Genomic DNA, 51,041 nt, shown 5'->3' with positions numbered 1-51,041 from the left:
GGGGGCGGGGGGGCGGGGGGGCGCCGCCCGCCGGCCCCCCCCCCGCCCGCGGCTCAGCCCTTCACACACACGATCTGCTTGATCCTGGCGACGACCTCGACCAGGTCTCGCTGGCGGTCGATGACCTGCTCGATCGGCTTGTAGGCCCCGGGGATCTCGTCCACCACACCGGAGTCCTTCCGGCACTCCACCCCCAGCGTCTGCTCCTCCAGGTCCCGCGTGGTGAAGCGGCGCTTCGCGGCGTTCCGGCTCATCCTCCGCCCGGCACCGTGCGAGGCGGAGTTGAACGCCTTCTCGTTGCCGAGGCCCTTCACGATGTACGAACCGGTGCCCATCGAGCCGGGGATGATCCCGTAGTCACCGGATCCGGCACGGATGGCGCCCTTCCTGGTGACCAGCAGGTCCATGCCCTCGTACCGCTCCTCGGACACATAGTTGTGGTGACAGCTGATGACCGGGTCGAAAGTCACCCGGGCCTTCTTGAACTCCTTCCGGATGACGTCCTGGAAGAGGCTCATCATGATCGCCCGGTTGTACTTGGCGTACTCCTGCGCCCAGAACAGGTCGTTCCGGTACGCCCCCATCTGCGGGGTGTCGGCGATGAACACCGCCAGGTCACGGTCGACGAGACCCTGGTTGTGCGGGAGTTTCTGCGCGACACCGATGTGGTGGTCCGCCAGCTCCTTGCCGATGTTCCGCGAACCCGAGTGCAGCATCAGCCAGACCGAATCGGACTCGTCAAGACAGATCTCAATGAAATGGTTGCCCGATCCGAGCGAACCCATCTGCTTCACCGCCCGCCCCTGACGGAATTTGACCGCTTCGGCGACCCCGTCGAACCGGGCCCAGAAGTCGTCCCACCCCGCGGTCGGGAAGCCGTGCAGCCGGCCCGGATCCACCGGGTCGTCGTGCATCCCCCGGCCCACTGGGATCGCGGCCTCGACGCGGGAGCGCAGCCGCGACAGATCACCTGGCAGGTCGTTCGCCGTCAGTGAGGTCTTCACCGCCGACATGCCACAGCCGATGTCCACACCGACCGCCGCCGGGCAGACCGCACCGTGCATCGCGATCACCGAGCCCACCGTCGCGCCCTTGCCGTAGTGCACGTCGGGCATGACCGCGAGGCCCTTGATCCAGGGCAGGGTGGCGACGTTGCGCAGCTGCTGCATCGCACCGTCCTCGACCGCCGCCGGGTCGGCCCACATCCGGATGGGGACCTTCGCACCCGGAACCTCTACATACGACATAGCTCCTCTATTCCCCCGAACAACCCTGATGAGAAAAACACGCATCAATATCCGCGAAAGCGACAGCGGACCGGCATGTACACCAGTGCGTGCGATAGACATTGTGTCCGGTCACCGTCATCAGGCGGTATCCGTTTTCCGTTCCGAAGGGAGCCTCGGACAGTGCAGCGAAGGGCTTACGTTCCCGGCTTGGTGCTGCTCGCAGCGCTCGTCGCCGGCTGCACGGCCGGTTCCGGGGCCGATGGTTCCGCCGCCGACGCGAAGCCGGGCGAGACCACTCCCGCCGCGGCGCCCGGCAAGTACTCCACCCTGCCGGAACCCTGCCGCGCCGCCGACAAGGGCGTACTGAAGGACATGTTCCCGGAGATCGCCGACCTGCCGAAGGAGCAGCAGGAGAAGGCGTACGGGGGCACGCCCGAGGCCACCTTCGACACCGACCGGCAGGTGGGCTGCCGGTGGAAGGCGGACTCGCCCGCCGACGCGCACCGGCTGCACATCGTGATGGAACGCGTCGTGAGTTACGACACCACCGTCAGCGACGACGACCAGGCCAAGACCCTGTACGCCCAGAAGCTCGCCGCCGCCGGCCTCCAGGAGGGTGACAGCTCGCCCTCCTCGACCCCGTCGGACGACGCGGACGGCGGCGCCTCCACCGGCGGGAAGAACGGCGGACAGGACACCGGGAAGAGCACGGGCAAGGACGCGGGGAAGAGCACGGAGAAGGACCCGGGCAAGGGCTCGGAGGAGGATGCGGGGAAGGACGCGGGGAAGAACACAGGGAAGAACGGCGGCGAGACCAGCACCCAGGGCTCCGCCGACGACGGCCAGGGCGACGGCGGCCAGGACGGCGACGACCAGGGAGACGACGCCCAGGCGGCCGATCTGCAGTCGCGGACCCTCAGTGGCCTCGGCAGCGCCGCCTTCCTCGCCGACATCCCGGCCAAGGCCGGCGCCGAGTCCCCGCAGCACACCGTCCGGGTGGTCTTCCGCACCTCCAACGTGCTCGTCACCGTCGAGTACAGCGAGGAGCCCGCCGAGGCCGGCGCCTCCCCCGACACCAAGAGCCTGCAGGACAAGACGCAGGCCATGGCCGGCAAACTCGCCGACCAGATCGCCGAATAGTCAGCCGGCCGGCGCCCCCGGCGTACCGTGGCGGCCCGACCGTACGACCCGTACGACACATGAGCGAAGGAACCATGCACCGATCAGCCCCGCGACTCACCCGCCTTCTCGCCTGTGCAGCCGTCCCCGTGATGCTCGTCGTCGCCGGCTGCTCGTCGGACTCCGGCTCCAGCGGCAAGAAGAGTTCGAGCACCTCCTCGTCGCCCAGCGCTTCGGCCTCCCCGACCGTCGCGAAGGCCGTCTACGCCAAGCTGCCCGACGCCTGTAAGTCGGTCCCGCAGAAGACCGTCTCGGACCTGGTCCCCAAGGCGAAGGACAAGTCGGGCACCGAGGTCAAGTCGACCGACCTGTCGGCCCGTGCGGGCTGTTCCTGGAACGGTCTGGAGAGCAAGGGCACCAAGGGCTCCCAGTACCGCTGGCTCTCCGTCTCGTATCTGCGGTTCGGCTCCGACACCGTCCTGGGCAGCGGCCAGAAGCGCGCACAGGACCAGTACACCAAGGCCGTGGCCGACGTGAAGGCAACGGACGGCGCGAAGAACGTCAAGACGGTGTCCACGCCGGGCATCGGCAACGAGGCGACGACGGTCACCTACGAACAGCGCAAGACCGACGCGGACTTCATCTACGCCGTGGTCGTCACGCGTACGGAGAACGTGGTCACCACGGTCAACCACAACGGCGCCGGTTACGAGGGCCTCAAGTCCCCCTCGGCCGCCGATATGACGAAGGGTGCGCAGACCGCGGCGAAGGCGGCCGTGGCCTCGGTGGCCTCGGCCAACAAGTAGCCGGGCCGGCCAGCACACAGTCCTGCCGGCCGACACGCAGTCAGGCCCGCCAACAACCGTCCACCGTATGCGCCTTCGGGCACCCGCCCACGGAGCCCGGCCCCCACTCGGGGCCGGGCTCCGGGCGTACCCGCGCAACGCCGTCCGTACACATGTGCCAGGCTGTGCCCGCCGGATGTCGAATTCAGGAGGAGACCGCGGGTGGCCGCGATGCAGTTGACACGCACGCACCGGATACTCGTCGCGCTGGTGGTCGCGGGCGCGATGATCATCGCCGGGATCGGTTTCGTGGGGTCCTACGCGGCCGTGCGCGCACTCGCCCTGGAGAAGGGCTTCGGCTCGTTCTCGACGGTCTTCCCGATCGGTATCGACGCGGGGATCTGTGTGCTGCTCGCGCTGGATCTGCTGCTGACCTGGATCCGTATCCCGTTCCCGCTGCTGCGCCAGACGGCGTGGCTGCTGACGGCCGCGACGATCGCCTTCAACGGCGCCGCGGCCTGGCCCGACCCGCTGGGGACCGGGATGCACGCGGTGATCCCGGTGCTGTTCGTGGTCTGCGTCGAGGCGGCGCGCCACGCGGTGGGCCGGATCGCGGACATCACGGCCGACAAGCACATGGAGGGCGTGCGCCTCACCCGGTGGCTGCTCTCGCCGGTGCCGACGTTTCTGTTCTGGCGGCGGATGAAGCTGTGGGAGCTGCGCAGGTACGACGAGGTCATCAAGCTCGAACAGGACCGGCTGATCTACCAGGCGCGGCTACAGGCCCGGTTCGGCCGGGCGTGGCGGCGCAAGGCGCCGATCGAGTCGCTGATGCCGCTGCGGCTGGCGCGGTACGGGGTCCCGCTCGCGGAGACGGCGCCGTCCGGTCTTGCGGCGGCCGGCATCGAGCCGGTGCTGCTGCCGCCGGCGCCCGCGCTGGAGGCGGGGACGGCCCCGACGGGCACAGCCGCGGAGGCACCGGCCGCGGTGGAGGCCCCGGCCCAGCCCTCGGCCTCAGCCTCGGCCTCGGCCTCGGCCTCGGCCTCGGAGGGCCCTGCCGGCCCCGCCGCTCAGGGGCAGGGGCAGGGGCAGGAACCAGGGCAGGCGCAAGGGCAGGCGCAGGAACCCCCGCCCACGCACGAGAGCCCGTGGTTCGCCGCGCCGCAGGTCTCACAGCAGGCGTACACCGGCACCTACGACCCGGCGTACGAGCCCGCGTACGACCAGCGGTATCCGCAGGGCCAGGGGTACGAGCAGCAGCAGTACGGCGGGCCTTACGGGCAGGAGGAGTACGGCCCCGAGTACGAGCAGGAGTACGGCCGGCAGTACGAGCAGGAGGAGTACGGCCCGCAGTACGGGCAGCCGTACGGCCAGGAGCACGGCGGCCCCGGGTACGAGCAGGGACCCCAGGACCCGCAGGACGACGAGTCCCGCACCCCGCAGGACGACGAGTCCCGCACCCCGCAGGTCATGGTCCCGACCGGCGCGGGCGGCTCACGCCCCCTCGGCGGTGTGATCCCCGGCCCGCGCACCGAAGATCAGGGCGAGGAGCGTTCCGAGGAGACCGGCCGCACCGAGAGCGCCGAGGCGGACAGCCCGGAGGTGCAGGGGCTGCCGGAGGACGTGTCCCGTGAGGACGCGTACTTCGGGGCCTACCGGAAGTTCATCAGCGAGAACAACGAGGTGCCGACGCCCCGTCAGTTCGGTCGGTACCTGAAGGACCTGTACGGCGTCACGGGCCGCAACAGCGAGACTCTGAGCGACAGTTCGCTCCGCCCGTATCTGGCCCGCTTCCAGCAGCGGTACGCGGAGGAGCTGGACGCCGAGCACATCGCGTAACCCGCCGGGAGAGACGGAAGGGCCGCCGCGCCGGGAAGACCCGGGGCGGCGGCCCTCGTCACATCGCCCTCAGGCCGCGAGCAGCTTGCGCACCCGCTCGGCGCCGACGGCGAGCAGCAGCGTGGGCAGCCGGGGCCCGGTGTCGCGGCCGACCAGCAGCTGGTAGAGCAGGGCGAAGAAGGTGCGCTGGGCGACCTTCATCTCCGGGGTGGGCTTGGCGTCCGGTGCGAACCCGGCCTGGACCTTCGGCACGCCGTAGACGAGCGTCGTCAGGCCGTCCAGCGACCAGTGTGTGTCGAGCCCTTCGATGAGCAGCCGCAGCGACTCGCGGTCCTGGTCGCCGAGGGCGGCCAGGGTCTCGGTGTCCGGCTCGGCGCGCACCAGGGTGCGCTGTTCGGCCGGGACCTGGGTGGTGATCCAGTTCTCGGCGCGGTCGAGCCGGGGGCGTACCTCGTCGAGCGAGCCGATCGGGTTCTCCGGGTCCAGTTCGCTGAGGATGCGCAGCGTCTGGTCCTCGGCCCCGGCCGTGATGTCCGCGACCGATGCGAGGGTGCGGTACGGCAACGGGCGGGGGGTGCGCGGGAGTTCACCGGCCGCGGTGCGGGCGGCGCGGGTGTGCGCGGCGGCGTCGGCGGGGAGCGCCGAGCCGTCGGCCACCTTGGACTCCAGCTTGTCCCACTCGTCGTAGAGCCGCTGGATCTCCTGGTCGAAGGCGATCTTGAAGGACTGGTTGGGCCTGCGCCGCGCGTACAGCCAGCGCAGCAGCGGCGCCTCCATGATCTTCAGGGCGTCGGACGGGGTGGGCACACCGCCCTTGGACGAGGACATCTTGGCCATACCGCTGATGCCGACGAACGCGTACATCGGGCCGATCGGCTGCACCCCGTCGAAGATCTCGCGGACGATCTGCCCGCCGACGACGAAGGAGGAGCCGGGCGAGGAGTGGTCGACGCCGCTGGGCTCGAAGACGACGCCCTCGTACGCCCAGCGCATCGGCCAGTCGACCTTCCAGACCAGCTTTCCGCGGTTGAACTCGCTGAGCCGGACGGTCTCGGAGTGTCCGCACGCGGTGCAGGTGTAGGCCAGCTCCGTGGTGTCGTCGTCGTACGAGGTGACCGTGGTGAGGTCCTTCTCGCACGCGCCGCAGTAGGGCTTGTAGGGGTAGTAGCCGGTGGCGCCGCTGCTGCCGTCGTCCTCGTCGGCGGCGCCCGACCCTTCGGCGGCCTCGATCTCGGCCTCGTCGAGCGGCTTCTGGCCCTGCTTCTGCTTCTGCTTGCCGCCTGCCGCGCCGGCCTTGGCCGGGTCCTTCTTGGTGCGGTAGCGGTCGAGGATCGCGTCGATGTCGCCGCGGTGCTTCATGGCGTGCAGGATCTGCTCGCGGTAGGTGCCCGCCAGATACTGCTCGGTCTGGCTGATCGGGTCGTACTCGACGCCCAGCTCGGCCAGGGCCTCGACCATGGCGGCCTTGAAGTGCTCGGCCCAGTTCGGGTACGCGGACCCGGCCGGGGCGGGCACCGATGTGAGGGGCTTGCCGATGTGCTCGGCCCAGGACGCGTCGATGCCGGGGACGCCGTTCGGCACCTTGCGGTACCGGTCGTAGTCGTCCCAGGAGATGAGGTGGCGCACGGTGTACCCGCGGCGCCTGATCTCGTCGGCGACCAGGTGCGGGGTCATCACCTCGCGCAGGTTGCCCAGGTGGATCGGGCCCGACGGGGAGAGGCCGGAGGCGACGACGACCACCGGTCCGTCCGCGCCAGAGTGTTTCGCGCCCGCGGCACGGCGCTCCGATTCGGCGATGACATCGTCCGCGAAACGGGAGACCCAGTCGGTCTCGGTGCTCTGAGCCACGATCGGCACGTCCTTCTTTCTCGTACGCCTTCAGACAAGGGCGGCTGCCATTCTCCCAGGTCCCTCCGGGAGAGCGAAAACGGCTTTCCCCGCCCTGGGACCGCCATGGGATACTTGGCGTGAATCCCTGTACCTCTATGGAAACGGCAGTCGGCCCATGCCTGAGCCAGTCTCGGTCCCCTCCCTCGCTTCGAAGCTGCAGCAGCACCTCTCGGACGCCCTGACGGCAGCGCTGCCGGATGCCGGTGCCGCGGACCCGCTGCTGCGCCGAAGCGACCGGGCCGACTTCCAGGCCAACGGGATCCTGGCCCTGGCGAAGAAGCTCAAAGGCAATCCGCGCGAGCTGGCGGGCACCGTCACGGCGGCGCTGCCCGCCAATGACCTGATCGAGGAGATCGAGGTCTCGGGCCCCGGCTTCCTGAACATCACACTGACCGACCGGGCGATCACCGAGACCCTCGCGGCGCGCGCCGCCGACCCCCGGCTCGGTGTGCCGTACGCGGCGCAGGCGGGCACCACGGCCATCGACTACGCCCAGCCGAATGTGGCGAAGGAGATGCACGTCGGGCATCTGCGGTCGGCCGTGATCGGCGACGCGATGGCGAAGATCATGGAGTTCGGCGGCGAGACGGTGATCCGCCGCCACCACATCGGGGACTGGGGCACCCAGTACGGGATGCTCATCCAGTACCTGATGGAGCACCCGCACGAGCTGGACCACGAGGGCTCCGAGCAGGACGGCGAGGCCGCCATGTCCTCGCTCGACCGGCTGTACAAGGCGTCGCGCGCGGTCTTCGACTCCGACGAGGAGTTCAAGGCGCGCGCCCGGGACCGGGTGGTGGCGCTCCAGGCCGGGGACCCGGAGACGCTGGCGCACTGGCAGCGGTTCGTGGACGAGTCGAAGATCTACTTCTACTCGGTCTTCAACAAGCTGGACATGGAGATCGAGGACGCCGACATCGTCGGTGAGTCCGGGTACAACGACATGCTGGAGGAGACCTGCCGGCTCCTGGAGGAGTCCGGTGTCGCGGTCAGGTCCGAGGGCGCGCTCTGTGTCTTCTTCGACGATGTGAAGGGCCCGGACGGCAACCAGGTCCCGCTGATCGTGAAGAAGACGAACGGCGGCTACGGCTACGCGGCCACCGACCTCTCGGCGATCCGCGACCGGGTGCAGGGCCTCAAGGCGACCTCCCTGCTGTACGTGGTGGACGTGCGGCAGTCGCTGCACTTCAAGATGGTCTTCGAGACGGCCCGCCGGGCGGGCTGGCTGAAGACGGGCGACCGCGAGGTGAAGCCGGTCCAGCTGGCGTTCGGCACGGTGCTCGGCAAGGACGGCAAGCCGTTCAAGACCCGGGCGGGCGAGTCGGTGCGGCTGGTGGACCTGCTGGACGAGGCGATCGAGCGGGCGACGGCCGTCGTACGGGAGAAGAACAACGAGAAGGTCGGGCTGACCGAGGCCGAGATCGTCGAGAACGGCGCACAGATCGGTATCGGCGCGGTGAAGTACGCGGACCTGTCGACGTCGGCGGCGCGCGACTACAAGTTCGACCTGGACCAGATGGTCTCCCTGAACGGCGACACCAGCGTGTACATCCAGTACGCGTACGCCCGTATCCAGTCGATCCTGCGGCTGTCGGGCGAGGCGGAGCCGGTCGCGCACCCGGAGCTGGAGCTGGCACCGGCCGAGCGTGCGCTGGGGCTGCACCTGGACCAGTTCGCGGAGGTCCTCGCCGAGGTGGCCGCCGCGTACGAGCCGCACAAGCTGGCCGCGTACCTCTACCAGCTGGCCTCGCACTACACGACCTTCTACGCCGAGTGCCCGGTCCTCAAGGCCGGGGCCCCGGAGCAGGTGGAGAACCGGCTGTTCCTCTGCGAGCTGACCGCCCGCACCCTGCACCAGGGTCTGGCGCTGCTCGGTATCAGGACGCCCGAGCGGCTGTAGGGCGCAGCGCCCTCCGGGGCTCCAGGACCTGTCCGATTCATTGGTCCTGGGGCTCCGTGCCCCCGCAACAACTGCCCCTGCCGCACCAACTGCCCTCGCGGGAGCTGCCCCCGCAACAGCATGATCAGTTGCCGGGCGCTCCTGGGCGGACGGCCTCCTTCAGCCCCGCCTCGATCACGCGGGTGAGGGTGTCCAGATACGCGTCACCGCTGTCGCCGTCCATGATCAGCATGCGGAAGCCCAGCGGCGCGATCAGCAGGTCCGCGGCCAGTTCCAGGTCGAGCGAGGCCGGGAGCTCGCCCCGGCCGATCGCGGTCTGCAACATGGTGTGCACCGCGGCGCGGCGCGGTGCCGCCACACTGGTGTGCACCACATCCGCGAGCGTGCTCACACGGCGGCTCTCGGCGAGCAGTCCGGGGCCGATGCCGCTGACCACCGGGTCGGCCAGCTGGTTCCGGAGGGTGCCGAGGAACTCGCGCAGGTCGGTACGGAGGGCTCCGGTGGCCGGAGTCGGCGGCAGCGCGTGCTCCACCGCCTCCCGGACGAGTTCGGTCAGCATCTCCTCCTTGGACCCCCAGCGCCGGTACAGCGCGGCCTTGCCCACACCGGCCCGCCGCGCGATCGCCTCCATGGACATCCGCTCGTAGCCGGTCTCGGCGAGCTCGTCGAAGGTCGCATCGGTGATGGCCTCGGTCACTTGCTGCCGCAACGCAGCGCCGCCGGTTGCCCTGCGTTCTGTCGCCATCCGGCCAGCATAAAGGAGTGGAACGGGTGCGTTCCGTTCGGTGATGGGCTAACGTGGGCCCAGTAAACGGAACGGCACCGTTCCGTTCCGTTCCGAATAGAGTTCCCCATGGAGGACCGGCAATGAAATTCCTTTACGACGACGAGTCCTTCTCCTTCGAGGCGCTGCGGGCCGCCGGTTACGCCACTTACGGAGGCGCCGAGCTGGGCGAGGTCCTGGTGACCTGCCGTCAGATCCCCGAGGGAGACGAAGAGGCGTGGTCGCACCAGTGGGCCGCGACGGCGGCGCGGGTCGAGCGCATCGGCCGGGACGCGCTGGCCGCCGGACACCGGGTGAGTGCGCGGGAGGCGCTGCTGCGGGCCTCGAACTACTACCGGACCGCCGACTTCTACCGGCGGGCGGACCCGGCGAACGACACCGAGTCCGCGCGGCTGGCGAAGGCGTCCCAGCAGACCTTCGCGGACGCCGCCGCCCTGCTCGACATCCCGGCCCGCGCCGTGCGCATCCCGTACGAGGGGACCACCCTGCCTGGCTACCTGTTCCTCGCCGACGAGTCGGGCGAGCCCCGCCCGACCGTGCTGTACCACGGCGGTTACGACTCCACCCTCGAAGAGGGCTATGTCGCCCTGGCCGCAGGGGCGTTGCGGCGCGGCTACCACGTCCTCGTCTTCGACGGTCCCGGCCAGGGATCCACCGTACGCGAGCAGGGCCTGCACTTCCGGCCGGACTGGGAGGCCGTGATCACCCCCGCCGTCGACTTCGCGCTCACCCTGCCGGAGGTGGACGCGGACCGGATCGCGCTCATCGGCACCAGCCTCGGCGGGTATCTCGCCGCACGGGCAGTCGCCTTCGAGCACCGCATCGCCGCCTGCGTCCTGCACGACGGGGTCTACGACGTCCACGCCACGTTCGAGGAGGCCTTCCGGGCCGCGGCGGATGTCCCCGGCGGCCTGGCCGCCGTGATGGAGCAGAGCGTGTCGGCGCGCTGGCTGGTCCACAACGGCCTGTGGACCCTCGGGGTGTCCGGCGCCGACGAACTCCTCGATGCCTTCCGCCCCTACACGCTGGAGGGAGTCGCTGAGCGGGTCACCTGCCCGACACTCGTTCTGGAGGCGGAGAACGACCAGTTCTTCGCCGGCCAGCCGCAGCGCGTCCTGGATGCGCTGGCCTGCCCGAAGGAACTGATCTCCTTCCGTGAGGACGAGGGCGGCGGCGAGCACTGCCACGAAGGCGCGGTCGCCCTGTGGCACCAGCGCGCGTTCGACTGGCTGGACACCGTCTTCGCCGGGTGAGCGACCTGCGGTCCTGCCGCATGAACTGGCCTCTGGAGAAAGGGAGTTCCGTACGGCTCGGCCCGGGGCAAGCGCCCCGGAGTGAGCCGTGCGGAGTGAGCGGCGCGGTGGTGGGCGCAGTGACTCATGTCCCGGCCAGCAGGGCCAGCAGGTCGACGGTTTCCGACTCGTGGGAGGCGAAGGCGCCGTGGTCGCTGGCCCAGGTGACCGTGTGGGTGGCCCGCCGCGTGAAGCGGCGTTGCAGCTCCGGGTGGATGACCCGGTCGTCGGTACAGCGGACGTAGGTGCTGGGCCGCGAGCGCCACACCGCGGTCACCGCCGCCTGGTGGCCGGCCGCCATGACCTGGGGGACCAGTTCGCTGACATGACGGGACCGCCGCTCCGTGCCGAGCCGGCCGTGGAACAGCTCCCCGGCCCTGGCCGGATCGATTGTGGTGGTGCCGGCGATGTCACCGATCATGCATGCGCTCAGATCGCCCGGCGGTGCCTGGGCGAGCAGCCCGAAGCTGGTCTCGCCGACGTCGGGCATCATCGCGGCCAGGTACACCAGATGCGCCACCTTCCGCGGTGGCAGACCGCTGATGACGGCGCCGCCGTAGGAGTGACCGCAGGCGACGACCGGCCCGGCCCCGGCGATGCCGTCCAGTGCGGCTTCGGCGGCGGCGACGTCCCCCGCCAGTGATCCCCGGTGCAGCTCGGCGACGGCCACGGGGACGCCCCGCGCCCGCAGCCCGGCGGCGACTCCCTCCCACGCTCTTCCGCTGTGCCAGGCACCGTGCACGAGGAGCACGCCCCGGGGCGTGGCCGAAGGCGGGTTCGTACTCACTCCGGCTCACCCAGCCCCTCACGTACGGCGCGACGGGCGCGGTGCAGCCGGGACTTCATCGCCGGTGTACTCAGCCCGAGTGCCGAGGCGACGGCCCTCCCCGGCAGTCCCTGGATGTCCCGCATGATGAGGACGCGGCGCTGGTCGTCCGGCAGGGCCGCGATGACTTCGGCCAGCCGCTCGGTCTCCAGCCTGCCCAGCACATCGGCCTCGGCCGAGGACACCGCGGCGCCGACGGCGGTGTCGACGGCCGATTCCGGGCGGCGCGCCAGGCTCCGCGCGCGCCGCGAGCACTCGTTGCGCACGATCCGGAACATCCATGAGGCGAGCGCGGCGGTGGCCCGCAGCGTCCCGATCCTGCGGAACAGGACGATCATCGCCTCCTGCGCCGCGTCCTCAGCGTCCTGACTGCTGGCGCAGAGCGAGAACGCGAACCGCCGGACATGCGGGTACACACCGGAGACCAGCACCCCGATCGACGGCTCGTCGCCGCGCTGTGCCGCTCTGACCAGTTGGTCCCCCGGCCATGAATCCCTGGCGAACTGGGCCACGGTCCTCCCGCCTCTCTCCGCTTCCCGGCCGTACGGCCGCCTTCCCTTGCGTTCATAAGAGCCCCGGCCGGTGCAAAGGATTCAGAGGATCGGAGGATTCGGAGGATCAGAGGATTCGGACGAGTGGGGTCGCGGCAGGCGGAACCGTGGACTGTGTTCGCTCACAGGCCCAGGACCGTCGCCACGAGTTCGGGGCGGCTGCGGACACCGGTCTTCGCGAAGACGCTCTTCAGATGGTCCTGCACGGTGGCCGCGGTGATGTGCAGTTCCGTGGCGATGGCCCGCGAGGGCAGGCCGGCGACGACCCGCGCCAGGACGTCCCGCTCGCGCGGCGTGAGCCCGTACGCGAGCAGCAGCACCTCGGCCACATCGGCGGCCGGCGCCGGGTGCACCGTCACGGCGAGGCGCGCCGGGAACGGGCCACCGCTCAGCGGCGAGGCATGGACCGAGAGCCACCGGCCCGACCGGCCGCGGACCCGACCGTGGGCCGGCAGCGCCGCGCCCCTCCCCCGCGCGGCGACCTCCAGTACCGCGATGGGCAACTCAGCCCCGGGCGAGGCCAGTTCGTCACGCCAGAGTTTCGCGGCCGGATTCTCCGAAAGCAGCCGCAGCTCCTGATCGAGCAGGAGCACACCCGCCTCGTCCGGGCCGGGAGCGGCGTCGGCGGGTGCCCGGTGGACGGCCCGGCGCAGGGCCGCGGCCACCGGGGCGGACAGCCGCCGCAGGACGTCGACGTCGACCGGGGTGAAGTCGGGCCGCCCGCCGCCGCGGAACAGGGCGATGGCGCCCCAGCACCGGTGGTCCACCACGAAGCTCGCCCGCAGTTCGTGCCGTGCGTCGATCAACGGGAGCACGGCCCGGTACCGGTGGCTGGACCCCGGATCATCGCCGGTGGCCGCACCGAGCGTGCCCGCGGACATCTTGGAGCGGGCGAGCGCCGCGAACTTCAGTACGTCGTCCACCAGGTACTCGTTGTACGCGGCGGCTCCGGCCGCGTCCGGCGTGAGGCCGGCGCTCACGTCGTCGGTGATCAGCAACGTGGTGGGGTCGATCGTGCCGAAACAGTAGGAGTCGACCGGTACGAGCCGCGTCAGCCGCTCGGCGATCCGGCGCCGCAGCTCCCGGGAGCCGAGGTCGAGACGGCATATCGCCTCGATGTCACGCACGGTCTCGCGCCGGGCCACCGGGGAACTCACCGGCCGAACGGTACCCCAGAAGTGTGGGATGGCCGGGGGCTGCCCCGGCTTCTAGTCTCAGTGCGGAAAACGCAAGGCACAGGCACAAGCACAGGCGCAAGCACAGGAGGTATCACGGCATGTCCCCGTCCCTGCTCACCGTCGGACTCGATCCCGCGCTGGTGGACGACGCGCCCTCGTCCCGGGCCGCGTTCCCCGAGCTCGACGCCGAAACGGTCCGGGCCGGCGTGGCCGCCGAGCGGGCCCGGCTCACGGAACTCGGCTTCACTGTCGACCTCTGCCTGCTCGACTACGGCCGCACGGCCGAGGCGGTCTACCGCGCCGCACTCTCCGGCAAGGAGTACGACCTCGTGGTGATCGGCGCCGGCATCCGGCTGGACCCGGTGCTGACCCCGCTCCTTGAGGTCCTGGTCGACGCCACCCACGAATTGGCACCCGGCGCGAAGCTCTGTTTCAACGTGAGCCCGTCGACAACCGTCGAGGCCGTCCAGCGGTGGTGGCCCGAACGCGAGCCACTAGTCTGATACTTGATCCAGACCTATCCATCAGTGCTGGTCAAGGACTTGGGTGTGGAGAGAGTGCAGCGCCGCTGTCGCGAAGGGCGGAATCCCCACGGTCCGTTGGAACGTCCACGGCGGGCGGAATCCGGCAGCGGCGGCAGGCATGACAAGGGAAAGGTGCAAGCGCATGGGTGTCAGTGGCGTCGTCAATGAGAACGGGACTGGAGGGAGCGACCCGGAAGAGCCGTCGCTTCCCGCGTCCGACAGGGACGAGGGGGGTGTCTCGGGCGAGCGTCTGGTGCTCTTCACCGACGCGGTGACCGCGATCTCCATCACCCTGCTGATCCTGCCGCTGGTGGACCTCGTCCCGGAAGTCGCCTCCGCCCACAAGCCCGCCAGCGAAGTGATCACCGGTCACCTCACCCAGATCTGGAGCTTCCTGCTCAGCTTCGCGGTCATCGCGAACATCTGGCGGGAGCACCACCGGGCCTTCTCGACGGTCAGGACGGCCTCCCGCACCCTGACGGTGTGGAACATGGGGTGGCTGCTCTCCGTCGTCGTCATACCCCTCCCGACGGAGATGATGGGCGCCTTCGGTGGCCGCGACCGGTTCGTGGGAGCGTTCTACTACGCGGCGCTCCTGGCCGGCATGGTGTGCCGGCTGGCCATGCTGAACATCCTGAAGAACAACCCGGGGATGGTCGAGGGGGACAGCGAAGCGACCCGCCGGAGGACCGCGGACCTGTACGCCGACAGCTTCATCACCGTCCTCGCCGTGGTCGTCGCGTTCGCCATCGCGCTCGCCGTGCCCGTGCTGCAGTACTACAGCCTTCTGCTGCTGATCGTGGCGGGCCGGGTGCGCTTCACGCGACGGCGCACCGCTCACTGACCGCCGGAACGCCCGGCGCGCGACGCGCGGATCACTGCAAGGGCCGTTCCCAGGCGTCCCCGCCGAGCGGGTGGACGTAGTGGGGGCGGCCCTTCGTGCTGCTCGCGCGGAACGGCCTGCCGTGGTCGTCGATACGGACGGTCCCGTGCCGGCTTCCGCTGCTCCACTGGAGCTCCAGGTACCAGCTGACGTCGTGCGCGCCGGTGTGGGCGTTGACCTCAAGCACCTGCGGGTCGCCGGCGGACACCTTGTACGGGAAGTCGGTCGCCGGGATCTTCCGGTCGCCCTGCACCCCTGCGGTCGCCTTCGCCAGCGGCGTCCCGGTGTCCAGGTTCACATCGAAGGCCGCCGGGGTGAGCCCGCCGCCGCAGCCGTCGCCCATCGCGTACGAGGACCAGGCGAGCGGCGCCTGCCGGCCCACGATCCTCACGTGCAGGGCCTGGAGCACCACCGCGTCCCCCGTCTTTCCCTGCACGGACAGCTCGATCCGCGCTCGGTCGCTGGAGACTCCGCCCAGCGCGGTGGCCCAGCTCGCGGCGTCCTGCTCGGCCGGGGGCGGCGGCATTTTCCCGGCGGGCCGGTCGACCAGATACGACTGGCTGCACGGGCCGTCCCAGACGTACGGCCGGACGTTGACCGTCAGGGGTACGGCGGGGACGCTGCTGCCGTCGGCGCCCAGTGCGCCGCCGTCCCCCGTCTTGCCGTCGCCGGAGGGAGACGGCCGGGTGGAGGGCGAGACGGAGGGGCTCGCGGAGGGCTTGCCCCGCTTCTTCTCCTCGGGCCCGGCGGTGCCGGTGGCGGCCGACGACGGGCCGGCGTGCACGGACGAGGTGTCGCCTGCGGCCGAGTGGTGCTCCGGCGATGCGGCTCCCGTGTTCCCCACGGCCACCGCCACCGGGACGGCGATCGCGACGGCCACCACGGCGGCCCCGGCCAGCCGGAGCCGCCGCCCGACCTTGCGGCGGGCGGGGGCGGACCCGGACCCGTGGCCGGACACGGAGGCGGAGGCGGCTTCGGGCTGGGGGCCGGTTTCCGGACCGGCTCCGGGAGCGGCACCGGATACGGGTACGGGTACGCCACCGGCTTCCGTCTCGGCTCCGGCTTCGGCCTCCCCTCCGGGCGCAACTGCGGCTGCACCACCAGGTTCGGCACCGGTACCGACACCGGCACCGGCCCCCTGCGCGGCACCGGCTTCCGCCCCGGTCCCCCGGCCGGGCCCGGCCTCGGTAGCCCCGGCCGCCGTTCCACCCGCCGCCGCGTCCTTGGGCCGCCGCCGGGCCGCGTCGGCCAGCAGCCACCGCCGGTGCAGCGCGATCAGCTCGTCCGGGGTCGCCGCGCAGAGCCGGGCGAACCGCTCGACCGGCGCGTAATCGGTCGGCACCGCATCGCCGTTGCAGTACCGGTGCACGGTGGACGTACTCATGTGGAGCTTCCCGGCAAGGGCTCCGTAGCTCCGCCCCGAGCGGCTTTTCAGCTCTCTGAGCAGCGCGGCGAATTCCTCGGTCTCGGAGCCCACGGCCACCATCCCCCTCGTTCCATGTCCCGGGCACCCGATACGCGTTCCAGGAAGGCGTTCCAGGGGGGACCCTTCCCCCCAGGTCAGAGTACGCGCAGCCGTTCCAGCGTCCCCAATGGTCCGGGAACGATTGCGGCGGTAATCGGCCACCCCACAAGCTGAGTTCGTGTTCAACCGACTCCGGCACGGCTGCGGCCTGGGCGTGGTCGACGCAATCGCGCTGGCCGTCCTGGCCGTATCGACGGCGACGGTCGTCCTGCTCATCAGTCGCCTCTGAACCACCGGACCCACGCACACACCAGACCCACGCACACAACAGACCCACGTGCACACCAGAGCCAGGCACACATCTGCCGGACCAACACCTGACCGACGTACCCACCTGACCCACACCTGATCCACGGGGAGATCCACCATGAACATCCGCCGCAACCGCACCCGTATCACCACCGCAGCCGCCACCGGCCTGGTCGCCGCACTCGCCATCGCCGGACTGTCGGCCGCCACCGCTTCCGCCGCCCCGGCCAAGGCGCAGAAGATCGTCACCTGCACCCCGGCCAACACCAAGACCGTGCTCTCCAGCCGTCCCGCCGGTCATCTGCTGATCAAGTCCACCAACAAGGGCAAGACCCCCTGCTACGCCTACGGCGCCCCGCTCATCGGCTTCGACCACCCGCAGTCGACCGTCCAGATCAACGAGGACAGCGTGCCGCAGGCCGTCGTCACGCTCGATCCCGGCCAGTCGGCGTACGCGGGTGTCCGCACCTACGGCGCGGGCGACAGCGGCCACTACGCCAAGCAGATGTCGCTCAGCTTCGAGGGCCGCGCCATGGCCGGTTCGGTCGGCCCCTCGGCCTCCTTCAAGGTCCCCGCCAAGACCTGGGTCAACGACAACGCCGCCGTCACGTACTGGCAGACCACCCAGTCCGACGCACTCCACTGGTAACCGGGCAGGCGACGACCGCCCTGGCACCCGACGCGCCCTGGCACCCCTCCCCGGGGTGCCAGGCCGTTCCGTCGTCACCGGGCAGGAGCTACCCCAGCGGGAATTCGGCCCGGCTGCTCCAGGCCGTACCGTCGTAGGCGACCAGCCCGACGGAGCGTACGGACGTGCCGAACGGCAGCTTCGTCCGCACATCGGCCTCGACCCTGTCGAGCACGGCGGGCCCCTGCCCCTGGGTGAGCGTCACATGCGGCGCCGGGTCCTCCCCGAACCGCCCCCCGTACGGCGGCGCTTCGGGCCAGCGTGCGTGCACGGCCCGGGTCAGCGCCCGCACCGGGCCGTCCGGCTCGGGGACCAGATGGAGCAGGCCGGGGAAGCGCCCGCACTCCCGGAAGACCACGTCGAAGGTGCGGTGGCCGCCGATGAGTCCGGTCAGCGCGCCCAGCACTCCGTCATCGATGCGGTCCACCCGCAGGAACGGGTAGAGCACGGTCAGATGCGCCGGAACACCGTCCGCCGCCATCGGATCGAACCGCTCCCGCCAGCCTCCGGCCACCGGCTCGGCCTCGGGCACCATGATCACCAGAGCCGTGTCGCCCGCCTGGTACATGTCCACTCCGTCCTCGGGAAGGACGCCACACTCCCACAGCGCCGGGGAGCACGGCGCGGCACCGGCTGCGGACCAGGCCGGCCGGCACACCCGCCCGCCGCTCAGCCGCCGAACCACCCCGCCACGTCCACCCGGAAGCCGCCGCCAGGCAGCGCCCCCGGCACCAGGGCCCGCAGGTCGGACTCCAGTCCGGCGAGCCGCTCCGCGCCCAGGACCCGCGCCCACTGTGCGTACAGCTCGTCGAAGATCTCACCCGACCGCACCAGCACCTCCGTGCCGTGCGCCGTGAGCAGCACCAGCTTGCGCCGCCCGTCGGCGGGGTCGGCGGCCCGCTCGGCGTACCCCAGCTCCTCCAGGCGTTCCACGGTCTTGCCCGCCGCCTGTTTCGAGACCCCGAGCCGCCGCCCCACCTCGCTCGCCGTCGCCCCGCGCACCCCGATCGCCTGGAGCGCGAAGCCGTACGCGGGGCGCACATCCGGGTGCCCCTCCTCTGCGAGGCGGGCGTGCAACTGGTCGATGGCGGCGCGGAATCCGGCGAAGAGCAGCATCGGCAGCTCGTAGCCGTGCCCGGCAGCTGCTCCGGCCGGGGCTCCGGGCTCAGCCATGGTGCGGCCCGCCGTTGCGCATTTCGACAACCTGGTTTACGTTTTCGTCAATCACGTTGTCGATTTTACGAGCGAAGGACCACCCATGCCAGTCACCGCCCCCGACCACGCCGCCTTCCCGGACCACACCGTCGAATCCGCCCCCGCCCCCGCGCGCCGCGCCATGCAGGCCACCGCCGACCGCCTGGGCTACCTCCCCTCCCCCGTGGCCAGGATGGCGACCTCGCCGCAGACCCTCGACGGCTTCCTGAAGCTCAGCGGAATCTTCGAGTCGACCACCCTGAGTCAACTGGACCGCGAGGTCCTCATCCTCACCATCGCCACCCGCAACGAGTGCCATGTCTGCGTGGCCATGCACACGGCGAAGCTCACCGCCCTGGGTGCGGACCCCGGCCTCATCGATGCGCTGCGCACCCAGAAGCCGCTCACAGAAGCGAAGTTGGAGGCGCTGCGCACCTTCACGCTGGAGGTGCTGGCCACTGCGGGGGCGGTCAGGGAGGCCGGCCTCCAGGCGTTCCTGGGACACGGATACACCCCGCAGAACGCCCTGGAGGTGGTCCTCGGCATCGGTACGTACACCCTCTCGACCTTCGCCAACCGGCTGACCGGCGCCCCGCTCGACGACCAGCTCGCGGCGTTCGCCCCGCAGTGAGGTCAGGGGCGGCCGTTCAGTCGAACTCGCACCACACGGTCTTGCCCGGACTGCGGCTGCTCACCCCCCACCGGTCCGCCAGTGCCTCCACCAGCAGCAGCCCCCGCCCGGTCTCGTCGGCCACGGCCGCGATACGCGGGACACCGTCGCCGCTGTCGTGCACTTCGACCCGCAGCAGCCCGTCCCCGTACGACCGGAGCTGCAACCGGTATCCCCGGCCGGGCGGTACGCCGTGGAGCACCGCGTTCGTGGCCAGTTCGCTCACACAGAGCAGCACCTCGTCCGCCCGCCCGGCGGCCTCCCAGTCGGTGAGGGCGCTACGGGTGAACTCCCGGGCCGCCCGTACGGACCTGCGCTCCCGCCGGTAGAACCGCTCCCGGAGCAAGGGGTGTTGAGTCTCGACATCCATGAGGCCACTGTCACTGTCCGTCGCTACTCTGATGCAGTGCGTCGACCCGTACAGAATTCCCGTACGGGTCGCGCACGCATAACGTGCCGAGCGATACGGGGAGTTCGACATCATGCACCCCAGAAAACGTCCGAGGAAGAACGCGTCCGCCATGCGACTGGTGGGCGCCCTGCTGGCGCGGTTCCGCCTGACCGCCGGGCTGACCCAGAACGCGCTGGCCACAAGCGTGGGCCTGGACTGCGAAACCGTCGCCTCGATCGAACAGGGGCGCCGCCCCCTGAAACCGGACTACGCGGAGATCTTCGACCGCGTGCTCGACACGAAGGGGGCGCTGGCGGTCGCGGTGGCGAACATGCCGGAGATCGACCTGATCCCGGCGTGGGCGGAGCAGTACATCGACCTGGAGCAGGATGCGCTTGCGCTGTCCTGGTACGAGAACCAAGTTCTGCCGGGACTGCTCCAGACCGAGGACTACGCCCGCGCTGTCTTCCGCAGCAAGGTCCCCGCCATGAGCGAGGAAGCGATCGACGGTCAGGTCGCGGCACGTCTGGAGCGCCAGGAAGTTCTACGCCGAAAAATGCCACCTACCACCAGCTTCATCATCTCGGAGGCCATTCTCAGAGACTGCCTCGGCGGCCCCGAGGTACACAGAGCCATGCTGGCGCACCTTCGTTCGTGCTCCGACCTGCCAGGTATCACGCTCCAGGTCATGCCGTTCGGCCGACAGACCCATGCAGCGCTCGACGGCCCATTCATCCTGCTCGAAACGCCGGACCATCAGCATCTCGCCTACACCGAAACCCAACGCGGGAGTCAGCTCGTAGCTGACCCCAACGAGGTCAGCATCCTCTCCCAGAAATATGCGATGCTGCGAACTCAGGCCTACAACACCGAGGACTCGAAAGGCCTGTTGGAACGGCGGCTAGGAGAGCAATGAGCACCGCACTTGAGTGGTTCAAGTCGAGCTACAGCGGCAGCGAGGGCGGCGCCTGCCTCGAAGCCGCGTACACCTGGCGCAAGTCCAGCTACAGCAGTGAACAGGGCGGCGATTGCGTCGAGCTCGCATACAACTGGCACAAGTCCAGCCACAGCGGAAGCGACGGCGGCAACTGCCTGGAAGTCGCTGCGCACCCCGCCGCCATCCACATCCGGGACTCCAAGAACACCGAAGGCCCCACCCTCACCCTCACCCCCGCCGCCTGGTCCGCCTTCGCCAGGTTCGCCACCAGTACCGGAACCCCCTGATCCGTCCCGTCCCAGTGGCAGGATGACAGCAGTACGCCGACGGGAGAGGGACCCATAGACATGGCTGTCGTCCACCGCACCACACTGAGCCCCACCAAGCTGGAACTGCTCGCCGCCTGGCTGCCCGCGCAGCCCTGGTACCTCGGCGGCGCGGACCGTACGCCCGAGCTGTCCAAGGCGGGCGGCTTCCGGCTCGACGACCCGACCGGTGCGGTCGGGATCGAGTTCATGCTGGTCACCGACGCGTCCGGGGACGAGCCCGTCACGTACCAGGTGCCGCTCAGCTACCGGGACGCGCCGCTCGAAGGCGCGGGCGACGAGGCGCTCGTCGGCACCACGGAGCACGGGGTGCTCGGCAAGCGCTGGGTGTACGACGGGGCGCACGACCCGGTGCTCGTCGCCCAGCTGGTCGCCGCGATGGCCGGGGCGGCGCTGCCGCAGGAGCAGAGCATCAGCAACACCCCCGACCCGACCGTCGAGGGCCACTTCACCGGCACGGAACACCCCGTGGCCACCGGGATCGCGGCGGTGGCCGACGGCGAGGACGGCACCGACGTACGCGTACGGACGTCCAACACCGCGGGCCCCGGACTGACCCTCCACATCAACCGGGTGGTCCGCCCCGGCCAGGCCGCCACCCCGCAGGACCTGGGCCGCGTCACGGGAAATCTGTCCCTCCCGGACGGCACGAAGGCACGCGCCGTGTACGCGGTCGTCCGCGAGACCGACTCGGGCCCGGCCGCATAGGCGGCGCCCCTTGGCGCCCGGCCCTTCCTGCCGGTCAGCGACAATCGTCGTGGCCGGCGGAGGGGTCATCGGCAGGCGATCCGACAAGCGTCGAGCATCTGGTCAGCCGTCCGGCACGGTGCCGGCCCGTGCGAGGTGTTCGAGGGTCGTCGCCAGATGCCTGGCCGCTGTGCTGGAGTGCCGGTTGGCGGGGACGGCGAGGGACAGCGACCAGGTCAGCCGGTCGCTGCCGGGCCCGACGACGCGCGGATGAGGGCCGGGGCCCAGGTATGCCTCGGGCAGGATCGCCACGCCCAGCCCGTGGCGGGCGTAGGCCGCGGCCGTGTCGGCGTTGGCGACCTCGATGCCGACGTCGCGGTGTTGCCCGGCGGCGGCGAAGGCGCGGTCGACGACGGACCGGCTGCCGTAGCCGGCGGGAAAGTCGACGAAGGTCTCCCCGGCCAACTCGGCCAGCGTCGTGCTCTCCTCTGCGGCCAGGGGATGCCCGTCCGGTATGACGAGGCGCATCCCGAACGACGCGAGAGGCTTCAGCCGCAGATCCCGTCCCGCCGGGCCGGGTTCGGAGAGCAGGGCGAGGTCGAGCCGGTCGGCGCACAGATCGTCGGCGAGGCCGTAGGACCCGCCGGGACGCTGGGTCAGCCGGACCCGCACCCCGGGGTACCGCGCACGGAGCCGGCCCAGCGCGAGCGGGAGCCCGATGTCGGGCAGCGAGGCCACGACGCCGATCCGGACCTCTCCTCGGATCCCACCGTGGACCTCTTCCACGGCGTCGATCGCCGAACGGGCGGCCGCGAGCGTCTCGCGTGCGTGAGGCAAGAGAGCCCGGCCGGCCTCCGTCAGCTGCACGTTGCGAGGGGTGCGGTGGACGAGTTCGGCCCGCAGCCCGCTCTCCAACGCCTTGATCCCGGCCGAGACCGCGGACTGGACCACGTGCAGCCGGGCCGCCGCCCGCGTGAAGCTGCGTTCGTCCACCACGGCGAGGAAGTACTCCAGGTGCCTCAGCTCTACTCCGATCACGAATATTGATCGTAGCCAGCACCAATGATCGTTGTACAGAATTCTTCCTCCGCGTGACAGTGGTCGGACACGAGAACGAGTCGGGACACGAGAACGAGGAGGAACCGTTATGCGGCGCAACCATCGGGTTCTGATCGTCGGGGCCGGGATCGCGGGACCGACGTTGGCGTTCTGGCTCGCTCGCCATGGGTTCACCCCGACCGTGGTGGAGCGCTCGCGCGAACTCCGCGCGGGGGGACAGGCGATCGACGTGCACGGCCGCGCGGTGGACGTGCTTGAGAAGATGGGACAGCTCGACGCCGCCCGTGCCGCCCGGACCGGGATCCGGGGGATGGACTTCGTCGACGGCCGCGGCCGGACCCTGGCCAGGACCGAGGCGTTCAGTCTCACCGGCGGCACCGTGGGCGGCCGTGACATCGAACTCATGCGCACCGACCTGGCGAACCTGCTCCTGGAGAGCACCCGTGAGAGCACCGAGTACCTCTACGGCGACCGGCCGACGTCCGTCGAGCAGACCGACACGAGTGTCACCGTGGAGTTCACGAGTGGGCTGATACGGGAGTTCGACCTGGTGGTGGGCGCCGACGGGGTGCGCTCCGCGACCCGGTCGATGGCTTTTCCCGCCGACACCTGGCGTATGCACCGGCTCGGGCGCTACATCGCCATCGGTGAGATCCCCAACTACCTGGACTACGACCGCTGGGAGACCTTCCACGCCGCAGGCCCGGATCGGCGGGTCTGCTACTTCGCCGGCGCCCGATCGACCCGCGCGATGTTCACCAAGGCCGACCCCGACCTCGACATCGAGCAGTACGACGACGAGGGCCTGCGGGGGCGGCTGCGCTCCCACTTCGAGAAGGACGGCTGGCACACCCGCCGACTGCTTGACGAGATCACGGCCAACGAAGACTTCTACTTCGACGACCTGCGCCAGGTCCACATGGACTCCTGGCACCTCGGACGGGTCGCGCTCGTCGGCGACGCCGGCTACTGCGCCTCACCCGCCTCCGGGCTGGGCACCACCCTGGCCATGGTCGGTGCCTACGTCCTCGCCGGCGAGCTCGCCGCCGCCGGCGGGCAGCACCAACTCGCCTTCGCCCGCTACGACCGCCGGATGCGGCCCTTCGTCGACGACTGCCAGGAACGGGCCCGCCGCGGCGGCAACCTCTTCATCAGCCGCCCCCGTTTCTGGCTGCAGATGCAGCAGATGCGCCTCTCCAACCTGCCCCTGCTCCGCGGAGCCATGAGGCGCCTGGCCGCCGGATCCAAGGAGCACATCGGGGCAGGCATCACCTTCCCCGAGGAAGACCCCGGGGCCTCGCTGCCGGTCGCGTGAGGCGGGCCCCGGACGAGGCCAAGGACCTGGTACCGCAACGGTGCACCGCCTGACAAAGCCCTCCTGGTGGACTCATGGACCATCCCGCTATACACACAGTGTATAGATACTCGTATAGTCCCCACATGGTTTCTGTGTACCTCTTGCCGGTGAAGACGGCCGCGGCGCTCTTCCCGCTCCTGGCCCTGGTGTTGTTCCTGCCGACGGCGGTCGTCCTGTACCGGCGGCACGGCAACATGTCGCACTGGCGCGTGATGTCGCTCCTCGGCTTCCTGTACTACGCGATCTCGGCCCTGTGCATGACGGTCGTGCCGCTGCCCAGGGAGACGCGGGGCATGTGCCGGAGGTTCGCCGCGGTCGCCCATCCGCAGTGGATGCCGGGCAACACCTTCGGTGACATCTGGAAGGAGGCGCACCATAAGGTCTCGCTCGGCGCGCTGGTGTTCCACAACCCAGCGGTGGCCGGTGCGCTGCTGAACCTGGTCATGCTGGTGCCGCTGGGTGCCTTCGTCCGCTGTCACCTGCGGCGCGGCATCGCGGCGGCGGCGGTCGCGGGCTTCGGTGTCTCGCTGTTCTTCGAAGTCACGCAGGGCACCGGGCTGTGGGGTATCTACCCGTGCCCCTACCGGCTGTTCGACGTGGACGACCTGCTGATCAACACCGCGGGAGCACTGGTCGGCTGGTGCGTGGCCGGACCGCTCGCCCGGGTGCTGCCGACACTGGACACGCTGGAGAAGAGGGTGGGTGGGCGGCGGCGCGTCCCCGTCGGTCAGCGGCTGGTGGCGCTGCTGACCGACCTGGTCGGAGCCGCGGCCGTGATCGCCGCCGCGGTCCTGGCCCTGATGTACGCCGGGCAGCAGGGCTCTGCGGTCCTGACGCCGGTGACGGCCGTAACCCTTCCCGTCTACTTCGTCGTGCTGCCCTGGCTGACCGGGGTGACCCCGGGCAAGCGGCTGCTCCGGCTCCGGCTCGTACCGGTCGGAGAAGCCGGGAAGCCCGCGCTGTGGCGGCTCGTTGTACGCGCGGCGCTGCTGGGCGTGGTGGCACTCCCGCTGGTGGCGACCTTCGTGGCGGCGTCGCTGGTCCTGCTGGAGCGGCCCATGGGGCTGCTCCGCCAGGTCACGGACGCGGGCGTGCATGATGTCTACTGGCTGCTGATCGGCCACTTCCCGCAGATCCTGCTGGCGACCTCTGTCTGCGGCTGGGTCGGTGCGTACGTGTTCCTGGCCCGGCGCCGGGCGCCTCAGCTCTGGTTCCACGAACTGGCCTCCGGGGTGCGGACCGTGGCATCGCCGCGCGCCCGCTCCAGCTCCAGCTCCAGCACCAGCACCAGCACCAGCACCAGCACCAGCACCAGCACGGAACACCCGGCCCGCCCGCAGGTCACTGAACCGGACGACACCACCGGCCGGCCGGACGCCGTTGACGTCCGTGCGCTCGCACGACGGCAGGGTTGACGACGAGGTCGGGCCCCGGGCGGCCTTCGGCCGCCGGGGACCGGAACGGGCCGTGAGCGAGGGCATTCGGCCGTGTCCAGGTAGTCCGTGACGGCCCCGTGAGGGTGTCAGACCTGGCCGTAGCCGCCGTCGACCTGGTAGTCGGCGCCGTTGACGTGGGAGGCCGCGTCCGAGGCGACGAAGGCGATGACGGCGGCGACCTCTTCCGCGGTGCCGGCTCGGGTCATCGGGGTCCCGGTGCCCATCGTGGCGATGAGCGCCTCGCGTTCCCCGGCGGTGGCGGCCAGCTGTGCGATACCGGGGGTGTCCGTCGGGCCCGGGCTCACCACGTTCACCCGGATCCCGCGTGGGGTCAGCTCCAGGGCCCAGGTACGGGCGAGGGCGCGGACCCCGGCCTTGGAGGCCGCGTAGAGACTCCGCCCGCGCGACGCCTTGTGCGCGGCCATCGAGCCGGTGAGGACGATGACGCCACCGTCCACCAGCAGCGGCAGCGCCTTCTGGACGGTCATGATCGTGCCGGTGATATTGACGTCCAAGACCGTCCTGATGACGTCCTCGGTGATGGTCCCCAGCGGTGCGGTCGCGATCGCCGCCGCGTTGACGACCAGTACGTCCAGCCGGCCGCTGCGCCGTTCCACCTGCGCGAAGAGCCGGTCGAGGTCGTCGGCCGAGCGCGAGTCGGCCCGCACCCCGACGACATCACCTGGTAGGTCCGCGGCCGCCGCCGTCAGGGCGTCCTGGTCCCGTCCCGTGATGTAGACGGTGCCGCCCCCTTCGGCGATCTTCCGTGCGGTGACGTGCCCGATACCGGCACTCCCGCCCGTCACGACCGCGACCTTGTTGTGAAACGCGTTGCTCATGGAACTCGTCGTCCGTTCATCTGGGCAGCCGTTCCGAAGGGAACGTCCTGGGGAACACAGGCGGTACGAGCCTGAGCCTGTGCGGACACCGGTGCCAGAAGCCCGCTGATGCTGGTACTGGCAGCACCAGGCCGACGCCTCCCGGCTCTGGCACAGTGGGGACCTGTGCCGACGACCACGAACCGGACCGAACTGCGGGAGTTCCTGCGCTCACGACGCGCGCGGGTCTCGCCCGAGGACGTCGGCATCCTCCCGGGAGTTCGGCGGCGCACCCCCGGACTGCGCCGCGAGGAGGTCGCCCAGCTGGCCGGTGTCGGCATCACCTGGTACACGTGGCTGGAGCAGGGGCGGCCGATCAACGTCAGCTCCCAGGTGCTCGACGCGGTGGCCCGCACGCTGTTTCTGGATGCCGCCGAGCGCGACCACCTCTACCGTCTGGCCGAGGTCCCCCAGCCTCCGGTCACCCGCGGTCCGCCGTCCGCGCTCCCCGGCCACCTCGACACCGTCCTGGGAGCCCTGGACCCGTTGCCCGCCATGCTGGTCGACGCCCGCACCGACGTGCTGCGCTGGAACCGCGCTTACGCGGCCCTGCACCCCGCTCTGGTCAGTGCTCCGCCGGGCAGGCGCAACACCCTCTGGCACCTCTTCGCGGAACCGGAGGGGCAGCACCGCATCGTCAACCGCGACGAGCAGGCGCCCGAGGCCGTGGCAGGGTTCCGCTATCGCTACAGCCAGAACGCGGGCGACCCGCAATGGCAGGACTTCGTCGCCCGTCTGTGCACCGCCAGCCCGCTGTTCTCCCGGCTCTGGGCCACTCACGACGTCGCTCCACCGCACCTGTGCGACAAGCGCTACGACATCACAGGGATCGGCGAAGTGAGCCTGCGTGCCACCGGCATGGAACTGACCGACCACCCCGGCGTCCGCCTCGTCGTCCAGACCCCCACCGACCGGCGCAGCCGCGAGAACATCGACCGCCTGCTACGGGACAGCCCTTAGGCCGGGCGACGCACCTGTGACCGCCTAGACCACGGTCGACGAACCGCGGGCGCCGGTCCAGGTGTCGAGCGCGGTGGCGCACGCGCTGCGGCGGGCGTCGGCGTCGGAGGCGCGGGTGGCGAAGGCGATGTGGCCGTCGGGGCGGATCAGGACCTGCCGCACTCCGGCGAAGGCGTCGGGCAGGTCCGGCGCGGTGGCGCTGAGCGTGGCGAACCCGTCGCGCGCGGCGGAGGGCGGCCACGGTGTGGCGTCGTCCCCGGTGAGGTCGAGCAGGAGGAACCGGCCGTCGGTGAGGTGGTCGAAGACGCGGGTCGCCTCGCCGTTCCGGCTCAGGCCGAGGTCGGGCATGCGCTGTCCGGTCAGGGGGTCGCTGCCTTCCGGGGCGGGGTAGGCGGTGCTGAGCGCCGAGACGCGTCCGGCCAGAAGCCGGTTGACCTGTTCCAGGCCGAGCAGTTCGTCGACCAGGGAGCGCAGGGCGGTGGCGGGCCGCCGGTACTGCGGCACGAGGGCGAGTTCGGCCAGCAGGGTCTGCACCTCGGTGTTCTGCGTCACCGCCATACCCACCGGGCGGCGTTCGGCGTCGTAGCTGTCCAGCAGGGAGGCCGGGGCCGTGCCGCGTATGTCGGCGGCGAGCTTCCAGCCCAGGTTCATCGCGTCCTGCAGGCCGGTGTTCAGGCCCTGGCCCGCCGCGGGGAAGTGGATGTGCGCGGCGTCCCCGGCGATCAGCAGCCGCCCGTTGCGGTAACGCTCGGCCAGGCGCGTGGCGTTGCCGAAGCGGGAGAGCCAGCGGGGCTCGGCGATGGCGAGCTCGTCACCGCACAGCCGCCGCAGTGAAGCCTTGAACTCCTCCAGCGTGACCTCCTCGCGGGACGGGGTGCGCAGGCGCTCGGGGTCGATGTACACGAGCCGGGTCAGCCCGCCCTCCAGCGGGACGACCATGACGCCGGCGGCCCGTGCGGCCCGGAGCGCGGCGGGATCGGCGGTGACGGTGGCGAAGTCGCCGAGGACGCCGGTGAGGGTCTCGTCGGTGCCGGGGAAGCCGATTCCGGCGGCCCGGCGCACCACACTGCGGGCGCCGTCGCAGCCCACGGCGAACCGTGCCCGTACGGCGGTCCGCCGCCCGTTGCCGTCGCGGAGCTCCAGCGACACCCCGTCGGCATCCTGGGTCAGGTCCGCGACCTCGCAGTCGCGGTCGATGACCACCCCGAGCCGGCGGGCCCGCTCTTCCAGCAGGGCCTCGGTGCGGGCCTGCGGCAGGAACAGGGTGTAGCCGTGGCGGCTGTCCAGCGCGCTGAAGTCGAGTGGGGTGTCCAGGCCGGCGAAGTGCCAGCCCGGCAGCGTCCGGCTCTCGGCCAGGAACCGCGGGGCGAGGCCGCGCAGGTCCAGGATCTCGACGCTGCGGGGGTGCAGCGTCAGCGCCCGGGAGTTCCGGTTTGCCTCCTTGCGGCGCTCCACGATGCGGGTCCGCACACCGGCCAGGGCCAGCTCGCCGGCGAGCATCAGGCCGGTCGGCCCGGCTCCGACGATGATCACGTCCGTTTCCATCACACACTCCGCGGTTTCCATGACGCTCTGAATTAGTGAACGATGTTCACGTGAACATCGTTCACTATACTCGGGCGGCATGTCACCTGTGTCAAACGCACCCCGGGGCCGCCCCGCCCGCCTCACCCGCGCCGCCACGGTCGAATCCGCTCTGGAACTCCTGGACGAGGTGGGCATCGACGCGCTCACGATGCGGCGCCTGGCGGACCGGCTCGGCGTACAGGCGGGCGCGCTCTACCGCCACTTCGCCACCAAGCAGGATCTGCTCACCGCCATGGCCGACCAGATCCTCGGCACCGTCACCGCACCCGGCCCGGACGAGGTGTGGAGCGCCCAACTGCTGCATCTGGCCCGGTCGATGCGCCAGGCTCTGCTGGCACGCCGCGACGGCGCCCGGGTCTACGGCGGAACGCACTCAAGCGGCCCCCACACCCTGGCCCTGGCGGAGGCCACCGTGTCCGCCCTGCGCACGGCGGGCTTCGACGACGCCGACGCCGCCCGCGCCCTGTTCACCGTCACCAACTTCGTCCTGGGCAACACACTGGAGGAACAGGCGGCCCAGCCGGACGGCGCCGGCCGCCCCGCCGGTGCCGCGCTGGTACGGGACGCGGTGCTCCAGGGCGGCTTTCCGCACCTCAAAGCCGTGCTGCCCGAGCTGACCGGAGCCGACCTCGCTGACTACTTCGAGTTCGGCCTCAACGTGGTGGTCAGCGGGCTGCGCGCGACGCGCGAATGAGCATCCGTGATGCGGGCGGTGCGGCGTGACCGCGCAGACCTACCCCTGGGCGGTGGGGCGGACGACGATGTCACCCACATCGACACCGTCCGGCTGCTCGATGGCGAAGGCGATGGCGCGGGCCACCGCGTCCGGCGAAAGACCGATCTCCATCATCCTGTCGATCTGGTCCTTCACGGCCGGATCCATGCGCTCCGCGAAGTCCGTACGGACGACGCCGGGCGAGACGACGGTCACCCGCAGACTGTCACCGGCCTCCTGACGCAGGCCCTCGGAGATGGTGCGCACGGCGTTCTTCGTGCCGGCGTACACCGCCTGGAGCGGCACGATACGCAGTCCGGCGGTGGAAACGGTGTTGACGAAGTGCCCGAAGCCCTGCTCCCGGAAGACGGGAAGAGCCGCGGCGATCCCGTACAGGACCCCTTTGAGGTTCACGTCGATCATCTCCTCCCAGTCCTCGACGCGCAGGTCATCCAGACGGGAGATCAGACCGACCCCGGCATTGCTGACGAGGACGTCGAGCTTGCCGTATCGATCGCATGCCAGCTTGACGAGGCCGGAAAGGTCCTCGTGTCGCGTCACGTCCGTGCGGACCCAGGCGGCTTCACCGCCGGCCTTTTCGATGCGGGCGACCAGGGCCTCCAAACGCTCCGGACGGCGCGCCCCGAGGACGAGCTTCGCACCGCGCTCGGCGAGCAGGAGCGCGGTCGCCTCACCGATTCCGCTGCTGGCGCCCGTGATCGCTACGACTTTACCGTCGATTCCCGACATGATGGACAGCCCTTCCCATAGACGAGTGAGAGCGGCCGTGCCCTACAGTGAAAGTGGAGGCACCGCCACTTCATCCACACTAAGTGGCGGCTCCTCCACTTAGCAAACGGAGACAGGGAGAGTCATTGATGGCCCGGGACGCAGGACGCCCGCTGAGGGCTGACGCACAGCGGAACAGGGAGAAGATCCTGGCCGCCGCGGTGCGCGTGTTCACCGAGGAGGGACTGGATGCGCACTTCGAGCGCATCGCCAGAGAAGCGGGCGTGGGAACCGGCACTCTCTACCGCAACTTCCCGACCAGGGAAGCTCTGATCGAGGCGGCCTACCGCAACGAAGTGGCCCGGCTGTGCGAGGCCGTCCCCGGCCTCCTGGCGGCGATGTCGCCCCTTGAGGCCCTGCGAGCCTGGACTCGTCGCTTCATCGACTACGCCACCGCCAAACTCGGCATGGCCGACGCCCTGCGAGCCGTCGTGAACTCGGGAACCAATCCCTACGCCGACAGCCACGAGATGATCCAGGCCGCCCTCTCCTCCCTCATGGACGCCAATACCACTGCCGGAACGATCCGGTCCGACATCAGCCCGACCGACATGTTCGCCGCCCTCGCCGGTATCGCCCTCACCTCGGCCAAGCCCGAGCAGCGGGAGCAGGCCGAACGCCTCCTCGATCTCACTCTGGACGGACTGCGATCTGCGCCGTCGCGGCTCACCGAGAACTGACGGCGGATGCACGGACATCACCGAAGCCGCTGTTCAGCGGTCTGCTCCCGTACCGCTCGACCGGAGCCCACGGAGCGCGTCCTGCCCCGCCCGACCGGAGTCGGCCTCGCCGACTCCTTCGAGTTCGGCCGCAACGTGGTGGTCAGCGGGCTGCGCGCGACGCGCACTCCCTGACGGCGAATCACCATGTTGTAGGCTCTTCCGACTTGTCCGATGCCCATGCCGAACTCGCCCCATCTGCCAGTACTTCGGCCGACCCAGGGGGCGAGTGGGGACTCATCGCCATCGGCGCCGGGGGACACTGTCGAGAATCAGAGAGGGACACCCATGCCCATCAGGAGTGCGCGTCTGCCCAGCAGGAGTGCGCGTTACGGCCTCTCGGCCGCTGTGCTCGTCGCCGCGGGGCTGGCGCTGACCGCGTGCGGATCCGACGACTCGACCTCCGCCTCCGGACCCTCCGCCAGTGCGTCCGCCGCCACGAACTCCGCACCGTCAAGCACCGCTTCGTCCAGCACCGCACCGGCCGACAACGGCGGCCAGGGCTCCACCGATGATGCGGCGCCTTCGGCCTCCGCGGACGCGTCCACGACGCAGGACGCGAAGCCGGGGAGGTCGAAGGGCAGCCGGAGCGCCCAGCGGGACTGCGGGCCCGACCAGCGGGGCCTGGAGGTGATCGTGCCGGGTTCGGACACCCCCACCAGCTGCGACACGGCCCGCGCGGTCGCCAACGCCTACGGAAAGGCCGACGGCGCCGGCGGCAAGTCCGCGGTCACGGTCACCGTTGCCGGCGCGGCATGGCTGTGCAAGGAGGAGCAGGGCGGCATCGACCCCTACCTGGCCTGCACCAACACCGCCAACAAGGCGCAGAAGGTCCAGATGAGCTCCTGAAGGTCGCGGCGCTGCGTGCGGACCGGCGGCCGGCAGGACGTTCCGGCGGGAATCGCCCCCTCACCGGAGCGCCAGTACGGGTGGACTCCGCACCACGCCGGAGTGTCGGGGTCCGGCACCTCCCGGATTCATAGCATGATCCGACTCTCATTCCGGGGTTCTGGTCATGAGGTGAACTGGATGGGCAGGGCAGACACGTGTCGTTGACCCGCCGGGCTGTACTCACCGCCCTGGCGTCCGCCGGACTGGCGGGCTGCGACGCCCGGCCGGGCCCGCCGCGAGCGTCCCTGTCCCGCCGTACCACCCCGTCGGACATCGAACCGCCCAGCCGCACACCGCACTCCGGCCGCCGGACCACCCCCATGGCAGCGGGCCCGGCCCTCACCCGCTCCGCCGCGGTCGCCCGGTACGGCTCGGACTCCCCGACGAGCTGGGGCTTCGACGCACCGGGCGTCCTGACCGCACTGCCCCGGCCCCAGCGGGCCATCGCGCTGACCTTCGACGCATGCGGGGGCCCCGGAGGCAGCGACTACGACCAGGACCTGATCGGCTTCCTCCGGTCGAGGAAAGTACCGGCGACACTCTTCATCAACTCACGCTGGATCGAGGCCCATCCGGCGGTCTTCCGCACCCTGGCCACCGACCCGCTCTTCGAGATCGCCAACCACGGAACCCGGCACCGCCCGCTCTCGGTCTCCGGCCGCTCGGCGTACGGCATCCCCGGCACACGCGACGCGGGCGAGGTCTACGACGAGGTCTCCGGCAACCACACCGAACTCACCCGGCTGCTCGGCCGCCCGCCCCGCTTCTTCCGCTCCGGGACGGCGTACTACGACGACATCGCGACCCGCATCGTGGGCGCCATCGGTGAACGCCCGGTGAGCTTCACGGTCAACGGCGACGGCGGCGCCACCTTCACCCCGGAACAGGTCCGCACCGCCGTCGCGGCGGCCCGCCCGGGATCGATCGTGATCGGCCACATGAACCATCCGACGGGCGGCACCGCCGAGGGAATCGCCGCAGCGGTCCCCCAACTCCTCGCGTCCGGGCACCGGTTCGTCCGGCTCTCGGACGGGTGACCGGGCGACCGGTCAGAGCTGCCCCGCGACCTCCGTCGCCCAGTACGTGAGGATCATGTTCGCGCCCGCCCGCTTGATACCGGTCAGGGTCTCCAGGATCGCCCTCTCCCGGTCGATCCAGCCCTTCTCCGCGGCCGCCTCGACCATGGAGTACTCACCGCTGATCTGGTACGCGGCCACCGGAACCGACACCGAATCGGCGACCTTCGCGAGGATGTCCAGATACGGTCCGGCCGGCTTGACCATCACCATGTCGGCGCCCTCGGCGAGGTCCAGTTCCAGCTCGCGCAGCGACTCGCGGGCGTTCGCCGGGTCCTGCTGGTACGTCTTGCGGTCGCCCCGCAGCGAGGAGCCGACGGCCTCGCGGAACGGGCCGTAGAAGGCGGACGAGTACTTCACCGTGTAGGCGAGGATCGACACGTCCTCCTTGTCGATCGTGTCCAGCGCGTCCCGGATCACGCCGACCTGGCCGTCCATCATGCCGCTGGGGGCCACCACATGGGCGCCCGCATCGGCCTGGACCTGCGCCATCTCCGCGTACCGCTCCAGCGTGGCGTCGTTGTCGACCCGGCCCGACTCGTCCAGGACCCCGCAGTGGCCGTGGTCGGTGGTCTCGTCGAGGCAGAGGTCCGACATGATCACCAGGTCGTCGCCGACCTCGGCGCGCACATCGCGCAGGGCCACCTGGAGAATGCCCTCCGGGTCGGTGCCCGCCGTGCCGATGGCGTCCTTCTTGGCGTCCTCCGGAACACCGAAGAGCATGATCCCGGCGACCCCCGCGGACACGGCGTCGACGGCCGCCTTCCGCAGAGTGTCACGGGTGTGCTGGACCACGCCCGGCATCGCCGTGATCGGCACCGGCTCGCTGATCCCCTCCCGCACGAAGGCGGGCAGGATCAGATCGGCCGGGTGCAGCTGCGTCTCGGCCACCATGCGGCGCATCGCCGGGGTGGTGCGCAGCCGCCGCGGACGGGCGCCCGGGAAAGATCCGTACACAGTCATCCTCAGTTACCTCTTCGAACTCTGCGAACTCTGCGAGCCGTTCGGGCTCTTCGGCCCCATCGGCCCTTCGAACTCCTCGGCCGACCGCTCAGTGCTCAGGTGGTACGACGCCTGCGGCCACCGGGACGGCGCTCGCTGGGACGGGTGACCGCCTCGCCCGCCTCCCTGGCGGTCTCGCGGCGCTGCGCACCGAACTCGGCGAGCGCCTCGGCGAGTCTGTGCACCGAGGGCTCCGGCGAGAGTACGTCCACCCGCAGCCCGTGCTCCTCGGCCGTCTTGGCCGTGGCGGGGCCGATACAGGCGATGACCGTCACATTGTGCGGCTTGCCCGCGATACCGACCAGGTTGCGGACCGTACTCGAAGAGGTGAAGAGGACCGCGTCGAAGCCGCCGCCCTTGATCGCCTCACGGGTATCGGCCGGCGGCGGCGACGCGCGCACCGTGCGGTAGGCGGTGACGTCGTCGACCTCCCAGCCCAGCTCGATCAGCCCGGCCACCAGGGTCTCGGTGGCGATGTCGGCGCGCGGCAGGAAGACCCGGTCGATCGGGTCGAAGACCGGGTCGTAGGGCGGCCAGTCCTCAAGGAGACCGGCGGCCGACTGCTCCCCGCTCGGTACGAGATCGGGCTTGACGCCGAACTCGACCAGCGAGGCCGCGGTCTGCTCGCCCACGGCGGCGACCTTGATCCCCGCGAAGGCACGGGCGTCGAGCCCGTACTCCTCGAACTTCTCCCGGACCGCCTTGACGGCGTTGACGCTGGTGAAGGCGATCCACTCGTAGCGCCCGGTGACCAGGCCCTTGACCGCGCGCTCCATCTGCTGCGGGGTGCGCGGCGGTTCGACGGCGATGGTGGGGACCTCGTGCGGCACGGCGCCGTAGGAACGGAGCTGGTCGGAGAGCGAGGCCGCCTGCTCCTTCGTACGCGGAACGAGCACCCGCCACCCGAAGAGCGGCTTCGACTCGAACCACGACAACTGGTCGCGCCGGGCGGCCGAGCTGCGCTCGCCGACCACGGCTATGACCGGCTGGTGGCCTTCCGGCGACGGCAGCACCTTGGCCTGCTTCAGCACCTGGGCGACCGTGCCGAGCGTCGCGGACCAGGTGCGCTGGCGGGTGGTCGTACCGGCGACGGTGACGGACATCGGGGTGTCCGGCTTGCGGCCCGCCGCTACCAGTTCACCGGCGGCGGCGCCGACCGAGTCGAGCGTCGTGGAGACCACCGCGGTCGCGTCGCTGGCGCCGATCTCGCTCCAGCAGCGGTCGGATGCCGTACGGGCGTCGACGAAGCGGACATCGGTCCCCTCCGCGTCCCGCAGCGGCACACCGGCGTACGCGGAGACGCCCACGGCGGTCGAGACGCCCGGAACGACCTCGAACGGGATGCCCGCCGAGGCGCAGGCGAGCATCTCCTCGCCGGAGTTGCCGTCGAGCCCGGGGTCCCCGGTGACGGCACGGACGACCCGCCTGCCGCCCCGCGCGGCCTCCATGACAAGATTGCCCGCATCTCGGATGGCCGGGATCCCGGCGGCTGTTGACGCTTCGTCAACAACCGTCAGCTGAGGCGTGCTTACGGTCGCCCGCGCATGGCTGCGTACGACATCGAGCACCTGTGGCTCGGCGATCAGTACGTCCGCACTCGCGAGCGCTTCGACGGCGCGCAGGGTGAGGAGTCCCGGGTCCCCGGGTCCGGCACCGAGGAAGGTGACGTGCCCGTGGGCGGGAAGGGCGGCTGGCAGGTTCGAGGTGGGGTTCATCGTGCTCGCTCCCCCATAAGACCGGCCGCACCCTTGGCCAGCATCTCGGACGCGAGTTCGCGCCCGAGCGCCTCGTTGCCTTCGTGCGACGTGGGTACGGGACCGGTGGTGGACAACTGCACCAGCTCGGAGCCGTCGGGCGAGCCGACGACACCGCGCAGGCGCATCTCGGTGACAACCTGCCCGTCGGCCAGGACGTCGGCCAGTGCGCCAACGGGCGCACTGCAACCGGCCTCCAGGGCGGCGAGCAGGGATCGCTCGGCGGTCACGGCGGCCCGGGTGAACGGGTCGTCGAGCTCCGCGAGCTGGGCGACGAGATCAGCGCGGGATGCCGCGCACTCGACCGCCAGGGCCCCCTGGCCGGGGGAAGGCAGAATGATGTCGACCGGCAGGTACTCGGTCACCTCGGCCGCCCTGCCCGCACGGTGCAGCCCGGCCGCGGCGAGAACCACCGCGTCCAGCTCCCCCTTGCGGACGAAGTCGATCCGGGTGTCGATGTTGCCGCGGATCGGCACGGTCTCGATGCGCATCCCGTGGTTGCGGGCGTACGCGTTGAGCTGCGCCGTCCTGCGCGCCGCGCCGGTACCGATCCGGGCGCCGTCCGGCAGCTGCTCGAAGGTCAGCCCGTCCCGCGCGATCAGCACGTCCCTGGGGTCCTCACGGACCGGGATCGCGGCCAGCACCAGGCCGTCCGGCTCGGCGGTCGGCAGATCCTTCAGCGAGTGCACGGCGAAGTCGACCTCGCCGCTCATCAGCGCATCACGCAGGGCGGTGACGAACACACCGGTCCCGCCGATCTGCGACAGATGCTCACGGGAGATGTCCCCGTACGTGGTGATCTCGACGAGTTCCACGGGGCGACCGGTGATCTGCCGCACCGCCTCGGCGATTTGTCCTGACTGCGCCATGGCGAGCTTGCTGCGCCTGGTCCCCAGCCTCAAGGCATCGGTCATGCCCGCCCTCGGTTCTTGACGTCTGTGTTGCTCAGGTCGGTCAGATCGGCCCTGCTGACGGCCGCGACCGTCAACGGGTCGAGGTCGAAGAGTTCCCGCAGCGCGTCCGCGTACCCGGCGCCGCCGGGCTCGCTCGCGAGCTGCTTGACCCGCACGGTGGGAGCGTGCAGGAGCTTGTCGACGACACGGCGCACGGTCTGCGAGATCTCCGCGCGCTCCTTGTCGTCCAGATCGGGGAGGCGTCCGTCGAGCCGGGCGATCTCACCGGCGACAACGCCCGCCGCCATGGTGCGCAGCGCCACGACGGTCGGAGTGATGTGGGCGGCCCGCTGGGCCGCGCCGAACGCGGCGACCTCGTCCGAGACGATGGTCCGTACGGCGTCGACATCGGCGGCCATCGGCGCGTCCGCCGACGCGTCGGCCAGCGACTCGATGTCGACCAGCCGCGCCCCGCTGATGCGGTGCACCGCGGCGTCGATGTCGCGGGGCATGGCCAGGTCGAGCAGGGCGAGCCGCGGCGGCACTCCGCTGTCGTCGTCGGCGGTGGCGGCGATGCGGCGTACGGGGCGGGGGGCATCGGCCGGTGCCGAGGCGGCCCAGGCACCGTGCTGCTCCAGCGCGTCCACCGCGCGGGCGGCGGCGGTGGCGGCCGTGGCGTCGGCGGGCACATCGGGGACCGGCTCGGGGACCAGGCCGAAGTCCGTGGCGTCGCCCGGCCCGGAACCCGTGCCGCCGACCGGCCGGGAGCCCGTCCCGGCGTCCGGCCCGGCGGTCGGCTCCGCGGGGGTGAACTCCTCACCCAGCGCACGGGCCACGGAATCCGCGGTCAGTACGAGACCGGTCGCCCCCGTACAGGAGACGACGAGGTCGGCGCGGGCCAGCTCCTGGTCGACGGCGTCCATCGGGACGGCCGCCGCACTCACCCCGGCGCCGCCGAGGATCTCCGCGAGCCGCTCCGCGCGCGCCTGCGTCCGGTTGGCGACGACGATCTCCCCGGCGCCCGCGCGGGCCAGCGTCGCGGCGGCCAGCGAGGACATCGAGCCCGCGCCGATCACCAGGGCGCGCTTGCCCCGGGCCCAGGCGGCCACATCGGGGCCGCCCGCGAGCTGTTCGAGGCCGAAGGTGACGACCGACTGCCCGGCCCGGTCGATCCCGGTCTCGCTGTGCGCACGCTTGCCGACCCGCAGGGCCTGCTGGAACAGATCGTTCAACAGCCGCCCTGCGGTGTGCAGTTCCTGGCCGAGCGCGAGGGCGTCCTTGATCTGGCCGAGGATCTGGCCCTCGCCCACGACCATCGAGTCCAGCCCGCACGCCACCGAGAAGAGGTGGTGGACGGCCCGGTCCTCGTAGTGCACATAGAGATAAGGAGTGAGCTCCTCCAGGCCGACACCGCAGTGCTGGGCGAGCAGCGTGGACAGCTCGGCGACGCCCGCGTGGAACTTGTCCACGTCGGCGTAGAGCTCGATGCGGTTGCAGGTGGCGAGCGCCGCGGCCTCCGCCGCTGGCTCGGCGGCCAGCGTGTCCTGCAACAGCTTGGCCTGCGCATCAGCGGAGAGCGCCGCCCGCTCCAGGACGCTGACGGGCGCGCTGCGGTGACTGACTCCGACGACCAGAAGACTCATGCCGGCATCACGGCGGGCATGTCCCCGTCGGGTCCCTTCCGGTCGGCGTGGGCGGTGCGGGCGCTGACGGTGTGCGCGGCGGCAGCGGCGGCGTGTGCGGCGCCGCGCACCGGGGGCGCGTCGGTGTCGGGGTCGGCGAGCATCCCCTCACCGGCCTTCCGCTGCTCGTGGAAGGCGAGGATCTGCAGCTCGATGGAGAGATCGACCTTGCGGACGTCGACGCCCTCCGGCACCGAGAGCACGGTGGGCGCGAAGTTCAGGATCGAGGTGACACCGGCGGCGACGAGCCGCTCGCAGACCGGCTGCGCGGCGCCCGCCGGTGTGGCGATGACACCGATGGAGACGCCGTTGTCCGAGATGATCTTCTCTAGGTCGTCGCTGTGCTGGACGGGGATCCCGGCCACCGGCTTCCCGGCCATGGCGGGGTCGGCGTCGATCAGCGCGGCGACCCGGAACCCGCGCGAGGCGAACCCGCCGTAGTTGGCGAGGGCGGCGCCGAGGTTACCGATACCGACGATCACGACCGGCCAGTCCTGGGTGAGACCCAGCTCACGCGAGATCTGGTATACGAGATATTCGACGTCGTAGCCGACACCCCGGGTCCCGTACGAGCCCAGATAGGAGAAGTCCTTGCGCAGCTTCGCGGAGTTGACCCCGGCGGCGGCCGCGAGCTCCTCGGACGAGACCGTGGGTACGGAGCGCTCCGAAAGGCCGGTGAGGGCCCGGAGGTACAACGGAAGTCGGGCGACGGTGGCCTCGGGGATTCCTCGGCTACGGGTCGCCGGTCGGTGAGTTCGGCCAGTTGCCACGGTGCTCCTGCCAGATGAGCGAGGCTGCAGGCGGCCACATGCAGCAGGACCGCCCCGTCGAATGCAGGCTATGTCTTTGTGAACGCGTGCACAAAGATAGTGTCCGTTTTGTCCGTGCAAAGTGACCGGGGTCACGCACTTCGGCGGCGCATTGACGGAACCGTGGGCCGATCCGATGCGTTGAGATCCCAAAGGGGGCAAAACCGCACACACTCCTCACGCCTACGCCCCCGAGACCGCTCAAATCGCCCACGATGGTAGCCGTATTTCGCACCCGGGGACTCCGCGCGGACCGGCCGGCCGCCCCGGCCCGCCCCTCCGCACGAACAGGTCCCGTACGTTCCCGTTCAGGAACGCAACGCGTGGCGGAGACGGTCGGGGTCGACCCGCCAGAAGGTGTGCTGCTCCCCGTCGACGAGGACAACCGGAATCTGCTCCCAGTACGCGTCATGGAGCGCGGCGTCCTGGGTGATGTCCTTCTCCTCCCACACCGCGCCGGTCTCCTCGCACACCGCGGAGACCACGGCGCGCGCATCGTCACAGAGATGGCACCCGGGCTTCCCGACCAGAGTGACGACCCGCTCGGCGGGATTTCCTTGACCGGCGCTGCGGCGGAACAGAGGACTCATGCCCCCATTCTCCGCCGTCCTCGTACTCCGCCGCCCACACCGCCCCGCCCCACCACCGGCAGACCCGGGACCGGAACCCGGGCGCATCCGCACCCCAGAGTTCACGCCACCGCATTCCGTCGGATGAGGAACGCCGCACCGAACTGGCTATGCTCGCACCATGGCCGCACTGGGATGGCTCACCCCCCGCAGGCGCTCGGCAACAGCACGCAGCGTGCTGGCAGGCGAGGCCGCAGCCGAAGCAGCCCGCAAGTCCTCGCAGGAGACGGCACAGGACGGGACCGGCACGTCCGCCGCATCCGCCGACTCCCCCGAAGAGGCCGCCCCGGAGCCCGAGTTCCCCGTCGCGGGCGACAGCCTGGCCGCCGCCTTCTTCGATCTCGACAACACCGTGATGCAGGGCGCCGCGATCTTCCACTTCGGCCGCGGCCTGTACAAGCGGAAGTTCTTCGAGCGCCGTGAGCTGGCCAGGTTCGCCTGGCAGCAGGCGTGGTTCCGGCTGGCCGGCGTCGAGGACCCCGAACATATGCAGGACGCCCGCGAGAGCGCCCTGTCCATCGTCAAGGGCCACCGCGTCTCCGAGCTGATGTCCATCGGCGAGGAGATCTACGACGAGTACATGGCCGACCGCATCTGGCCAGGCACCCGCGCCCTCGCCCAGGCCCACCTGGACGCGGGCCAGAAGGTCTGGCTGGTCACGGCCGCCCCCGTGGAGACCGCGACGATCATCGCCCGCCGCCTCGGCCTGACCGGGGCGCTCGGCACCGTGGCGGAGTCGATGGACGGCGTCTACACCGGCCGCCTCGTCGGCGAACCGCTGCACGGCCCCGCGAAGGCGGAGGCGGTACGCGCGCTCGCCGCCGCCGAGGGCCTCGACCTGACGCGCTGCGCCGCGTACAGCGACTCGCACAACGACATCCCGATGCTCTCGCTCGTCGGCCACCCGTACGCGATCAACCCCGACGCGAAGCTGGCCCGTTACGCCCGCGAGCGCGAGTGGCGGCTGCGGGACTACCGCACCGGCCGCAAGGCCGCCAGGGTCGGCATCCCGGCCGCGGCCGGGGTCGGCGCCCTGGCGGGCGGCACCGCGGCGGCCGTCGCCCTGCACCGCCGCCGCCACTGAGCCGTACGCGAATCTGAGCCGCACGCAGCTGGGCCGCACGCATATCCGGGCCGCACGCCACCCAGCCGTACCGCCGTACGCCACCGATCCGCACCGCCGCACGCCACCGAGCCGTACCGCTGGCCCGGTACCGGTGCTACCCGCGGGCGGGCAGCAGCCGCCCGGCCGCCTCGGCCACCAGTGCGTCAGCCGCCGCTGACCGCGGCGTCAACACGCCCGCACCCCCGCGCCACTCCGAAGAACGCGGGCGAATCGAACTTCTTACCCCGCTGCCCCCGCCGCCAGTCCGGTTGCGGCGACTCGCGCACAAGTGACCCCCCAACCAAACGGATCGTGGGGCTATCCGATCAATAAACGGTCACGAAGTGCTACTTGATCCGACGCGTAGACGTAACAGAAGCGACGTAATCGATGATTTGAGCAACTGGGTGTAGCACTGCCTGTACGAAGCGTTATTCTCCTCAGACGCATACCGGACCTCACTCGCCATCACGTCGAGTGAATCATCCAGCACTGCACGTGATGGAAGCTCTGCCTCTGGGAGTCCCGTGTACCCACACGTCGGGGTTGACGCCTCGGGCCTGGCTACGCTGCGCGCAACGGTCCTTGACCAGCTGCGCGGCTTTGTCCCCACCGCGTACGCCGCCCCCGCATTCGCCACTGCCGCGCCCGCCGGCAACTGTTACGCCCTCGCCGAGGCCGGTGCGGCCGTCGGCAGACGCAGCCGTGGCGGCACCGGCACGTCCACCGCCCGTCGGCCTGCGGCCGACAGCGACAGCGCACGCATGATGGACCTCGTCGAACGCGCTCAGGCCGGCGAGGCCGACGCCTTCGGGCGCCTCTACGACCAGTACAGCGACACGGTCTACCGCTACATCTACTACCGCGTCGGCGGGAAGGCGACGGCGGAGGATCTCACCAGTGAGACCTTCCTGCGCGCTCTGCGCCGGATCTCCACCTTCACCTGGCAGGGACGCGACTTCGGCGCCTGGCTGGTCACCATCGCCCGGAACCTGGTCGCCGACCACTTCAAGTCGAGCCGTTTCCGGCTCGAAGTGACCACAGGCGAAATGCTCGACGCCAACGAGGTCGAGCGCAGCCCGGAGGACTCCGTCCTGGAGTCCCTCTCCAACGCCGCCCTGCTCGAAGCCGTGCGGAAGCTCAACCCACAGCAGCAGGAGTGTGTGACCCTGCGCTTCCTGCAAGGACTCTCCGTCGCCGAGACGGCACGGGCCATGGGCAAGAACGAGGGCGCCATCAAGACGCTCCAGTACCGTGCCGTGCGGACGCTGGCACGGCTCCTCCCCGATGACGCACGCTGATCGAAGATGACCCGTACTGATCACAACTCACCGTCAGTCATGGCCTCATGACACTGCGGTCCGATCATCCTTCGTCCGTAACCCAAGTGCTGTGCGGCTCGTTGTGTGGGGTGCAGGCTCCCTGTGGTCAAGCCACGCCCGCAGGTTCTCACCCGATCGAGTGGAAACACTCAAGGTGGGCAACCCTCCGGACCCCGAGGGGAGTCGATCGTCATGACGAGAGGAGGTGCCGCCAGTGATCGGACAAGTTTCGGCACACCGGCGGGCGAACGCCTTCGCCCAGGCCCTGGAGGAGCAGACACTCCAGGGCTCGGCGGCCGACCAGCCCGAAGCTCCCACCGACCCAGGCGCACCAGGGCAGTTGCTGACCCTGGTGGCCGGGCTCGAAGAGCTACCCAAACCGCAGCTGGATCCTGAGGTCAAAGTGGTGCAACGAGCCCAGCTCGTGGCCGCCATGGAGACGATGCTCGCGGGGGGAGGTGTGTCAGAGGGCCCTCAGGTGCCCGAACAGCGGACCGGCCGAGGCGCCCACCGGGCGTCCCCGCTCCGGAAATTGCGCCCCCGCTCCCGCTGGTCGAAGGGCCTCGCTGCGGGCGGACTCACCGTCGGCGTCGCGGCCGGAGCCTTCAGCGGCGTCGCGGCTGCCAGCTCCGACGCCCTCCCCGGTGATTCGCTGTACGGGCTGAAGCGCGGCATGGAAGATCTCAAACTGGGGATGGCGAACGACGACGCCGCCCGTGGCGAGATCTTCCTCGACCAGGCTTCCACCCGTCTCCAGGAGGCACGCCGCCTCATGGAGCGCGACCGGGCGGGCCGGCTCGACCACGAGCAACTGGGCGAAGTGAGACGCGCGCTGAACGGCATGAACCACGACGCCGGAGAAGGCCACCGGCTGCTGCACGAGGCGTACGCGAGGAACGGGGCGCTCGGCCCGATCCAGACCCTCTCCTCGTTCTCCCGCTCGCACCGGGAGGCCTGGAGCAAACTCCGGGGCCGGCTGCCCGTCCAGCTCCACGACGTGGGAAACCAGGTGAACTCGGTCTTCGACGCCATAGACCAGGAGGTCGCCCCGCTCCAGTCGCAGCTGCCGCGCACCCCCGGCACCCCCGCCCACACCCCCGGGCACACGGACACCTCAAGGCCGGGCACCCCCGGGACCGACCGTCCCGGCCCCACATCGGCCGCCCCCGAGCACCACAGCAAGGACAGCGCCCGGCCGCATCCGTCCGGCTCCGAGACCGGCACCTCGGACCAGGGCCTCATCGGCGGCAGCACCGGCGGTCTCCTCGACCCGCCGAAGAGCGGCAGCGGCTCGTCCTCCTCGTCGGAAGGCACGGGCAAGTCCGGCGAAGGCAGCAAGCCCGCACCGGACGTCACCCTTCCCCCGCTGCTCCCCGGCCTGCTCCCGGGCCTCGGCATCAACAGCGAGGACGCGGAGTAGGCGAGGACGCGGAAGAGGCGGAGCACTCCGTATGTACGAAGGTGCCGGGCCCGGCGGATCACGGGCCCGGCACCTTCGTCAGCGGACCGGCCCTCATTCGTCAGCGGACCGCCCCTCAGAAGAAGACCGACCGCCGCTGCACCAGCAGCTTGTACAGCGTGTGCTGGATCTGTTCCCGCACCTGATCGGTCAGGTTGAACATCAGCATCGGATCCTCGGCGGCCTCGGCCGGAAACCCGTCCGTCGCGATCGGCTCACCGAACTGGATGGTCCACTTCGTCGGCAGCGGCACCAGGCCCAGCGGCCCCAGCCACGGGAACGTCGGCGTGACCGGGAAATACGGGAAGCCCAGCAGCCGCGCCAGCGTCTTCGCGTTACCGATCATCGGGTAGATCTCCTCCGCCCCGACGATCGAGCACGGCACGATCGGCACCCCGGCCCGCAGCGCGGTCGACACAAAGCCGCCCCGCCCGAACCGCTGGAGCTTGTACCGGTCGGAGAACGGCTTCCCGATCCCCTTGAACCCCTCGGGCATCACCCCGACGACCTCACCGCGCTGGAGCAGCCGCTCCGCGTCCTCCGCGCACGCCAGCGTGTGCCCGGCCTTCCTGGCCAGCTCGTTGACGACCGGCAGCATGAAGACCAGATCCGCCGCGAGCAGCCGCAGATGGCGCTCCGCCGGATGGTGGTCGTGCACGGCGACCTGGAGCATCAGACCGTCGAGCGGCAGCGTCCCCGAGTGGTTGGCGACGACGAGCGCCCCGCCGTCCGACGGGATGTTCTCGACGCCCTTCACCTCGACCCGGAAGTACTTCTCGTACAGCGGCCGTACCGCCGACATCAGCACCTGGTCGGTGAGTTCCTTGTCGTACCCGAACTCGTCGACGTCGTACTCGCCGGTGATCCGCCGCCGCAGGAAGGCCAGCCCGCCCGCGATCCGCCGGTCCCAGTCGCCCCCGGCGGCCGACGACGCCCGCTCCGCCTGACCGTGCACGGGCGCCACCGGATCCGACGGCTCAGCCTGCCCGTCCGGCCCGTCCGTCCCCGGACCCGTCTGCTGCTCCGGTACGGGCGCGAGCGGCCCGGTGGCGGCCCTGCCCCGCGTCCCGGACCGCTTGGCGGGCTTGCCGCTCCTGTTCCGCCTCGCCCTCGGCTCGTCGCCGAAGGGGATGACCTTGGCATCGGCCATGTCAGATGCGCTCCTTGCTGACGGAGTGGGCGGGGGTCACGGGCCGGCCTGCACCGGCGGCGGTGGGCCCGGCAGGCCCGACGGATTCGGCGAAGGCGGCGACCCGGTCGACCGCCCGCGCCAGCGCCCGGGGCGGCAGCAGGCCGTCGCCGCGGCTGAGCGCGAAGTCCTCGAAGGTCTCGGCCGTCGAGTATCTCGGTTCAAAGCCGAGTGTCTCGCGCATCTGCGCCGTGCTGACGACCCGGCCATGGGTGAGCAGCCTGATCTGCTCCGGTGAGAAGTCGGTCACTCCGACGGTCCGCAGCGCGGAGCCGACCCAGTTCACGGCGGGCAGCAGCACCGGGACGGTCGGCCGGCCGAGCCGCCGCGAGCACTGCGAGAGCAGCAGCACCCCGTCGCCCGCGATATTGAAGGTGCCGCTGTTGAGGGTCCCGCGCGGCGGTTCGCCGAGCGCCAGGCGGAGTACGTCGATGACGTCGTCCTCGTGGACGAACTGGAGCCGCGGGTCGTAACCGAAGACGGTGGGCAGCACCGGCAGCGACAGATACTCGGCCAGCGGATACTCCGTGCTCGGCCCCAGGATGTTCGCGAAGCGCAGCACGCAGACCGCCACATCGGGCCTGCGCCGGGCGAAGCCCCGTACATAGCCCTCGACCTCGACCGCGTCCTTCGCGAAGCCGCCGCTGGGCAGCGACTTGGGGGGCGTCGTCTCGGTGAAGACGGCCGGGTCGCGCGGCGCCGATCCGTACACATTGGTGCTGGACTTGACCACCAGGCGCTGCACGCTCGGCGACTTCTGGCAGGCGCCGAGCAGCTGCATGGTGCCGATGACGTTGTTCTCCTTGACCGCCGTCCGGCCGCCGCTGCCCAGCGGGGTGCCCGTGACATCCATATGGACGACCGTGTCGACGTCGTACTCGGCGAGTACCCGGGCGATGGCGGGCTGGCGGATGTCCGCCCGTACGAAGACGGCGTCACCGAGGCCGTCCGCCGGCTCCGCGATGTCCACCGCGATCACCCGGTCCACCTCGGCGTCGCGCTGTATGCGGCGCACGAGCCGGCCTCCGAGCTGCCGGGCCACTCCGGTGACGAGCACGACCTTGCCCAAGATCAGCGCCTTCCCATTCGGACTCCCGTACGGGCCACGGTAGCGGCTCGTTGTCGCGCGGTACCGGTGATGCGCTCCGTGAAGTCATCGGAAATCTACCCGCAGGAACGCGCCGAGGCCCTCCCACCATGCTGGCGGGAGGGCCTCGGAACCACGTACAGCTGTCGCTTACTTCTTGTTGCGACGCTGAACGCGGGTGCGCTTGAGCAGCTTGCGGTGCTTCTTCTTGGCCATCCGCTTACGCCGCTTCTTGATAACAGAGCCCACGACTACCCTCGCTCACTTCTCTTCACTCGGTGCGGGGCGTCTGGGCCCACACGACCTACGTCGGCCTAGCCTACCTGCCGCCGAGTGAGGGACGTAATCCGAGGGGAACCCCGGGCTCCGACCCGACCCAGCTAGGCGGTCTGGACCCCCACGAAGGACTCGCGGAGGTACGCGTGCACTGCTTGCTCCGGCACCCGGAAGGACCTGCCCACCCGGATCGCCGGCAGATGACCACTGTGCACCAGCCGGTACACGGTCATCTTGGACACTCGCATCACCGAGGCGACTTCCGCCACGGTCAGGAACCTGACCTCGTCGAGAGGCCTCTCACTCCCAGCAGCCATGACCCACCTGAACCTTCCGCACCCGACGGGGCACCGGCTTCCCCTTCCGGTGACTCTTCGTCGTGGCGCGCTCACTCACCAGACTAGGTGCGGGTGATACGAGTGGGGAAGAGGAGCAACACCCCCTTCCCTACTGGGATATCAGCGCACGATCAATGACATAACGGGTGAGCGGCCGATAGTGGTCCGGCCGCACCGCATCGTCGAGCGGAACGGCCACCGAGACCCGGCCCTCGGCCTCACCGACGAAGAGCGCGGGGTCGTCGGTGTCCGCCAGCCCGATGGCCTCGACCCCCAGCTGACCTGCCCCGCAGACCCATCCGTGGTCACCGACGACCAGCCCGGGAAGCCCGTACGAACCCCCCGCCGCGGCCTCCAGCGCGACCCGGACGGGAAGCGGTGAATGGGTGTGTGCGCCGGGCTCACTCCCCGCCGTCCGCACGCCGGGTTCGCGCATCAGCGCGACTCCCCGTACGTACTCCAGGAGGTGCGTACGTACGCCGAACCGGGTCGTTATGTCGACACTGCGGCCCTGCGCGGGGGTGAGGACAGTACATCCGGCCGCCGACAAGGCGTCTGCCAGCCCGGCGTAGAACCCGAGCAGCCGATGCGGATGCCCGGTCCCGAACAGCACACCGGCCCCACGCGCCACAGCCTCCCGGAGCCGCCCGGCGAACGCGTCGAGCGCGGCCACCGTCCGCTCCGGATCGATGACATCGGGTCCCGACACATGCCCCGGATCACCGGACACCCCGCACCGCTCGGCCATCAGCCCCAGCAACTCCCGCTCCCCCCAGGCCCGTTCGGGATGGAGCCCGAGGGTGGCCCGCGGATCACGCGCCGCGAAGAGCCGATAACTGCGCAGACTCACCTCACGGGAGGTACTCACGGCCCCGGCCAGCCCGGCCGCCAACAGATGCGCACGGAGTGCGCCGGTGGTCAACACCCTGCCGATGGTGCCGCAATGCCCGCCGGGGCGGGCGGGAACGACGGATATGCACCACAGTTGGCGTAACCCACGCGCCGGCAGCTCTCAGGCCGTCCCAGAACTCCAGAGCCGGTCCGGCGATTGAGGACACCACCCCGAGCCATCAGGCACCACAGGCACCCTCTCGAGCCCGTCCGGCGATTGAGGACAACCCGGGCCGCCCAGTACCGCAGACCCCACCACCAAGCCCGTCCGGCGATTGAGGACACGGGGGTCCGGGGGCTTACCCCCCCCCGGTTTCGGGAAGGGGCGGGGAGGGGAAAGCCCGCCGCAGGCGCCCACCCACACCGCGCGCCCGCCCACACCGCACCACCGCCCCACCAGGCGCCCCCCCTAAGCCAACAACCCCCGCAAGGGAAACGCCGCCCGCCGAGTAGCAAGCACAGCCTGATCAAGCCGATCCGCAGGGTCGTACCCCTCGTCCCACGACCGCCACTTCACCGGCCACCGCCCATCCGTCATCCGCGCGGGCCCCACCCCCCGGGTCCGCGCGTACACCTCGTCCCGCCAGGAAGCCGGAATGACCGACTCGGGCTCGATCTCGGCATGCCCGGCGATCCCCACCAGATGCGTCCACGACCGCGGTACGACGTCGGCCACGGCGTAACCACCCCCGCCGAGCGCCACCCACCGCCCCCCGTCCGCGTACGTGTGCGCCAGCTCGTGGCAGGCGGCCTGCACAGCCCGCTGCGCGTCCAGCGAGACCGCCAGATGCGCCAGCGGGTCCTCGAAGTGCGTGTCGGCCCCGTGCTGCGACACCAGCACCTGCGGCCGGAAGTCGGCGAGCAGCTCGGGGACCACGGCGTGGAACGCCCGCAGCCACCCGGCGTCCCCCGTCCCGGCCGGCAGCGGCAGGTTCACCGCCGAGCCCTCCCCCGCGCCCTCGCCCGTCTCGGTCGGGAAACCCGTACCGGGAAAGAGCGTCCGGGGATGCTCGTGCAGCGAGACCGTCAGCACCCGCGGATCGTCCCGGAACGCCTCCTGCACACCGTCCCCGTGGTGCACGTCCACATCGACGTACGCGACCCGCTCCGCCCCCAGTTCGAGCAGCCGGGCGACGGCCAGAGCCGCGTCGTTGTAGATGCAGAACCCGGAGGCCGCCCCCGGCATCGCGTGGTGCAGCCCGCCCGTGAAGTTCACCGCGTGGTCCGTGTCACCGCGCCACACCGCCTCCGCCGCACCGACCGACTGCCCGGCGATCAGCGCGGAGACCTCGTGCATCCCGGCGAAGGCCGGATCGTCCGGTGTACCGAGACCGTACGAGACGTCCGCCGCCGCCGGATCGGCCGAAGCCGCCCGTACGGCGTCCAGATAGTCCGCCCGGTGCACCAGCCGCAGGGTCGAGTCCCCGGCCGGCCGGGCGGCGACGACATCGACCGCGCGGTCCAGTCCGTACGCCCGGACCAGCCCCATGGTCAGTGCGAGCCGCACCGGATCCATCGGGTGGCCGGGCCCGAAGTCATACCTCGTTACTGCTTCGTCCCACATCAACAGTCCGCGGCCGCTCATGCCGCACACCGTATCGGGCATCGCCGTGGCCGAACGAGCGGGCGTACCCGAGGGTCGCCAGCACCAGGACCATCGGGATGAGCATCGCGCCCCGGTAGTTCCACGCGTCCCCGATCGCCCCGACCAGCGGCGAGCCGACCAGGAATCCCACGTAGTTGAAGATGTTGAGCCGCGCGATGGCCGCGTCCGACGCCTGCGGGAACAGCCGCCCGGCGGCGGCGAAGGTCTGCGGCACGATCACACAGAGCCCGAAGCCCAGCAGCGTGAACCCGAGCATCCCCACCCAGGGCCCGGTCGCCGCAGCCACCACCCCGAACCCGAGAGCGGCGACGACCGACCCGAACCGCACCACGGCCACCGCACCGAAGCGCCGCACCCCGAAGTCCCCCACGGCCCTGCCCAGCAGCGTGGTGACCATATAGACGTTGTACGGGACGGTGGAGAGCTGCTCGGAGCTGCCCAGGACGTCCTGCAGATACTTGGCGCTCCAGTTGGAGACGGTCGAGTCACCGATGTAGGCGAAGGCCATCACCAGACACAGCGGCAGCAACATCCGGAACACAACAGAACCACCGGCCCCGCCGGCCTCACCGACCCCACCGGCCTCAGCAACCACCTCGGCACCTGCAAGGGCACCCGCACCCCCATCCGTCCCCGCGGCCGCCCCATCCGCCTCCCGGGCGTCCGCGTACCACCGGCTCGCCACCAGGCACGCGGGCAGCGCGATCACGACCACCGGCCAGTACGAGGTGAGCAGCGACAGATGCCAGTGCGCCCCGGCCCAGGCCAGCGAGGCCCCGGCGATCCCACCGAGGCTGTACGCGGCGTGGAACCCGAGCATGATGCTGCGCCCGTAAGCCCGCTGGAGACTCACCCCCAGCATGTTCATCGAGGCGTCCAGCGCACCCACCGCGAGCCCGAACACCCCGAGCGAGACAGCCGCCTGCCAGAGCTGGGTACCGGCCGCGGCACCGAGGAGGGCCAGCAGCACCACGGGCTGCGCCCAGCGCAGCACGGCCGACGGCCGCACCCGCTTCACCAGCTGCTCGGTACCGACGCTGCTGAGCCCCGCGAGGACCGGAACCGCGGCGAGGAAGACGGGAAGCAGGCCGTCGGATATCCCGTAACGGTCCTGGATGGCAGGGATCCGCGTCACCAGAAGCGCGAACGCGGCGCCCTGCGCGAAGAAGCTGAGCCCCAGAGAGGCCCGGCCGTGCCGCAGGCGAACATCTGTCGTCATGGCGGCACAGTAGGCCCCTCGCCTACCCGTGGGTAGATGGATCAGGCAAGGAGTTCGGGCAGTTGCGACATATCCGAGAAGAAACCGTTCGCACCGGCGAGCCGCTCGGCCGGAGTCATCGCCGTAAACCCGTACACATCCATCCCGGCGGCATGGGCGGCCGCCACTCCGAGCGGGCTGTCCTCGATGACGACGCACCGCTCGGCGGCCACGCCCATCTGCTGGGCCGCGTGGAAGAAGAGGTCCGGCGCCGGCTTGCCCCGCCCGACGTCCTGCGCGCTGAAGATCCACTCGTCCTCGAACCACTCATCGAGGCCGGTGACCCGCTGGCTCACCCGGATCCGCTCGTGGGTACCCGAGGAGGCGACGCAGTACGGCACCCCCTGGGCGACCAGTCCGCCCAGGACGTCCCCGACTCCGGCGACCGGCTGGAGCTCGGTCTCGTACGCGGTGAAGATCCGGGCATGCAGGGTTTCGTCGAAGTCGTCGGGAAGCGGCTGTCCGCTCCGCTCCAGGATGGTGTCGTGCACCCGGTGCACGGCGGCACCCATGTAGTCACGGAGGGACTCGTCGTACGAGGTGGGGTGCCCCAGCTCAGTGAGGTACCCCGCGAGGATGGTGTTGGAGATCGGCTCACTGTCCACAAGGACGCCGTCGTTGTCGAAGATGACCAGGTCGTAGCGCATACCTTGACCATAAACGCAAAAATGCCTCAGCCCCGGACCATAACGGTCCGGGGCTGAGGCCAAAAATTGTTCGGCGGCGTCCTACTCTCCCACAGGGTCCCCCCTGCAGTACCATCGGCGCTGAAAGGCTTAGCTTCCGGGTTCGGAATGTAACCGGGCG

General features: G+C 70.7%; 50 protein-coding genes and 1 rRNA gene. 22 read left to right on the top strand and 29 right to left on the bottom strand.

The annotated features are described in order from the left end of the window. Positions 1 to 53: 53 nt before the first annotated feature. Positions 54 to 1,247 (bottom strand): RtcB family protein, encoded by a 1,194-nt coding sequence (locus tag ACWGKJ_RS32840; RefSeq protein WP_385027629.1) that lies wholly within the window; start codon positions 1,245 to 1,247, stop codon positions 54 to 56. A gap of 192 nt (positions 1,248 to 1,439) precedes the next feature. On the opposite strand from ACWGKJ_RS32840, the gene ACWGKJ_RS32835 reads away from it, so the two are divergent. From ACWGKJ_RS32835 to ACWGKJ_RS32825, 3 genes are all read left to right on the top strand, one after another. Then, a complete protein-coding gene (locus ACWGKJ_RS32835; RefSeq protein ID WP_385027752.1) occupies positions 1,440 to 2,369 on the top strand; it encodes a DUF3558 domain-containing protein in 930 nt (309 codons plus the stop codon). A gap of 74 nt (positions 2,370 to 2,443) precedes the next feature. Beyond that, the gene (locus ACWGKJ_RS32830; RefSeq protein WP_385027632.1) at positions 2,444 to 3,154 is read left to right on the top strand and encodes a DUF3558 domain-containing protein; all 711 of its coding nucleotides are present in this window, start codon (positions 2,444 to 2,446) and stop codon (positions 3,152 to 3,154) included. Between the two features lie 201 nt (positions 3,155 to 3,355). After that, entirely contained in the window at positions 3,356 to 4,972 is a 1,617-nt protein-coding gene (locus ACWGKJ_RS32825) for a DUF2637 domain-containing protein (RefSeq protein WP_385027635.1), read from the top strand. Positions 4,973 to 5,041: 69 nt separating this feature from the next. Here ACWGKJ_RS32825 and lysS read toward each other — a convergent pair whose 3' ends face one another. Further along, entirely contained in the window at positions 5,042 to 6,829 is a 1,788-nt protein-coding gene (lysS, locus tag ACWGKJ_RS32820; protein WP_385027638.1) for a lysine--tRNA ligase, read from the bottom strand. A gap of 148 nt (positions 6,830 to 6,977) precedes the next feature. Between lysS and argS the strand changes: the two genes are divergently transcribed. Beyond that, positions 6,978 to 8,762 (top strand): arginine--tRNA ligase, encoded by a 1,785-nt coding sequence (gene argS / locus ACWGKJ_RS32815; protein ID WP_385027641.1) that lies wholly within the window; start codon positions 6,978 to 6,980, stop codon positions 8,760 to 8,762. Positions 8,763 to 8,886: 124 nt separating this feature from the next. Here the strand turns inward: argS and ACWGKJ_RS32810 are convergent, their stop codons facing one another. After that, on the bottom strand, positions 8,887 to 9,507 hold the full coding sequence (locus ACWGKJ_RS32810) for a TetR/AcrR family transcriptional regulator (protein WP_385027644.1): 621 nt from the start codon (positions 9,505 to 9,507) through the stop codon (positions 8,887 to 8,889). Between the two features lie 122 nt (positions 9,508 to 9,629). On the opposite strand from ACWGKJ_RS32810, the gene ACWGKJ_RS32805 reads away from it, so the two are divergent. Next, positions 9,630 to 10,799, top strand: coding sequence for an alpha/beta hydrolase family protein (locus tag ACWGKJ_RS32805; RefSeq protein ID WP_385027647.1), 1,170 nt, complete (start codon positions 9,630 to 9,632; stop codon positions 10,797 to 10,799). A gap of 124 nt (positions 10,800 to 10,923) precedes the next feature. On the opposite strand, the gene ACWGKJ_RS32800 is transcribed toward ACWGKJ_RS32805, so the two are convergent. The 3 genes from ACWGKJ_RS32800 to ACWGKJ_RS32790 form a co-directional block, all read right to left on the bottom strand. Then, complete coding sequence (locus ACWGKJ_RS32800) at positions 10,924 to 11,625, bottom strand: alpha/beta hydrolase (protein WP_385027650.1); 702 nt, start codon at positions 11,623 to 11,625, stop codon at positions 10,924 to 10,926. Then, complete coding sequence (locus ACWGKJ_RS32795) at positions 11,622 to 12,176, bottom strand: RNA polymerase sigma factor (protein WP_385027653.1); 555 nt, start codon at positions 12,174 to 12,176, stop codon at positions 11,622 to 11,624. Before ACWGKJ_RS32795 ends, ACWGKJ_RS32800 begins: the two co-directional genes overlap by 4 nt. 161 nt (positions 12,177 to 12,337) lie before the next feature. Next, positions 12,338 to 13,372 (bottom strand): helix-turn-helix transcriptional regulator, encoded by a 1,035-nt coding sequence (locus tag ACWGKJ_RS32790; protein WP_385027656.1) that lies wholly within the window; start codon positions 13,370 to 13,372, stop codon positions 12,338 to 12,340. A 119-nt stretch (positions 13,373 to 13,491) separates the two neighbouring features. Between ACWGKJ_RS32790 and ACWGKJ_RS32785 the strand changes: the two genes are divergently transcribed. Then, positions 13,492 to 13,896 (top strand): hypothetical protein, encoded by a 405-nt coding sequence (locus ACWGKJ_RS32785; RefSeq protein WP_385027659.1) that lies wholly within the window; start codon positions 13,492 to 13,494, stop codon positions 13,894 to 13,896. 163 nt (positions 13,897 to 14,059) lie between these two features. Next, positions 14,060 to 14,761, top strand: coding sequence for a TMEM175 family protein (locus ACWGKJ_RS32780; RefSeq protein WP_385027662.1), 702 nt, complete (start codon positions 14,060 to 14,062; stop codon positions 14,759 to 14,761). Positions 14,762 to 14,792: 31 nt separating this feature from the next. Here ACWGKJ_RS32780 and ACWGKJ_RS32775 read toward each other — a convergent pair whose 3' ends face one another. Then, positions 14,793 to 16,286, bottom strand: coding sequence for a helix-turn-helix domain-containing protein (locus ACWGKJ_RS32775; protein WP_385027665.1), 1,494 nt, complete (start codon positions 16,284 to 16,286; stop codon positions 14,793 to 14,795). Positions 16,287 to 16,692: 406 nt separating this feature from the next. On the opposite strand from ACWGKJ_RS32775, the gene ACWGKJ_RS32770 reads away from it, so the two are divergent. Continuing rightward, positions 16,693 to 17,223, top strand: coding sequence for a DUF4232 domain-containing protein (locus ACWGKJ_RS32770; RefSeq protein WP_385027668.1), 531 nt, complete (start codon positions 16,693 to 16,695; stop codon positions 17,221 to 17,223). A gap of 88 nt (positions 17,224 to 17,311) precedes the next feature. Here ACWGKJ_RS32770 and ACWGKJ_RS32765 read toward each other — a convergent pair whose 3' ends face one another. Then, on the bottom strand, positions 17,312 to 17,830 hold the full coding sequence (locus tag ACWGKJ_RS32765; RefSeq protein WP_385027671.1) for a 2'-5' RNA ligase family protein: 519 nt from the start codon (positions 17,828 to 17,830) through the stop codon (positions 17,312 to 17,314). 101 nt (positions 17,831 to 17,931) lie between these two features. After that, the gene (locus tag ACWGKJ_RS32760) at positions 17,932 to 18,435 is read right to left on the bottom strand and encodes a MarR family winged helix-turn-helix transcriptional regulator (RefSeq protein WP_385027674.1); all 504 of its coding nucleotides are present in this window, start codon (positions 18,433 to 18,435) and stop codon (positions 17,932 to 17,934) included. Positions 18,436 to 18,520: 85 nt separating this feature from the next. Between ACWGKJ_RS32760 and ACWGKJ_RS32755 the strand changes: the two genes are divergently transcribed. Beyond that, the gene (locus tag ACWGKJ_RS32755) at positions 18,521 to 19,087 is read left to right on the top strand and encodes a carboxymuconolactone decarboxylase family protein (protein WP_385027677.1); all 567 of its coding nucleotides are present in this window, start codon (positions 18,521 to 18,523) and stop codon (positions 19,085 to 19,087) included. A gap of 16 nt (positions 19,088 to 19,103) precedes the next feature. Here the strand turns inward: ACWGKJ_RS32755 and ACWGKJ_RS32750 are convergent, their stop codons facing one another. Next, positions 19,104 to 19,496 carry an ATP-binding protein gene (locus ACWGKJ_RS32750; RefSeq protein ID WP_385027680.1) on the bottom strand — a complete coding sequence of 131 codons (393 nt, stop codon included), beginning with the start codon at positions 19,494 to 19,496 and terminating at the stop codon, positions 19,104 to 19,106. A 151-nt stretch (positions 19,497 to 19,647) separates the two neighbouring features. Here ACWGKJ_RS32750 and ACWGKJ_RS32745 point away from each other — a divergent pair, with 151 nt between their 5' ends. From ACWGKJ_RS32745 to ACWGKJ_RS32735, 3 genes are read left to right on the top strand one after another with little or no spacing between them, the layout of a single operon-like run. Further along, positions 19,648 to 20,433, top strand: a complete 786-nt coding sequence (locus ACWGKJ_RS32745; protein ID WP_385027683.1) for a helix-turn-helix domain-containing protein — start codon at positions 19,648 to 19,650, stop codon at positions 20,431 to 20,433. Further along, on the top strand, positions 20,430 to 20,741 hold the full coding sequence (locus ACWGKJ_RS32740; RefSeq protein ID WP_385027686.1) for a DUF397 domain-containing protein: 312 nt from the start codon (positions 20,430 to 20,432) through the stop codon (positions 20,739 to 20,741). The genes ACWGKJ_RS32745 and ACWGKJ_RS32740 overlap by 4 nt, the downstream gene beginning before the upstream one ends. Before the next feature lie 60 nt (positions 20,742 to 20,801). Continuing rightward, the gene (locus ACWGKJ_RS32735; RefSeq protein WP_385027689.1) at positions 20,802 to 21,488 is read left to right on the top strand and encodes a maltokinase N-terminal cap-like domain-containing protein; all 687 of its coding nucleotides are present in this window, start codon (positions 20,802 to 20,804) and stop codon (positions 21,486 to 21,488) included. 102 nt (positions 21,489 to 21,590) lie between these two features. Here the strand turns inward: ACWGKJ_RS32735 and ACWGKJ_RS32730 are convergent, their stop codons facing one another. Next, positions 21,591 to 22,505 (bottom strand): LysR family transcriptional regulator, encoded by a 915-nt coding sequence (locus ACWGKJ_RS32730; RefSeq protein ID WP_385027692.1) that lies wholly within the window; start codon positions 22,503 to 22,505, stop codon positions 21,591 to 21,593. A 109-nt stretch (positions 22,506 to 22,614) separates the two neighbouring features. Between ACWGKJ_RS32730 and ACWGKJ_RS32725 the strand changes: the two genes are divergently transcribed. Further along, positions 22,615 to 23,841: an FAD-dependent monooxygenase gene (locus ACWGKJ_RS32725; RefSeq protein WP_385027695.1), complete on the top strand. Its 1,227-nt coding sequence runs from the start codon at positions 22,615 to 22,617 to the stop codon at positions 23,839 to 23,841. Between the two features lie 125 nt (positions 23,842 to 23,966). Then, complete coding sequence (locus ACWGKJ_RS32720; protein WP_385027698.1) at positions 23,967 to 25,298, top strand: VanZ family protein; 1,332 nt, start codon at positions 23,967 to 23,969, stop codon at positions 25,296 to 25,298. A gap of 107 nt (positions 25,299 to 25,405) precedes the next feature. Here ACWGKJ_RS32720 and ACWGKJ_RS32715 read toward each other — a convergent pair whose 3' ends face one another. Continuing rightward, entirely contained in the window at positions 25,406 to 26,158 is a 753-nt protein-coding gene (locus tag ACWGKJ_RS32715) for an SDR family NAD(P)-dependent oxidoreductase (RefSeq protein ID WP_385027701.1), read from the bottom strand. Positions 26,159 to 26,323: 165 nt separating this feature from the next. Between ACWGKJ_RS32715 and ACWGKJ_RS32710 the strand changes: the two genes are divergently transcribed. After that, positions 26,324 to 27,157, top strand: coding sequence for a helix-turn-helix transcriptional regulator (locus ACWGKJ_RS32710; RefSeq protein ID WP_385027704.1), 834 nt, complete (start codon positions 26,324 to 26,326; stop codon positions 27,155 to 27,157). Positions 27,158 to 27,181: 24 nt separating this feature from the next. On the opposite strand, the gene ACWGKJ_RS32705 is transcribed toward ACWGKJ_RS32710, so the two are convergent. Next, complete coding sequence (locus ACWGKJ_RS32705; RefSeq protein WP_385027707.1) at positions 27,182 to 28,702, bottom strand: monooxygenase; 1,521 nt, start codon at positions 28,700 to 28,702, stop codon at positions 27,182 to 27,184. Positions 28,703 to 28,781: 79 nt separating this feature from the next. On the opposite strand from ACWGKJ_RS32705, the gene ACWGKJ_RS32700 reads away from it, so the two are divergent. Further along, the gene (locus tag ACWGKJ_RS32700) at positions 28,782 to 29,438 is read left to right on the top strand and encodes a TetR/AcrR family transcriptional regulator C-terminal domain-containing protein (protein WP_385027710.1); all 657 of its coding nucleotides are present in this window, start codon (positions 28,782 to 28,784) and stop codon (positions 29,436 to 29,438) included. 39 nt (positions 29,439 to 29,477) lie between these two features. Here the strand turns inward: ACWGKJ_RS32700 and ACWGKJ_RS32695 are convergent, their stop codons facing one another. Beyond that, positions 29,478 to 30,209, bottom strand: a complete 732-nt coding sequence (locus ACWGKJ_RS32695; RefSeq protein WP_385027713.1) for an SDR family oxidoreductase — start codon at positions 30,207 to 30,209, stop codon at positions 29,478 to 29,480. Between the two features lie 128 nt (positions 30,210 to 30,337). Here ACWGKJ_RS32695 and ACWGKJ_RS32690 point away from each other — a divergent pair, with 128 nt between their 5' ends. The 3 genes from ACWGKJ_RS32690 to ACWGKJ_RS32680 all read left to right on the top strand — a co-directional run bounded on the left by ACWGKJ_RS32690 (position 30,338) and on the right by ACWGKJ_RS32680 (position 32,895). Next, complete coding sequence (locus ACWGKJ_RS32690; protein ID WP_385027716.1) at positions 30,338 to 30,928, top strand: TetR/AcrR family transcriptional regulator; 591 nt, start codon at positions 30,338 to 30,340, stop codon at positions 30,926 to 30,928. Between the two features lie 327 nt (positions 30,929 to 31,255). After that, positions 31,256 to 31,816 carry a hypothetical protein gene (locus ACWGKJ_RS32685; RefSeq protein ID WP_385027719.1) on the top strand — a complete coding sequence of 187 codons (561 nt, stop codon included), beginning with the start codon at positions 31,256 to 31,258 and terminating at the stop codon, positions 31,814 to 31,816. A 203-nt stretch (positions 31,817 to 32,019) separates the two neighbouring features. Next, positions 32,020 to 32,895: a polysaccharide deacetylase family protein gene (locus tag ACWGKJ_RS32680; RefSeq protein WP_385027722.1), complete on the top strand. Its 876-nt coding sequence runs from the start codon at positions 32,020 to 32,022 to the stop codon at positions 32,893 to 32,895. A 12-nt stretch (positions 32,896 to 32,907) separates the two neighbouring features. Here ACWGKJ_RS32680 and hemB read toward each other — a convergent pair whose 3' ends face one another. The 6 genes from hemB to ACWGKJ_RS32650 all read right to left on the bottom strand — a co-directional run bounded on the left by hemB (position 32,908) and on the right by ACWGKJ_RS32650 (position 39,664). Continuing rightward, positions 32,908 to 33,897: a porphobilinogen synthase gene (gene hemB / locus ACWGKJ_RS32675; protein ID WP_385027725.1), complete on the bottom strand. Its 990-nt coding sequence runs from the start codon at positions 33,895 to 33,897 to the stop codon at positions 32,908 to 32,910. 95 nt (positions 33,898 to 33,992) lie between these two features. Continuing rightward, on the bottom strand, positions 33,993 to 35,651 hold the full coding sequence (locus ACWGKJ_RS32670) for a bifunctional uroporphyrinogen-III C-methyltransferase/uroporphyrinogen-III synthase (protein ID WP_385027728.1): 1,659 nt from the start codon (positions 35,649 to 35,651) through the stop codon (positions 33,993 to 33,995). After that, on the bottom strand, positions 35,648 to 36,604 hold the full coding sequence (hemC, locus tag ACWGKJ_RS32665) for a hydroxymethylbilane synthase (protein WP_385027731.1): 957 nt from the start codon (positions 36,602 to 36,604) through the stop codon (positions 35,648 to 35,650). The genes ACWGKJ_RS32670 and hemC overlap by 4 nt, the downstream gene beginning before the upstream one ends. Next, the gene (locus tag ACWGKJ_RS32660; protein ID WP_385027734.1) at positions 36,601 to 38,226 is read right to left on the bottom strand and encodes a glutamyl-tRNA reductase; all 1,626 of its coding nucleotides are present in this window, start codon (positions 38,224 to 38,226) and stop codon (positions 36,601 to 36,603) included. Before ACWGKJ_RS32660 ends, hemC begins: the two co-directional genes overlap by 4 nt. Next, positions 38,223 to 39,035, bottom strand: a complete 813-nt coding sequence (locus tag ACWGKJ_RS32655) for a redox-sensing transcriptional repressor Rex (RefSeq protein WP_385027737.1) — start codon at positions 39,033 to 39,035, stop codon at positions 38,223 to 38,225. The genes ACWGKJ_RS32660 and ACWGKJ_RS32655 overlap by 4 nt, the downstream gene beginning before the upstream one ends. Positions 39,036 to 39,382: 347 nt before the next feature. After that, on the bottom strand, positions 39,383 to 39,664 hold the full coding sequence (locus ACWGKJ_RS32650; RefSeq protein WP_385027740.1) for a glutaredoxin family protein: 282 nt from the start codon (positions 39,662 to 39,664) through the stop codon (positions 39,383 to 39,385). 160 nt (positions 39,665 to 39,824) lie between these two features. On the opposite strand from ACWGKJ_RS32650, the gene ACWGKJ_RS32645 reads away from it, so the two are divergent. The 3 genes from ACWGKJ_RS32645 to ACWGKJ_RS32635 all read left to right on the top strand — a co-directional run bounded on the left by ACWGKJ_RS32645 (position 39,825) and on the right by ACWGKJ_RS32635 (position 43,550). Beyond that, positions 39,825 to 40,787, top strand: coding sequence for an HAD family hydrolase (locus ACWGKJ_RS32645; RefSeq protein ID WP_385027743.1), 963 nt, complete (start codon positions 39,825 to 39,827; stop codon positions 40,785 to 40,787). Between the two features lie 548 nt (positions 40,788 to 41,335). Continuing rightward, positions 41,336 to 42,109: an ECF subfamily RNA polymerase sigma factor, BldN family gene (locus ACWGKJ_RS32640; protein WP_385027746.1), complete on the top strand. Its 774-nt coding sequence runs from the start codon at positions 41,336 to 41,338 to the stop codon at positions 42,107 to 42,109. Positions 42,110 to 42,344: 235 nt separating this feature from the next. Beyond that, entirely contained in the window at positions 42,345 to 43,550 is a 1,206-nt protein-coding gene (locus ACWGKJ_RS32635) for a DUF5667 domain-containing protein (RefSeq protein WP_385027749.1), read from the top strand. A 115-nt stretch (positions 43,551 to 43,665) separates the two neighbouring features. On the opposite strand, the gene ACWGKJ_RS32630 is transcribed toward ACWGKJ_RS32635, so the two are convergent. The 9 genes from ACWGKJ_RS32630 to rrf all read right to left on the bottom strand — a co-directional run. Then, positions 43,666 to 44,739: a lysophospholipid acyltransferase family protein gene (locus tag ACWGKJ_RS32630; RefSeq protein ID WP_385033780.1), complete on the bottom strand. Its 1,074-nt coding sequence runs from the start codon at positions 44,737 to 44,739 to the stop codon at positions 43,666 to 43,668. Position 44,740: 1 nt separating this feature from the next. Further along, positions 44,741 to 45,847 carry an NAD-dependent epimerase/dehydratase family protein gene (locus ACWGKJ_RS32625; protein WP_385033783.1) on the bottom strand — a complete coding sequence of 369 codons (1,107 nt, stop codon included), beginning with the start codon at positions 45,845 to 45,847 and terminating at the stop codon, positions 44,741 to 44,743. 168 nt (positions 45,848 to 46,015) lie between these two features. Further along, positions 46,016 to 46,114: a 30S ribosomal protein bS22 gene (locus ACWGKJ_RS32620; protein ID WP_003948845.1), complete on the bottom strand. Its 99-nt coding sequence runs from the start codon at positions 46,112 to 46,114 to the stop codon at positions 46,016 to 46,018. A gap of 131 nt (positions 46,115 to 46,245) precedes the next feature. Then, entirely contained in the window at positions 46,246 to 46,458 is a 213-nt protein-coding gene (locus tag ACWGKJ_RS32615) for a helix-turn-helix domain-containing protein (RefSeq protein ID WP_385033787.1), read from the bottom strand. A 130-nt stretch (positions 46,459 to 46,588) separates the two neighbouring features. Further along, positions 46,589 to 47,404 (bottom strand): phosphatase, encoded by an 816-nt coding sequence (locus tag ACWGKJ_RS32610; protein WP_385033790.1) that lies wholly within the window; start codon positions 47,402 to 47,404, stop codon positions 46,589 to 46,591. Between the two features lie 375 nt (positions 47,405 to 47,779). Then, positions 47,780 to 48,955 carry an acetoin utilization protein AcuC gene (locus ACWGKJ_RS32605; RefSeq protein WP_385033793.1) on the bottom strand — a complete coding sequence of 392 codons (1,176 nt, stop codon included), beginning with the start codon at positions 48,953 to 48,955 and terminating at the stop codon, positions 47,780 to 47,782. Next, positions 48,906 to 50,195 (bottom strand): MFS transporter, encoded by a 1,290-nt coding sequence (locus ACWGKJ_RS32600; protein ID WP_385033796.1) that lies wholly within the window; start codon positions 50,193 to 50,195, stop codon positions 48,906 to 48,908. Before ACWGKJ_RS32600 ends, ACWGKJ_RS32605 begins: the two co-directional genes overlap by 50 nt. Before the next feature lie 41 nt (positions 50,196 to 50,236). Then, complete coding sequence (locus ACWGKJ_RS32595) at positions 50,237 to 50,881, bottom strand: HAD family hydrolase (protein ID WP_385033799.1); 645 nt, start codon at positions 50,879 to 50,881, stop codon at positions 50,237 to 50,239. Between the two features lie 68 nt (positions 50,882 to 50,949). Next, positions 50,950 to 51,041: ribosomal RNA gene (gene rrf, locus ACWGKJ_RS32590) — 5S ribosomal RNA — on the bottom strand; the annotation flags it as partial.

The organism is Streptomyces sp. NPDC054757 (assembly GCF_053612185.1).
Note: the sequence above shows the minus strand (reverse complement) of the source record. Positions and strands in the feature narration are given on the sequence as shown.

What these genes read in the sequence shown, in the direction of transcription:
- ACWGKJ_RS32840 (WP_385027629.1), bottom strand. Translation starts at nt 1,247, where the DNA reads ATGTCGTATGTAGAGGTTCCGGGTGCGAAGGTCCCCATCCGGATGTGG.
- ACWGKJ_RS32830 (WP_385027632.1), top strand. Translation starts at nt 2,444, where the DNA reads ATGCACCGATCAGCCCCGCGACTCACCCGCCTTCTCGCCTGTGCAGCC.
- argS (WP_385027641.1), top strand. Translation starts at nt 6,978, where the DNA reads ATGCCTGAGCCAGTCTCGGTCCCCTCCCTCGCTTCGAAGCTGCAGCAG.
- ACWGKJ_RS32810 (WP_385027644.1), bottom strand. Translation starts at nt 9,507, where the DNA reads ATGGCGACAGAACGCAGGGCAACCGGCGGCGCTGCGTTGCGGCAGCAA.
- ACWGKJ_RS32805 (WP_385027647.1), top strand. Translation starts at nt 9,630, where the DNA reads ATGAAATTCCTTTACGACGACGAGTCCTTCTCCTTCGAGGCGCTGCGG.
- ACWGKJ_RS32785 (WP_385027659.1), top strand. Translation starts at nt 13,492, where the DNA reads ATGTCCCCGTCCCTGCTCACCGTCGGACTCGATCCCGCGCTGGTGGAC.
- ACWGKJ_RS32780 (WP_385027662.1), top strand. Translation starts at nt 14,060, where the DNA reads ATGGGTGTCAGTGGCGTCGTCAATGAGAACGGGACTGGAGGGAGCGAC.
- ACWGKJ_RS32775 (WP_385027665.1), bottom strand. Translation starts at nt 16,286, where the DNA reads ATGGTGGCCGTGGGCTCCGAGACCGAGGAATTCGCCGCGCTGCTCAGA.
- ACWGKJ_RS32770 (WP_385027668.1), top strand. Translation starts at nt 16,693, where the DNA reads ATGAACATCCGCCGCAACCGCACCCGTATCACCACCGCAGCCGCCACC.
- ACWGKJ_RS32765 (WP_385027671.1), bottom strand. Translation starts at nt 17,830, where the DNA reads ATGTACCAGGCGGGCGACACGGCTCTGGTGATCATGGTGCCCGAGGCC.
- ACWGKJ_RS32760 (WP_385027674.1), bottom strand. Translation starts at nt 18,435, where the DNA reads ATGGCTGAGCCCGGAGCCCCGGCCGGAGCAGCTGCCGGGCACGGCTAC.
- ACWGKJ_RS32755 (WP_385027677.1), top strand. Translation starts at nt 18,521, where the DNA reads ATGCCAGTCACCGCCCCCGACCACGCCGCCTTCCCGGACCACACCGTC.
- ACWGKJ_RS32750 (WP_385027680.1), bottom strand. Translation starts at nt 19,496, where the DNA reads ATGGATGTCGAGACTCAACACCCCTTGCTCCGGGAGCGGTTCTACCGG.
- ACWGKJ_RS32745 (WP_385027683.1), top strand. Translation starts at nt 19,648, where the DNA reads ATGCGACTGGTGGGCGCCCTGCTGGCGCGGTTCCGCCTGACCGCCGGG.
- ACWGKJ_RS32740 (WP_385027686.1), top strand. Translation starts at nt 20,430, where the DNA reads ATGAGCACCGCACTTGAGTGGTTCAAGTCGAGCTACAGCGGCAGCGAG.
- ACWGKJ_RS32735 (WP_385027689.1), top strand. Translation starts at nt 20,802, where the DNA reads ATGGCTGTCGTCCACCGCACCACACTGAGCCCCACCAAGCTGGAACTG.
- ACWGKJ_RS32725 (WP_385027695.1), top strand. Translation starts at nt 22,615, where the DNA reads ATGCGGCGCAACCATCGGGTTCTGATCGTCGGGGCCGGGATCGCGGGA.
- ACWGKJ_RS32720 (WP_385027698.1), top strand. Translation starts at nt 23,967, where the DNA reads ATGGTTTCTGTGTACCTCTTGCCGGTGAAGACGGCCGCGGCGCTCTTC.
- ACWGKJ_RS32715 (WP_385027701.1), bottom strand. Translation starts at nt 26,158, where the DNA reads ATGAGCAACGCGTTTCACAACAAGGTCGCGGTCGTGACGGGCGGGAGT.
- ACWGKJ_RS32705 (WP_385027707.1), bottom strand. Translation starts at nt 28,702, where the DNA reads ATGGAAACGGACGTGATCATCGTCGGAGCCGGGCCGACCGGCCTGATG.
- ACWGKJ_RS32700 (WP_385027710.1), top strand. Translation starts at nt 28,782, where the DNA reads ATGTCACCTGTGTCAAACGCACCCCGGGGCCGCCCCGCCCGCCTCACC.
- ACWGKJ_RS32695 (WP_385027713.1), bottom strand. Translation starts at nt 30,209, where the DNA reads ATGTCGGGAATCGACGGTAAAGTCGTAGCGATCACGGGCGCCAGCAGC.
- ACWGKJ_RS32690 (WP_385027716.1), top strand. Translation starts at nt 30,338, where the DNA reads ATGGCCCGGGACGCAGGACGCCCGCTGAGGGCTGACGCACAGCGGAAC.
- ACWGKJ_RS32685 (WP_385027719.1), top strand. Translation starts at nt 31,256, where the DNA reads ATGCCCATCAGGAGTGCGCGTCTGCCCAGCAGGAGTGCGCGTTACGGC.
- hemB (WP_385027725.1), bottom strand. Translation starts at nt 33,897, where the DNA reads ATGACTGTGTACGGATCTTTCCCGGGCGCCCGTCCGCGGCGGCTGCGC.
- ACWGKJ_RS32670 (WP_385027728.1), bottom strand. Translation starts at nt 35,651, where the DNA reads ATGAACCCCACCTCGAACCTGCCAGCCGCCCTTCCCGCCCACGGGCAC.
- hemC (WP_385027731.1), bottom strand. Translation starts at nt 36,604, where the DNA reads ATGACCGATGCCTTGAGGCTGGGGACCAGGCGCAGCAAGCTCGCCATG.
- ACWGKJ_RS32660 (WP_385027734.1), bottom strand. Translation starts at nt 38,226, where the DNA reads ATGAGTCTTCTGGTCGTCGGAGTCAGTCACCGCAGCGCGCCCGTCAGC.
- ACWGKJ_RS32650 (WP_385027740.1), bottom strand. Translation starts at nt 39,664, where the DNA reads ATGAGTCCTCTGTTCCGCCGCAGCGCCGGTCAAGGAAATCCCGCCGAG.
- ACWGKJ_RS32645 (WP_385027743.1), top strand. Translation starts at nt 39,825, where the DNA reads ATGGCCGCACTGGGATGGCTCACCCCCCGCAGGCGCTCGGCAACAGCA.
- ACWGKJ_RS32630 (WP_385033780.1), bottom strand. Translation starts at nt 44,739, where the DNA reads ATGGCCGATGCCAAGGTCATCCCCTTCGGCGACGAGCCGAGGGCGAGG.
- ACWGKJ_RS32615 (WP_385033787.1), bottom strand. Translation starts at nt 46,458, where the DNA reads ATGGCTGCTGGGAGTGAGAGGCCTCTCGACGAGGTCAGGTTCCTGACC.
- ACWGKJ_RS32605 (WP_385033793.1), bottom strand. Translation starts at nt 48,955, where the DNA reads ATGAGCGGCCGCGGACTGTTGATGTGGGACGAAGCAGTAACGAGGTAT.
- ACWGKJ_RS32600 (WP_385033796.1), bottom strand. Translation starts at nt 50,195, where the DNA reads ATGACGACAGATGTTCGCCTGCGGCACGGCCGGGCCTCTCTGGGGCTC.
- ACWGKJ_RS32595 (WP_385033799.1), bottom strand. Translation starts at nt 50,881, where the DNA reads ATGCGCTACGACCTGGTCATCTTCGACAACGACGGCGTCCTTGTGGAC.